The 56566-nt window shown below is 58.6% G+C and carries 53 protein-coding genes, 2 tRNA genes and 7 pseudogenes (1 of these 62 cut by a window edge); 36 read left to right on the top strand and 26 right to left on the bottom strand.

The annotated features are described in order from the left end of the window. Positions 1-25, top strand: partial view of a class I adenylate-forming enzyme family protein gene (locus C8024_RS10450; RefSeq protein ID WP_089133692.1) — the 3' portion only. Its footprint begins 1631 nt before the window's first position; 25 of the gene's 1656 nt are visible here — the last part of the coding sequence; its start codon lies off the left edge, out of view; its stop codon occupies positions 23-25. A gap of 98 nt (positions 26-123) precedes the next feature. Here the strand turns inward: C8024_RS10450 and dmpG are convergent, their stop codons facing one another. The 3 genes and pseudogenes from dmpG to C8024_RS10435 form a co-directional block, all read right to left on the bottom strand. After that, positions 124-1164, bottom strand: a complete 1041-nt coding sequence (gene dmpG, locus C8024_RS10445) for a 4-hydroxy-2-oxovalerate aldolase (RefSeq protein WP_089133693.1) — start codon at positions 1162-1164, stop codon at positions 124-126. Then, positions 1164-2080, bottom strand: a pseudogene (locus tag C8024_RS10440) (acetaldehyde dehydrogenase (acetylating)). Before C8024_RS10440 ends, dmpG begins: the two are co-directional and overlap by 1 nt. 82 nt (positions 2081-2162) lie before the next feature. After that, a complete protein-coding gene (locus tag C8024_RS10435) occupies positions 2163-2954 on the bottom strand; it encodes a fumarylacetoacetate hydrolase family protein (RefSeq protein ID WP_089133695.1) in 792 nt (263 codons plus the stop codon). Positions 2955-3053: 99 nt separating this feature from the next. Here C8024_RS10435 and C8024_RS10430 point away from each other — a divergent pair, with 99 nt between their 5' ends. After that, on the top strand, positions 3054-3959 hold the full coding sequence (locus C8024_RS10430) for an IclR family transcriptional regulator (RefSeq protein ID WP_089133696.1): 906 nt from the start codon (positions 3054-3056) through the stop codon (positions 3957-3959). Between the two features lie 43 nt (positions 3960-4002). On the opposite strand, the gene C8024_RS10425 is transcribed toward C8024_RS10430, so the two are convergent. Continuing rightward, a complete protein-coding gene (locus C8024_RS10425) occupies positions 4003-4794 on the bottom strand; it encodes an SDR family NAD(P)-dependent oxidoreductase (RefSeq protein WP_089133697.1) in 792 nt (263 codons plus the stop codon). 345 nt (positions 4795-5139) lie between these two features. Between C8024_RS10425 and C8024_RS10420 the strand changes: the two genes are divergently transcribed. The 4 genes from C8024_RS10420 to C8024_RS10405 all read left to right on the top strand — a co-directional run bounded on the left by C8024_RS10420 (position 5140) and on the right by C8024_RS10405 (position 9675). Then, positions 5140-5763 (top strand): alpha/beta fold hydrolase, encoded by a 624-nt coding sequence (locus C8024_RS10420; RefSeq protein WP_173204812.1) that lies wholly within the window; start codon positions 5140-5142, stop codon positions 5761-5763. A 68-nt stretch (positions 5764-5831) separates the two neighbouring features. Continuing rightward, on the top strand, positions 5832-6344 hold the full coding sequence (locus C8024_RS10415; protein WP_173204809.1) for an AMP-binding protein: 513 nt from the start codon (positions 5832-5834) through the stop codon (positions 6342-6344). A 29-nt stretch (positions 6345-6373) separates the two neighbouring features. Next, positions 6374-7414 carry a class I adenylate-forming enzyme family protein gene (locus C8024_RS10410; RefSeq protein WP_254305791.1) on the top strand — a complete coding sequence of 347 codons (1041 nt, stop codon included), beginning with the start codon at positions 6374-6376 and terminating at the stop codon, positions 7412-7414. Between the two features lie 65 nt (positions 7415-7479). Beyond that, complete coding sequence (locus C8024_RS10405; protein ID WP_089133700.1) at positions 7480-9675, top strand: TonB-dependent receptor; 2196 nt, start codon at positions 7480-7482, stop codon at positions 9673-9675. Between the two features lie 167 nt (positions 9676-9842). Here C8024_RS10405 and C8024_RS10400 read toward each other — a convergent pair whose 3' ends face one another. After that, entirely contained in the window at positions 9843-10091 is a 249-nt protein-coding gene (locus tag C8024_RS10400; protein ID WP_173204803.1) for a hypothetical protein, read from the bottom strand. A gap of 113 nt (positions 10092-10204) precedes the next feature. Then, complete coding sequence (locus tag C8024_RS10395; RefSeq protein WP_173204800.1) at positions 10205-10504, bottom strand: TetR/AcrR family transcriptional regulator; 300 nt, start codon at positions 10502-10504, stop codon at positions 10205-10207. A 633-nt stretch (positions 10505-11137) separates the two neighbouring features. On the opposite strand from C8024_RS10395, the gene C8024_RS10390 reads away from it, so the two are divergent. The 3 genes from C8024_RS10390 to C8024_RS10380 are packed head-to-tail and all read left to right on the top strand — an operon-like array spanning position 11138 to position 14533. Beyond that, entirely contained in the window at positions 11138-12190 is a 1053-nt protein-coding gene (locus tag C8024_RS10390) for an aromatic ring-hydroxylating dioxygenase subunit alpha (RefSeq protein WP_173204797.1), read from the top strand. After that, positions 12187-12513, top strand: coding sequence for an SRPBCC family protein (locus C8024_RS10385; RefSeq protein WP_367947273.1), 327 nt, complete (start codon positions 12187-12189; stop codon positions 12511-12513). The genes C8024_RS10390 and C8024_RS10385 overlap by 4 nt, the downstream gene beginning before the upstream one ends. Before the next feature lie 58 nt (positions 12514-12571). Then, positions 12572-14533 carry an FAD-dependent oxidoreductase gene (locus C8024_RS10380; protein ID WP_173204794.1) on the top strand — a complete coding sequence of 654 codons (1962 nt, stop codon included), beginning with the start codon at positions 12572-12574 and terminating at the stop codon, positions 14531-14533. Between the two features lie 323 nt (positions 14534-14856). On the opposite strand, the gene C8024_RS10375 is transcribed toward C8024_RS10380, so the two are convergent. Then, complete coding sequence (locus C8024_RS10375) at positions 14857-16152, bottom strand: aromatic ring-hydroxylating dioxygenase subunit alpha (protein WP_089133705.1); 1296 nt, start codon at positions 16150-16152, stop codon at positions 14857-14859. 324 nt (positions 16153-16476) lie between these two features. On the opposite strand from C8024_RS10375, the gene C8024_RS10370 reads away from it, so the two are divergent. The 7 genes from C8024_RS10370 (at position 16477) to C8024_RS10340 (ending at position 23680) form a co-directional block, all read left to right on the top strand. Then, positions 16477-17076 carry a TetR/AcrR family transcriptional regulator gene (locus tag C8024_RS10370; RefSeq protein ID WP_173204791.1) on the top strand — a complete coding sequence of 200 codons (600 nt, stop codon included), beginning with the start codon at positions 16477-16479 and terminating at the stop codon, positions 17074-17076. A gap of 492 nt (positions 17077-17568) precedes the next feature. After that, the gene (locus tag C8024_RS10365; protein ID WP_089134852.1) at positions 17569-19044 is read left to right on the top strand and encodes an FAD-dependent oxidoreductase; all 1476 of its coding nucleotides are present in this window, start codon (positions 17569-17571) and stop codon (positions 19042-19044) included. A gap of 220 nt (positions 19045-19264) precedes the next feature. Beyond that, positions 19265-19957: an FAD-dependent oxidoreductase gene (locus C8024_RS10360; protein ID WP_173204789.1), complete on the top strand. Its 693-nt coding sequence runs from the start codon at positions 19265-19267 to the stop codon at positions 19955-19957. Continuing rightward, the gene (locus C8024_RS10355) at positions 19885-20946 is read left to right on the top strand and encodes an FAD-binding protein (protein WP_217272139.1); all 1062 of its coding nucleotides are present in this window, start codon (positions 19885-19887) and stop codon (positions 20944-20946) included. The genes C8024_RS10360 and C8024_RS10355 overlap by 73 nt, the downstream gene beginning before the upstream one ends. A gap of 339 nt (positions 20947-21285) precedes the next feature. Next, on the top strand, positions 21286-21615 hold the full coding sequence (locus tag C8024_RS10350) for a DUF3489 domain-containing protein (protein ID WP_254305790.1): 330 nt from the start codon (positions 21286-21288) through the stop codon (positions 21613-21615). Then, positions 21615-22046 carry a DUF2924 domain-containing protein gene (locus C8024_RS10345; RefSeq protein WP_089133709.1) on the top strand — a complete coding sequence of 144 codons (432 nt, stop codon included), beginning with the start codon at positions 21615-21617 and terminating at the stop codon, positions 22044-22046. Before C8024_RS10350 ends, C8024_RS10345 begins: the two co-directional genes overlap by 1 nt. Continuing rightward, the gene (locus C8024_RS10340) at positions 22043-23680 is read left to right on the top strand and encodes a recombinase family protein (RefSeq protein WP_089133710.1); all 1638 of its coding nucleotides are present in this window, start codon (positions 22043-22045) and stop codon (positions 23678-23680) included. Before C8024_RS10345 ends, C8024_RS10340 begins: the two co-directional genes overlap by 4 nt. Before the next feature lie 208 nt (positions 23681-23888). Here C8024_RS10340 and C8024_RS10335 read toward each other — a convergent pair. Then, positions 23889-23977 (bottom strand) — tRNA-Leu (locus C8024_RS10335). A 119-nt stretch (positions 23978-24096) separates the two neighbouring features. On the opposite strand from C8024_RS10335, the gene C8024_RS10330 reads away from it, so the two are divergent. Then, positions 24097-24489: a hypothetical protein gene (locus tag C8024_RS10330; protein ID WP_173204782.1), complete on the top strand. Its 393-nt coding sequence runs from the start codon at positions 24097-24099 to the stop codon at positions 24487-24489. Between the two features lie 18 nt (positions 24490-24507). Here C8024_RS10330 and C8024_RS10325 read toward each other — a convergent pair whose 3' ends face one another. Further along, on the bottom strand, positions 24508-25281 hold the full coding sequence (locus C8024_RS10325) for a zinc-ribbon domain-containing protein (RefSeq protein ID WP_173204779.1): 774 nt from the start codon (positions 25279-25281) through the stop codon (positions 24508-24510). 277 nt (positions 25282-25558) lie between these two features. Between C8024_RS10325 and C8024_RS10320 the strand changes: the two are divergent. The 7 genes and pseudogenes from C8024_RS10320 (at position 25559) to C8024_RS10290 (ending at position 30694) form a co-directional block, all read left to right on the top strand. Continuing rightward, positions 25559-26190 (top strand): annotated as a pseudogene (locus C8024_RS10320) (cell division ATP-binding protein FtsE). Positions 26191-26291: 101 nt separating this feature from the next. Continuing rightward, positions 26292-27098, top strand: coding sequence for an ABC transporter permease (locus tag C8024_RS10315; protein ID WP_217272138.1), 807 nt, complete (start codon positions 26292-26294; stop codon positions 27096-27098). A gap of 8 nt (positions 27099-27106) precedes the next feature. Beyond that, positions 27107-27640 (top strand): YdcF family protein, encoded by a 534-nt coding sequence (locus C8024_RS10310; RefSeq protein ID WP_100093148.1) that lies wholly within the window; start codon positions 27107-27109, stop codon positions 27638-27640. A 1-nt stretch (position 27641) separates the two neighbouring features. After that, positions 27642-28331, top strand: coding sequence for a 1-acyl-sn-glycerol-3-phosphate acyltransferase (locus C8024_RS10305; RefSeq protein WP_173204773.1), 690 nt, complete (start codon positions 27642-27644; stop codon positions 28329-28331). Between the two features lie 200 nt (positions 28332-28531). Continuing rightward, a complete protein-coding gene (locus C8024_RS20235) occupies positions 28532-29515 on the top strand; it encodes a hypothetical protein (protein ID WP_217272137.1) in 984 nt (327 codons plus the stop codon). Positions 29516-29651: 136 nt separating this feature from the next. Then, positions 29652-30257 carry a hypothetical protein gene (locus tag C8024_RS10295; protein WP_173204770.1) on the top strand — a complete coding sequence of 202 codons (606 nt, stop codon included), beginning with the start codon at positions 29652-29654 and terminating at the stop codon, positions 30255-30257. A 41-nt stretch (positions 30258-30298) separates the two neighbouring features. Beyond that, the gene (locus tag C8024_RS10290) at positions 30299-30694 is read left to right on the top strand and encodes a cupin domain-containing protein (protein ID WP_100093153.1); all 396 of its coding nucleotides are present in this window, start codon (positions 30299-30301) and stop codon (positions 30692-30694) included. Positions 30695-30769: 75 nt separating this feature from the next. Here C8024_RS10290 and C8024_RS20230 read toward each other — a convergent pair whose 3' ends face one another. The 4 genes and pseudogenes from C8024_RS20230 to hisC form a co-directional block, all read right to left on the bottom strand. Next, on the bottom strand, positions 30770-31231 hold the full coding sequence (locus tag C8024_RS20230; protein WP_217272136.1) for a hypothetical protein: 462 nt from the start codon (positions 31229-31231) through the stop codon (positions 30770-30772). Further along, positions 31210-32265 (bottom strand): MFS transporter, encoded by a 1056-nt coding sequence (locus C8024_RS10285; RefSeq protein WP_217272135.1) that lies wholly within the window; start codon positions 32263-32265, stop codon positions 31210-31212. The genes C8024_RS20230 and C8024_RS10285 overlap by 22 nt, the downstream gene beginning before the upstream one ends. A 625-nt stretch (positions 32266-32890) precedes the next feature. Then, positions 32891-33798 (bottom strand): annotated as a pseudogene (locus C8024_RS10280) (prephenate/arogenate dehydrogenase family protein). Further along, complete coding sequence (gene hisC, locus C8024_RS10275; RefSeq protein WP_173204767.1) at positions 33798-34898, bottom strand: histidinol-phosphate transaminase; 1101 nt, start codon at positions 34896-34898, stop codon at positions 33798-33800. The pseudogene C8024_RS10280 and the gene hisC overlap by 1 nt, the downstream one beginning before the upstream one ends. A 115-nt stretch (positions 34899-35013) precedes the next feature. On the opposite strand from hisC, the gene C8024_RS10270 reads away from it, so the two are divergent. From C8024_RS10270 to C8024_RS10255, 5 genes are all read left to right on the top strand, one after another. Next, entirely contained in the window at positions 35014-36138 is a 1125-nt protein-coding gene (locus C8024_RS10270; RefSeq protein ID WP_173204764.1) for a homoserine O-acetyltransferase, read from the top strand. Beyond that, on the top strand, positions 36135-36266 hold the full coding sequence (locus C8024_RS22565) for a hypothetical protein (protein ID WP_302051617.1): 132 nt from the start codon (positions 36135-36137) through the stop codon (positions 36264-36266). Before C8024_RS10270 ends, C8024_RS22565 begins: the two co-directional genes overlap by 4 nt. Continuing rightward, on the top strand, positions 36263-36853 hold the full coding sequence (metW, locus tag C8024_RS10265; protein WP_100093158.1) for a methionine biosynthesis protein MetW: 591 nt from the start codon (positions 36263-36265) through the stop codon (positions 36851-36853). The genes C8024_RS22565 and metW overlap by 4 nt, the downstream gene beginning before the upstream one ends. A gap of 136 nt (positions 36854-36989) precedes the next feature. Continuing rightward, positions 36990-37193 carry a type II toxin-antitoxin system Phd/YefM family antitoxin gene (locus tag C8024_RS10260; RefSeq protein ID WP_254305789.1) on the top strand — a complete coding sequence of 68 codons (204 nt, stop codon included), beginning with the start codon at positions 36990-36992 and terminating at the stop codon, positions 37191-37193. 46 nt (positions 37194-37239) lie between these two features. Then, the gene (locus C8024_RS10255) at positions 37240-37506 is read left to right on the top strand and encodes a Txe/YoeB family addiction module toxin (protein ID WP_173204761.1); all 267 of its coding nucleotides are present in this window, start codon (positions 37240-37242) and stop codon (positions 37504-37506) included. A 333-nt stretch (positions 37507-37839) separates the two neighbouring features. On the opposite strand, the gene C8024_RS10250 is transcribed toward C8024_RS10255, so the two are convergent. From C8024_RS10250 to C8024_RS10195, 12 genes and pseudogenes are all read right to left on the bottom strand, one after another. Beyond that, a complete protein-coding gene (locus C8024_RS10250) occupies positions 37840-39141 on the bottom strand; it encodes an MFS transporter (protein WP_173204758.1) in 1302 nt (433 codons plus the stop codon). A 17-nt stretch (positions 39142-39158) separates the two neighbouring features. Next, positions 39159-40720, bottom strand: a pseudogene (locus C8024_RS10245) (peptide chain release factor 3). A gap of 98 nt (positions 40721-40818) precedes the next feature. Beyond that, on the bottom strand, positions 40819-43191 hold the full coding sequence (gene pheT / locus C8024_RS10240; RefSeq protein WP_173204755.1) for a phenylalanine--tRNA ligase subunit beta: 2373 nt from the start codon (positions 43189-43191) through the stop codon (positions 40819-40821). After that, positions 43188-44303: a phenylalanine--tRNA ligase subunit alpha gene (pheS, locus tag C8024_RS10235; protein WP_173204752.1), complete on the bottom strand. Its 1116-nt coding sequence runs from the start codon at positions 44301-44303 to the stop codon at positions 43188-43190. Before pheS ends, pheT begins: the two co-directional genes overlap by 4 nt. Positions 44304-44410: 107 nt before the next feature. Further along, positions 44411-44773 carry a 50S ribosomal protein L20 gene (gene rplT / locus C8024_RS10230; protein WP_089133726.1) on the bottom strand — a complete coding sequence of 121 codons (363 nt, stop codon included), beginning with the start codon at positions 44771-44773 and terminating at the stop codon, positions 44411-44413. A 40-nt stretch (positions 44774-44813) separates the two neighbouring features. After that, entirely contained in the window at positions 44814-45017 is a 204-nt protein-coding gene (gene rpmI, locus C8024_RS10225) for a 50S ribosomal protein L35 (protein ID WP_089133727.1), read from the bottom strand. A 129-nt stretch (positions 45018-45146) separates the two neighbouring features. Beyond that, a pseudogene (hisN, locus tag C8024_RS10220) lies at positions 45147-45925 on the bottom strand (histidinol-phosphatase). Continuing rightward, positions 45840-46412 (bottom strand): DUF2269 domain-containing protein, encoded by a 573-nt coding sequence (locus C8024_RS10215; RefSeq protein WP_173204749.1) that lies wholly within the window; start codon positions 46410-46412, stop codon positions 45840-45842. Before C8024_RS10215 ends, hisN begins: the two are co-directional and overlap by 86 nt. Beyond that, positions 46409-47530, bottom strand: a complete 1122-nt coding sequence (locus C8024_RS10210) for an SDR family oxidoreductase (RefSeq protein ID WP_302051618.1) — start codon at positions 47528-47530, stop codon at positions 46409-46411. Before C8024_RS10210 ends, C8024_RS10215 begins: the two co-directional genes overlap by 4 nt. Next, positions 47419-47697, bottom strand: a complete 279-nt coding sequence (locus tag C8024_RS23340) for an NAD-dependent epimerase/dehydratase family protein (RefSeq protein ID WP_367947274.1) — start codon at positions 47695-47697, stop codon at positions 47419-47421. Before C8024_RS23340 ends, C8024_RS10210 begins: the two co-directional genes overlap by 112 nt. A gap of 99 nt (positions 47698-47796) precedes the next feature. Next, a complete protein-coding gene (locus C8024_RS10200; protein ID WP_173204740.1) occupies positions 47797-48204 on the bottom strand; it encodes a hypothetical protein in 408 nt (135 codons plus the stop codon). A 33-nt stretch (positions 48205-48237) separates the two neighbouring features. Beyond that, positions 48238-49173 (bottom strand): ribose-phosphate pyrophosphokinase, encoded by a 936-nt coding sequence (locus C8024_RS10195; RefSeq protein ID WP_100093167.1) that lies wholly within the window; start codon positions 49171-49173, stop codon positions 48238-48240. Between the two features lie 153 nt (positions 49174-49326). Between C8024_RS10195 and C8024_RS10190 the strand changes: the two are divergent. From C8024_RS10190 to C8024_RS10165, 6 genes and pseudogenes are all read left to right on the top strand, one after another. After that, positions 49327-50981, top strand: a pseudogene (locus C8024_RS10190) (NAD+ synthase). Continuing rightward, complete coding sequence (gene gltX / locus C8024_RS10185) at positions 50978-52318, top strand: glutamate--tRNA ligase (protein ID WP_173204737.1); 1341 nt, start codon at positions 50978-50980, stop codon at positions 52316-52318. Before C8024_RS10190 ends, gltX begins: the two are co-directional and overlap by 4 nt. A gap of 146 nt (positions 52319-52464) precedes the next feature. Then, entirely contained in the window at positions 52465-53118 is a 654-nt protein-coding gene (locus tag C8024_RS10180; protein ID WP_173204734.1) for an energy transducer TonB, read from the top strand. A gap of 95 nt (positions 53119-53213) precedes the next feature. Beyond that, a complete protein-coding gene (locus C8024_RS10175) occupies positions 53214-53621 on the top strand; it encodes a hypothetical protein (RefSeq protein ID WP_123906249.1) in 408 nt (135 codons plus the stop codon). A gap of 23 nt (positions 53622-53644) precedes the next feature. Beyond that, a pseudogene (gene ribD / locus C8024_RS10170) lies at positions 53645-54594 on the top strand (bifunctional diaminohydroxyphosphoribosylaminopyrimidine deaminase/5-amino-6-(5-phosphoribosylamino)uracil reductase RibD). Between the two features lie 46 nt (positions 54595-54640). After that, positions 54641-55249 carry a riboflavin synthase gene (locus C8024_RS10165; protein ID WP_173204728.1) on the top strand — a complete coding sequence of 203 codons (609 nt, stop codon included), beginning with the start codon at positions 54641-54643 and terminating at the stop codon, positions 55247-55249. Positions 55250-55288: 39 nt separating this feature from the next. Here the strand turns inward: C8024_RS10165 and C8024_RS10160 are convergent, their stop codons facing one another. Next, positions 55289-56071 (bottom strand): DUF1134 domain-containing protein, encoded by a 783-nt coding sequence (locus C8024_RS10160; protein WP_100093174.1) that lies wholly within the window; start codon positions 56069-56071, stop codon positions 55289-55291. Between the two features lie 221 nt (positions 56072-56292). On the opposite strand from C8024_RS10160, the gene C8024_RS10155 reads away from it, so the two are divergent. Beyond that, a tRNA-Ser gene (locus tag C8024_RS10155) sits at positions 56293-56382 on the top strand. The last annotated feature ends 184 nt before the right edge of the window (positions 56383-56566 follow it).

The following is a 56566-nucleotide window of genomic DNA, read 5'->3' as shown; positions in this document are numbered from 1 at the left end:
ACGCGAAGGCCACACTCCGCGCTGATCGGCTCGCATGCGGGTCCATTCCGTACGAAACATGGCGAAATGGGCCGGGCAGCGGAATTACACCGCCACCCGACCCCTTTTTTCGCCAAACACAGGCTAGACCAGGTCGCGTTCCTTGGCCATTGATAGAGCTGTGTCCTCGATCATGTCTTCCTGTCCGCCGATCATCTTCTTGCGAGCCAATTCAATCAGGATGTCGCGCGCGGATAGGCCGTATTTCTGCTCCGCTTCCTTGGCTTGATACAAGAAGGTCGAATAGACACCCGCAAAGCCGAGCGTGATAGAATCCCGGTCTGCACGGGGCGGTTGCGGCATGATCGGCAGCACCCGGTCTTCCGCCACGTCCATGAGCTTGAACAGGTCGACGCCGGTTTCGATACCCATCCGTTCGCTGACGGCGGCCATTAATTCCAGCGGTGTATTGCCCGCTCCAGCGCCCAGTCCGGCCGCCGAACCATCGATACGATCCGCGCCGGCCGCCACTGCCGCCAGCGAATTTGCTACACCCATGCCAAGATTGTGATGGGCATGAAAACCGATCTCGGTCGCATCCTGCAAGGCTGTGCGCAGCCCGCCAATGCGAATTGTTACGTCATCGGGTAGCATGTAGCCGGCCGAATCCACGCAATAGATTGTTGTCGCCCCATATCCTTCCATCAGCAATGCCTGTTCGATCAAATGTTCAGGCGTAGTCATATGCGCCATCATCAGGAAGCCGACCGTATCGAGGCCAAGTTCGCGCCCCAGACCGATATGTTGTTCGGTAACATCAGCCTCGGTGCAGTGGGAGGCCACATGAACGCAACCGGCTCCGCTATCAGCGGCCATCCGCAATTCGTCCAGCGTCCCGATGCCCGGAACGTGAAGGACCGAAATGGTTGTATTCTTAACGACTTTGGCCACTGCCGAAATATATTCACGATCCGAATGCAGACCGCGCCCGTAATTGAGAGACGATCCCCCCAGCCCGTCACCATGGGTGACCTGAATCAAGGGTACTCCGGCATCATCAAGACCCGAGGCGATGTCGACCATCTGATCCAGAGTAATTTGATGGCGCATCGAATGCATACCATCACGCAGGCACATGTCATGCAGTTTCAGCTTACGTCCTCTGACCTGATCATCCAGCGTCATTATGCGTTCTCCTTCACGGGTTCTAGTTTAAGCTGGCCATCCAGAATGTCCTGAGCGAACATTTCGGCGGTGCGGGCAGCGGCTGCAGTCATAATATCAAGATTTCCGGCATATTTCGGAAGGAAATCGCCAAGTCCCTCAACCTCAAGGAAGATCGACACCTTACGGCCTTCGAAAGTCGGCCCGTTCTTCAACTGATAGCCGGGGACATATTGTTGCACGGCAGCGATCATCTCGTGGACGGCGGCAGTGATAGCTTCCTGGTCGGGTTCATCGGCGGTTTCGCAAAAACCGTATCGCGCATCATAAGCGGGGGCTCCGCCGGATTCACGATCACTATAGCCTTGCCTTTCGTCGCGCCGCCAACCTTGGCTACCGCAGCGGAGGTCGTGCGGGTGAACTCGTCGATATTTTTGCGCGTGCCCATGCCGATCGACTTCGAAGCGACGGTGGCGATGATTTCAGCATAATCCACCTTCTGCACGCTGCTGACCGCAGCGACCATCGGAATCGTGGCCTGCCCGGCGCAGGTGACCATGTTGACGTTCATGGTTTTACGCCCGGCAAGGTCTTTCAGGTTAATCGGCGGAACGCACAGCGGGCCGATGGCAGCCGGCGTCAGATCGATCATCAGGACACCCAGTTCATTAAGCTTGCGACTGTTTTCCGCATGAACATAGGCCGAAGTTGCATCGAACGCTATCTGAACTCCATCTTCAATCACATGGGGAACCAACCCATCGACCCCTTCTGCAGTGGTCTTGAGTCCCAGTTCCTTCGCGCGGGCCAGCCCTTCAGATTCGGGTTCGATGCCCACCATCCAAACCGGTTCGAGAACCTCGGAACGCAGCAGTTTGTATAGAAGATCGGTACCGATATTTCCCGGCCCGATTATTGCGCATTTGATTTTATCCATCTCTTCTTCTTTCAGTTGAATTGAGCTTGTTCGCGAATGTTTAAACGCTTGCGGTCGACCTGTACCTCCGGCTAGCGGCAGCCTAGATGAAGGTCATCCGGCAGGTTCCCAGACCATCGCTAAGACTGAGCCGCAGCGTGTCGCCGGCCGATATTTCGACCATCGGGCCAAGCGCCCCGGAAAGGATGATTTCACCTGCTTTGAACGGCATGCCCAGACGACCCAGCGTATTGGCGAGCCATGCGACCGAGTTGAGCGGCGAACCTTGAACCGCAGCGCCGACGCCATTTGAAACTTCGGTTCCATTGCAGTCGATTTTCATGCTCACGCTGGCTAGATCAATGTCGCGCGGATCGACCTTTTGCGTGCCGATCGCGAAAATTCCGCATGAAGCATTGTCGGCAACAGTATCTTGAATCCGGATGTCCCAGTCGCGAATACGGCTGTCGACAATTTCGAAGCAGGCAGTGACATATTCGGTCGCCTCAAGAACATCTGCCGCCGTCACACCCGGCCCTGTCAGGTCGTGTTTCAAGATAAAGGCGATCTCTCCCTCGGCCTTTGGCTGGATGAGAGACTTGCACTCTACTGTGGCGTCATCGGCAACCAACATGGCATCGGTTAACTGGCCAAAATCGGGTTCAAACACCCCGATCATCTCCTGCACTATCTTGGATGTGACTCCGATTTTCTTGCCGATAATCTTCTCACCGGTCTCCAACCGCCGCGCAACCATGCGTTCCTGGATGCGGTAAGCATCGACGATATCTATATCCGGATTCCGGTCCCGAAGATTGGGGATCGTTTCATTAGCGAGCAGGGCATCGTAAAGCTCATCACCCAATGAAGTGATGGTCGAAGGTTCAATTGTCATTGCCTAAAAATCTCCCAAACAGATACTAAATTGCGCAGCCGTGACTTATCGGCTCACTCCTTCCAGCCCGGATTTAGTGCGTCATCAGCCACAAATTGGATGAGTTCGCGAATCTCCCGTGTTCTGAAAGCGGTCGGATCAATCGTTCTTCAGAACATTGGGCCAACTCTCCGCATTCTACCAGCCTTGACAACCGAGCCTTTTGGTCTAGAGCCTCACCCTGTGAGAAAAATCATCGAGATGAATGAAGAGGCGGGTACATCGGTTGCCGAGCGATTGCTCGACTTGCTTGAGTGCCTTTCATCGTCACCTTTGACGGTAAGGGAAATATCCGAAACTTCCGGAATACCTCTTTCGACCGCTCATCGGTTGCTGCGGCCACTGGTGGCGCGCAAATATGTGTTGCGGCATGGGCGGGGGCGCTACCTGCTCGGGATCGCCAGCTTGGAACTTGGAGCGCGCGTGGATCTCGATTCCATTATCACCAGCGCTACCCGTCCAATCATCGCGGACCTCGCCAAAACCTGCAGGCGCACGGTGCATCTTGGCGTTTTTCGGGACAATCTGGTCCGCTACCTGGTAAAAGTCGATGCTGGATATTCGCGTACTCCCTCTCAGGAGATGACCGAAGTCGAGGCCTATTGCACCGGGGTCGGCAAGATGCTGCTTGCCCAGCTCGCTCACGATCAGCTGGAGGAGTATCTGGCACCAGACGATTTCGTCCCTCTGACGCAGAACACCATTTCGCAGGCCGATGCCTTGCGGAAGGAGATCGGCGACGTGCGCAGGCAAGGCTGGGCGATGGACCGGGGTGAGATATATTCCGAATTGCGCTGTCTGGCGGTGCCGATAGAGGATCGGACCGGGCGGCTGATGGCGGCAGTTTCGGTCACCGAGGTGTGCACCGACGAAAATTTCGAAGAGGCGGAGGAGAGGCTGCTCACGCTCCTGCCGAGCATCGTCGAGGCGGCGGAGGCAATCTCCGTCCTGCTGCGGGCTTCGTAGGGTCGCCGCGCTGGCAAATGGCCCCTGCGCCTGACCAATGCACTTATCCCATTCTCGAACTGAGTCCGCCGTCGCTAACTAGGATCGTTCCATTGAGGTTCTTGCCGTCGCGCCGGGACGCAAGCAGCACGTAGCATCCTGAATGATCCTCTGCCGCGGCAGCTCTTCCTAGCGGCGATGCCTTCGCCACCATTTCAACGGTCCGTTCTTCGGAGTCGAGCCGACGTGAAGAGCTCTCCAACGCGTCGAGACCCGACAGGCCGGTTATCGTCCCGCCCGGAGCGACCCCATTAACGCGCACTTGCGGTGCCCATTCATAAGCCAACTGATAGACCACGCCGCGCAGCGCAAACTTGCTCGCAGTATAGAGCGTCCCGCCCCCGCCAGCTCTGAAACTGGCGTTGGAACAGCTCACTATCAAGGAGCCGCCCGATTCCCGCAGCGCCTCAATAGAGGATCGTGCGATCAATAAGGTTGAAAGTACATTGATACGGAACAGCTCCTCGAACGCGCCCTCCACATCGGCCGTGTCCATCCGGTCTATTCGCTTGTACCAATCGTACACACCTGCATTTGCAACCACGCAGTCCAGCTTACCGAATTTTTGCAGCGCAAGCGCGACGCCGCGTTTGCAGATCTCGGCATCAGTGCAATCGCCCGCTATGACCGCACATCGATCGCCCAGACGATCCGCCAAGTCAGCAAGCGCATCCGCATTACGATCCAACGCGACCACATTCGCTCCCTCTTCTACGAAGCGCAGGGCCACCGCTTCTCCGATGCCCGAAGCAGCCCCTGTGATCACCGCAGTCTGTCCCGATAGAATCTCCACCATTTCTCACCCTCTGATTTTTGTTCATGCCCATTTTGGAAAACCATACTCTTACGTATTGACATTTCTGCGAAGGTCTCGCAACAGATATTTCACAAGAATGTGACAAATTGCGTGGTGTGGAGAGAGATATGTCCAGTAATCTGAGGCTCCCCGATATCGGGCTTCGATAGACGTCGACGGTATCCAGACGAATTATCATGAACACGGTGAAGGCGATCCAGTGATCCTCCTTCACGGTTCGGGTCCGGGCGTCACGGCATGGCAGAATTGGCAAGGAATCCTGCCTCGCCTTGGCGAAACGCACAGGGTTCTGGCCCCTGATATCGTGGGATTTGGCTTCAGCCTTTGCCCGAAGGCGAAAAACCGGGGATCAAGCTGTGGACCCGGCATCTGGCGGGCTTCATCGACGCCATGGGCCTCGATCGAGTGATACTAGTTGGCAACAGTTTCGGCGGCGCGCTGGCGCTTGGGATGATGGCTAATCACTCCGACAAGGTGCGCTCGCTCGTTCTCATGGGGACGCCAGCGGGCGAGTTCGAGCAGACCCAAGGTCTGGCGAACAGCCGGACCTTCGAACCCAGCATGGATGCCATGCGCGCAATGATGCAGGCCTTTCCCTACGATCCGTCGATCGTCACCGACGAGGCCGTCGCCGCGCGGTTGCGCGTCGCCGAGATCGCCAGCGGTAAAGAAACCATCCGCAAACTGCAGCCCGGCGAGGAACAGAATGCCAAGGGGTCGCGCATCGTGAAGGGCATCCCGCTGCAGCAGCTTGATGCGATCACCGTGCCGGTGCTGATCCTTCACGGGCGGGAAGACAAGATGATCCCGCTGCAGGTGGCGGTACGTATGCACGAGCACCTCAAGCGTTCGGAAATGCACGTATTTGGTCAGTGCGGCCATTGGGTGCAACTGGAACGCGAGGAACAGTTCCTTGAACAGGTCCGGGGTTTTCTCCGCAACAACTGAACGCCTAGCAAACTCGCAAGCGCGTTTCAATCCGCCCTCAACTCAACTTCCTCCTACGATGGTACTTTATGCAGAAATCGAAAACCAGATCCGAAATACTTCGTCGCCTCAGTGAAGGCGATCCGGTTTTTACGCGGAAAGAATATTCCGATGTCGTAACCATGTTCTGGGACACCGTAGAGGCGTGCCCGGACCAGCTTGCCTTGGTCGAAGGCGGCAGAAGCCTTTCTTACGCGCAGTTTGGCGCCGCGGTGGCTGGCCTCGCGGCGCGGATCAGTCAGATAGTCCCGCCTTCAGGGCGCGTCGCGATCTGCATTCCGAATTCGATCGAGGCCAATGTCGCGATCTACGCCGCGCTAAGCGCCGGCGCGGAAATTTCGACGGCCAACGCCGAATATACCCCGCGCGAACTGGGTGCACTGTTCGAAATAGCGCCGCCCGGTCTGGTCCTAGCTGGTGAGCGTAACTCCAACGTTGCCGGGGAAGCCGCCGACAATGCCCATGCACAGCTGATTACCGTGGGCGAAGGTGGCATTGCAATCGAGCAATTGCTCGACACCCAGCCACCCGGCCCGAGGTGAAAATCACGGGCGACAGTCCCTGCATCATCATGTTCACCGGCGGATCGACCGGCACGCCGAAGGGCGTGCAGCGCAGCCACCGATCGGAAATGAGCATCATCAAGGCGATGCATACGGCATGGCCGACGCGCGATCAGGAAGAGGTGTGGCTCAATGTCGCCCCGGTCAGCCATGTGTGGGGGACACACATGGGCTGCTTCAACCCGGTCTATGGCCGCTCGCCCCTCATCATTGTACCCCGCTTTCAGCCGGATCTGGTCGCGCGTTTGATGGAGGAACATCGGGTCAGCGTGTTCAGCGGCGGTCCGGCAGCGATCTATCAGGGCTTGCTTGCGGCCCCGGATACGGACCTTTCTGCCCTGTGGCTGTGTCCGGGCGGCGGCTCGGTCTTTTCCCGGCAAACCCTGTCGCGGTGGGAGGCCAAGACCGGCCTACCGATCCTTGAGGCGTTCGGCATGACGGAAGGCGGCCCACTCACCGCGCAGCCACTCGATGGCAAGCATGAATTCGGCACCACCGGACTTCCCCTGCCAGGCATAGAAGTAGCCATAACAGCACTCGACGGCAGCGGCAAGCGGCTGCCCGCGAACGAGAAAGGCGAGATACTGATCCGGGGCGAGCGGGTGATCGATCGCTACATGGGTTTACCTGCCGTGGCTGAAGACGGCTGGCTCCCCACCGGAGATATAGGTTTTAAGACACCGGACGGATTTCTGGCCGTCGTTGACCGCAAGAAAGACATGCTGATCGTCGCCGGGTTCAATGTCTATCCTAGCGAAATCGAGGAAGTGCTTTCCTTGCTTCCCGAGGTTTCGGACGCTGCGGTGGTCTCCGCGGCGGATGATCGCAAGGGTGAGGTGCCATTCGCCTTCGTGGCCGCCGATCCGGACTCCGGCGTGACGGAAAAAGTCTTGCTGAGCCACTGCGCCGAACACCTCATAAGTTACAAGATTCCTCAAGCCATCGTCGTGCTTGACGAACTTCCGAAAACTCCTGCTCGCAAGCCGGACAAGAGACGACTGGGAGAGATGGCCAAGCTGTTCACACAGAAACGAAAGGGTTCGAAATAAGTTAGTTCCAAATAAAATAACGTAGAAACACACAGTCGAAATATTATTATACCTGGGAGGTAAAAATGAAGAAATCATTGTTAACAACAGCAGCCATACTGCCTTTCCTGCTCTGTCCGGCTGCGGCCAATGCCCAGAGTGACACCTCGGATGAGGCCGACCAGGCGGGCGAGGCCCAGCCAAAGGCGGATGCGCAAGCTGATGGCGCGGGCGGAATGATCATCGTCACCGCCACGCGCCGGGAAGAAAGCCTGCAGAAAGTCCCCGTGGCAGTGACCGCCGTGTCGACTGAGGTGCTGACGACCTCGGGCGTCGAACAAGTCCGATCTCTCAACCAGGTCGTGCCAGGGTTCAACGGCGGCCGCAACCAGAACGTAATGCAGCCCAGCATTCGCGGTGTCGGTTCGAGCGGTACTTCGGTCGGCGATGAGTCAAACGTCGCCGTCTATGTGGACGGAGTTTACCAGGGCGATCCCTATTCGACACAGATCGACCTTGTCGAAATCTCCCGCGTTGAGGTTCTTCGCGGGCCGCAGGGCACGGTGTTCGGCCGCAACGCCACTGGTGGTCTGGTCAACGTCGTGACCCCGGATCCTCAGTTCACACCGCGCGCCCGTATCAAGGGAAGCTGGGGTCGCCTGCGCGAGGATGCGAACAATTTCGACATCCGTGCCTACGTTACCGGCGGCTTGACCGACACAATCGCTGCCGATCTCGCCGTACTCTATCGCAATCAGGACGGATACGCGACGAACCTACTCAATGGCGGCGCTGTCGGCGATACCGAAATTGCGTCGATCCGGTCCAAGCTGCTGTTCCAGCCGAGCGACCAGGCCGAGTTCATTCTGACGGTCGCATATGTCGATACGCACGAAGAAATTGCGGCCACTGCCCAGCCGTTCGAGGGGAACTCGCTGGGCGCGCAGTTCGCCGGCGCGATCATTCCCGACGAACCTTGGGAAATCTCCAATTTCGCCTTCGGAACGGCTGGCCTGTCTGACTTCACCCGACTGGACATCGCGCTGAAGGGACAGCTCGATCTGGGCGGGGTCATTCTGGAATCGACCAGCTCTTACATGCGTACGCGCGTGCACCAGATCGCCGATTCCGATAGCACCAATATTCTTCTCGGCGAAACTAACATGCGGGTCAAACCCGATACGTTCACACAGGAACTGCGGCTTATTTCGGACAATGGTAGTCCCCTCAGCTGGACTGCTGGCGTCTATTATTACCAGCTGAAGGGTGAGCAGCCGCTTATCCTGATCAATCGCCGGGACGTCGCTACCCCGGTCACGCCGATCACGATCGAGCCGGAAGTGGAGAATTCGTCAATCGCTGCCTTTGTCGAAGGCACCTATGATCTGACGCCGAGCCTCTCGGTAACGCTGGGCGGACGTTACACCACGGAGACGCGAAAGTTCTCGCAGCGTATCAACGGCAACCAACTGTTCACGGATGCGGAGGAGGATTTCGACAAATTCACTTACCGCGTGGCCGTCCAGTACGAAGCTTCGCCTGATCTGAACCTCTACGCCACCTATGGCACCGGGTTCAAAAGCGGCACCTTCAACACTTTCGGCACTTCGAACGTAGCGGTCGAGCCGGAAACGATCGAGGCGATCGAGTTTGGCATAAAATCCGATCCACTGCCGTGGCTGCGGGCGAACCTTGCAACCTTCTATTACACCTATGATAACTTGCAAGTGACCGCGCGGGCAGCCAATAATGCGTTCGTCCTGCAGAACGCGGCCAGCGCAGAGATCTACGGTGGAGAGCTCGAGCTTGCGGCAGAACCTATTGTCGGTTTGAATCTGCGTGCGGCCATCGCCTACACTCATGCCGAGTATGATGAATTTTTCAACGCGCAGGTATTCATTCCCCAAGCGGGCGGCGGAAACATGGTTTCATCCGCCGATGCCTCTGGCAATCAGCTGGTCCGCACCCCGGAGTTCACTCTGACACTGGGCGGACGTTACACATTCGATGCGTTCGATGGAGAAGCCTTCATCGGTGGCAACCTCTTCCATTCGAGTGCGGTATATTACGATTACCTCAACATCTTTAGCCAGGATTCTTATGAACTTCTGTCGGCAGAGATCGGTTGGACCAGCCCTGATGACGATCTTACTTTCCGCATCTTCTCGAAGAATCTCACCAACGCAGCGGTGGCCCAGCAAATCTCGCCTGGACCGCTCGCCGCCTACATCATCTACGAACGCCCACGTGAAGTAGGCGCAAGCTTAGAATTCAGGTTCTGATCTAACGTTCGACGCAGGGCACGCGGATTAACAGGCCCTGTGTTGCCATGCCTTAGGGGCCTCGTACTCTTGCGGGTAGCGAGGTCCCCAAATTTTTGGCGCTGCCGCATCGCAGCAATCGACACGCGGTGCCCCCGAATAAGACTCTGGCCGGGTTCGGCGAAGATTCAACCCGTAGTCGAAGCAGTCACTTCGGTTGTACCGGTGGTATTGTTGGAATCCTTTTTGGGCAGTTCCTGCCCTACTGTTGCCGGAAGAAATACTGCAAGGAATGCCTTGGTATCTTGGGCATGGTTCCGCTTCGACTGAGAGCGTGACAGGATGTTCAGGCCGATGATTTGAGCCAGCGCCATTGTCGCCGTCTGGAGCGCCTGATGCTCGCTCTTTCCCAGTTCGATATAGGCATCGGCAATCAAGCTGATCCGGTCCTGATCGACGCGCCGGGTGGTTTCGGCAGCAATCTCGGAAACCCGCGCCCATTCTTGCAGCGCCCGTTCGACTGAGCCGCCCGGAACATCGTGCCGTCGGTTCAGGGCAAGGGTGAAAAATATCGCAGACGATCTAACGGATCGTCGAAGTCACGTTTGCCCGCAAGGCCAATGGCCTTGGTCGCCGAAATATACCAATATGACAGCGTCTCGTAGAGAAGCGTCTCTCTGTCTTGGAAATGCCAATAGAAGCTTCCTTTAGTTACATTCAGCTCCTTGGCTAATGTTTCTATCTGAATGCCGGCGACACCAACTTCACCTATCTTGCTGAGCGTATGCTTTAACCAGATGTCCTTTGACAGCCTGTTCCGTTTTTTCGATCCGTTACTAGCTTCGGACATGGCATTCCCTAATTTTACAATCCAGTTCGAAGGTTTCGTTTTTCGGACCGCTTACCGCTTTAATGGCGAGACGCTTGACATTGCAGATGTTGATGGCCGTATCTGCAGCATCAAGGCTGCTTTGACAATCCAGGTAATTATACCGCGGCAGTGAGGATTGGGTCAAGGTGCCTCCTGATAATCCGGCATTGATTATGCTGGCCGAACTTGTGGAATTCAGACTCTAAACGGATACTCGGATCGCGTCGCTCGGTATCAGCGAACCTCGACATATCACCGTTACAGCCTCCCGAGCTGAGGCACTCGATCTTGGTCGGCAGCTCAAGGATACCCTGCTTGCACTGAATGAGTTTACTCGGCCGAACATGCATGGTGGAGCCGATAACCCAAACCCAGACGAACTTCGTGCCCAAAGCAAAAAGCTCATTCGGATCGTCGGCAGTTACTAGCGGCTTCGTCTAAATCTGAATCTTGGGGAATGTTGAGCAGGTCATCGCGCATGTAGACGCTCAGCTTGCATGCCAGAATTGTGAACGAATACCCAGCTACTTTCCTGGGTGAGGAATGGCTTTATGCATTGTCAGCCCCTTATCGCTGGTCCTGAGGAAATGCTGGAGGACGGCGCCGATATGGATGACGATGGCGGTTACGACCCTTCTGATGATCCTTGGGGGGCGTGAGAGGGTCAGGCGTTTTATTTATATCAATGTTATATTTAATATTGACTCGGCTTTGCGGCACTCTATTAAATTGAAAGCGATAGGACGGAGTGGAGAAATAACGCTGATGAAACCCGCAACGATGCAACAGCTCTATGCCGATACTCAAGAGATGCTGAGCCTCCAAGAAACCGGCATCGTGCGGCAAGCGCGCCAAGTGGCAATGCTTGACGCCAGTCAATATACGGACGAGGCGCAGTTCGCCGCCGAACAAAAAGGGATCTTCCAACGCTTGCCCCTGATGCTGTCGGCGAGTTGCGAGTTGTCTGAGCCCGGAAGCTACAAGACGATGGATATTGCAGGCGTCCCGGTCCTGCTCGTGCGTAGCAAGGACGGGGTGGCGCGCGCGTTCCTCAACAGTTGCACGCATCGCGCCAGTCCCGTCGCAAAAGGTTGTGGCAAGGCCGCACGCTTCACTTGCCCTTATCATGGCTGGACATTCGGGCGGGAAGGCAATCTTATCGGGATTGCCTCTCGCGAAAATTACGGCGACATAGATCCAGAGGACCACGGCCTGATCTGTTTTCCGGTGCATGAGCAGTCAGGGTTGATCTGGGCTATTCTGGATCCCGATGCCCCCGCAGATTTTTCAGCATTTCTGGGTAAATTTACGGAAATGCTTGGTGGTTTCGGATTTGAAAATTGGCATTTTGGTCAACGGACGACCCTTGAAGGTGCCAACTGGAAATTGGCCTTTGATGCCCATCTGGAATTCTACCATCTCCCGGTGCTTCATCGCGAGACATTCGGGACAGAGATAGGAAATGCTGCGCAATATCAATATCATGGACCCCATTTTCGTTTACGCCATGTCGGAAAACGGAGCGAGTCGTCGGTTCCCGATAGTCTTTCTGTCCTTGAGGGCCTGTCTCGCGAAGACTGGCCGATGGAGCCTCTTTTTCGGGAGAATGGATTCTCTTTCCCAACGTCTCGATCAACAGTTTTTTCCAGGGCGGCCGGGGCGTGATTATTTCACAGATTTTTCCAGGAAATACAGTCGGCGAATCTGTCACGATCCAGACCTATCTCCACGAAAATCCCCAGAATGATAAGGATCGGACCGCTGGGGCCGAGCTGACGGCATTCATCGCGCATGTTGTTAGAGACGAAGACTTGCCGATGTCGAGGGATCAGCAACATGTCCTGTCGTCCGGCCTTCAAAAATCAGTGCAATTCGGGTGCAATGAAGGCGGCCTGCAGCATTTTCATCGCTGGGTGAAACATTGTTTAAGCATGGACGAGAAGCAACCCCTTGCAGACCTCATGGCTGCGGCTCCTGATATTCCATAAATCCGCTCTACCGATAATTGGCGGCCTGTTTGCAGCAGGTCATTCAGGAGAAATTGCCATGGCACTTTATGATAATCTGTTCGAGCCGCTCGCTGTCGGTCCAGTAACGATACCCAATCGCATCGTCAGATCTGCCCATTCGACATTACTTTCGGGAGAACCTCTGATAGCCTATCATGAAGCGCGGGCGCGCGGCGGCGTCGGAATGTCCACGCTCGAAGCGACCAACGTGATTGCACCCGAAGGAACCCGTGTTCCGCTGGGATCGGACGCCGTCCTGCAATTCTACGAAGAGATATCTGCAAGGATGCGCCCGCACGGGATGAAGCTTTTCCAGCAGATCTATAATCCCGGCGCTAGCGTATCACCCAACTTGCTTCCGTCTCTGGAAAGTCCGCCAAGTGTGGGAGAAATTCCCAACCCGCTCTACAACATCTCTCCGATGGCGATGACTCGCGGCGAAATTCAGGGAATGACTCAAGCATTCGCCGCTGCGGCTCGCCGTGTTCGGGATGGCGGGCTGGATGGCGTGGATATCCATGCCTCCTCCGGATATCTGATTCACGAGTTCCTTTCTCCTGCCCTTAATCACCGGGAGGATGAATATGGAGGCTCATTCGAAAACAGAATGCGTTTTCTCGAGGAAATCATCACCGCCATTCGTGCCGAGATTGGTCATGATATCGCGGTAGGGGTGCGGTTGCCGAACGAGGATTACACGCCCGGCGGCCTCACGCCCGAACTCAACGCAGCGATCGCCCAGGCGGTGGAAGATGAGGTCGACTATATATCGCTCCACATGAGCAGCTATTGGCGGTTCCATAAACTGATTGCTCCGGCTGATGATCCGTTGGGCACGGAGATGCCGTCCAATCGAACGATCACTTCGGTCATCAGGAAACCACGGATGGTCGTCGGAAGGATCATGACGCTCGACCACGCCAGCGCAATCGTCCGCGAGGGCGAGGGCGATCTTGTATCGATGGTCCGGGCCTTGATCGCCGATCCCGAACTGGTCAACAAAGCGCGGCGTCTCGAGGAGTCGCGCATCCGGCCGTGTATCGGTACCAACATGGGTTGCGTCGGCCAGATCATGAGCCGCGGGGTTCTCAGTTGCGTGGTTAACCGGTCGGCGGCGCAGGAGGATACACAGCCATTTGAGCCCGACGATCAAGCGATTCTTCCAAAGAAAATTCTCGTTGTTGGCGGTGGTCCGGCTGGATTGGAAGCAGCCCGGACAGCGGCCTTGCGTGGTCATAGGGTCAGCCTGCATGAAGCCACCAAGTCGCTTGGCGGGCAACTGGTCTACGCGCGGCAAGCGCCGCACCGGGCCGATCTGGGGCTGATAATTGACTATTTGGTCAGCGAACTGAATAGTCTCGAGGTCGATATTTCCATCAACTCGCTAGTTGATGAGGACGTCATCGCAGACATCGCTCCCGATGAAATCATTCTGGCAACGGGCAGCACGCCTCGCACGGACGGGTTTCAGGTGGCATTTCCGGTCGAGCCAGTTCCAGGACATCACTTGCCTCACGTTCATACGAGCTGGGACGTCTTTTCAAAGCATATCGTCTCCGGCTTCTCCGGCCAAGCCTTGGTTTTCGATGATATAGGGACTTTCGAGGCAATTTCGGTCGCCGACGTCTTGCTTGCCGCAGGTCTCAAAGTAACGATGGTTTCGCGCTTCGAGAAGATAGGCGAGGAAGTGCCGTTCCCACCCGTAACTGTTGGGGCGGCGCGCGAAAGGCTGATGGCGGGGAACTTTGATTTTATTGGCGGGCATTGCCTGCGCCGCATCGAACAGGGCGCCGTCCATATCGGGGTGCCGTTTACCGCACGCGAAAGGACGCTGGCGGCAGATAACGTTGTGATGGTGGGCTTCAAGCAGCCCAATCGCGATCTTGTTGAGGCCATCCGGTCGATGGATCGGACGGTCCATCTGATTGGCGACGCATTGGGGCGCAACGACCTGATGAGCGCTATACATGGCGGTGCTGATATCGGCAGATCAATCTGAGCGTTCATACGTTGCCGGACCCTTGAACCCAGATACCAACGCGAACCTGCGTTGGTGCGATACCGGCATTGTTGCACAATCGTTCCGTACGGCCGCCGCTTGCGGCAGGGAATATATCCATTGCCAGACCCAAATGGGTCAATCGTCACCTCCAGTTTGTGGGTAACAAAGCGACCGGCTTCGAAATCCGCATTCGCTCTTTCAGGCGGGCTTCATTCAGATCAAATAGTCTGACCAGCCAACCCCCCGGGGCTGCAAAATATCGGTCCGTTTCAAGCCTCATTCTACCGCCCTTCCGGTAAGAAAGATCGCCTTCCTGTCCCTCATCCTGCGGCTTCCAACTGTTCCATCTCGGCGACGCGCGGGTCGTTCGGATAGACCCACTCCTCGCCGATCACTTGCTCGACGGCCAGACATTCCGGTACCCGGTTCAGGCCGATCATCTTGTCGCAATTCTGGTGGAAGCTGTAGATGCGCGCTTCCTGATAGCTCAGCGGGACGCTCTTGAAGCCGTCGCTTTCCATGGATTTCTGGATCATTTCGCCAAATTGCGTATCCTCGAGAATGATCGGTGACATGTCGCGGCCATTGGGCTTGCTCTCGTTTGGCACGGTCCACAGATCGGGCGCCGGTCCGTCGCCCCAGTCCATCGCCATCGTCACCAGTTCCAGCCGGGTGGTGTTGAGCGAGGTTGGCCAGAAGATCAGCGGCGGGACGAAATAATTGCTCAGCGGTGACACCCAATTGGGGAACATCGTGTAGCTTTGCGTGCAGGTCCGGCCGAATTCGCCAACGCCTTCGATTTCCTGCCAGTTGGGCGGGCTGTCGATCGCACGGACATGCTCACGATTGGTTTGTTGGGGAGCGGGGGCCAGCATCCGGGCATGGCCGTTGGGATAGAGGGTGTTCACATTGCGCTTGCTGTCGACCAGCGGCGAAACGGTATCGGGATGGATGAAGGGGACATGATAGACCTCCATATTGGCCTCCATCGCCACCTTCCAGTTGCAATTCAGGTCAAACGAATAGCGCGCCGCCAGTCTGATCTTGTCGAAGCGGAATTCCTTCCACTCATCCCAGACCGGGCCCAGCCATTGCTTGAGCGGCATCGCATCTGCATCGAAATTCACGAAGATCAGATTGCCCAGCATCTCGCATTTTACCGGAATCAGGCTGCGGCAGGACATGTCGAACTCGGGTCCGAAATCCTGCTTTTCCGGAACACCGACCAAAGTGCCATCGGTCTTGTAAGTCCAGTTATGATAGCCGCACATAAGCCGCGGCGACTTGCCTTTTTCCTCGGTCACGACCGGCGCGCCGCGATGACGGCAGGTATTGTAAAAGGCGCGGACTTCACCATCCATGCCGTGCACGATGATGATCGGGTCGCCGACCTGCTCCCATTTCATGAAGCAGCCCGGTTCCGGCACTTCGTCGATATGAGCAGCGAACAGCCAGGTCTTCTTCCACAGATATTGCTGTTCGAGGTCGTAATATTCCTGGCTGGTATAGCGGCCGGCCGGCAGGTCAGGGAGATGGGGAAAGCCTTGGGGCGGGGCCGCGCGAGACGCTTCCCACTCCATCAGCCGCTTCATTTGATCGATATAGGCAGGATCCATCACCACGCCCCCGATCCTTCGGTCAGCATTGCTGCGACTGACATCAACGTTTCTCCTCGCCCTCATTCTATTCCGTTCAAATTGATACAGTGCGTGAAGATTGAGTCAATATTAAATATAACATTGTTATTTATAAACTGCGGCCTCAGCATCGGCTGGTTGTTTTGCGTGAAGATGGCAGTTTGCTGCTTGTCGGCCGATCTCGCAATCCTGCCTTGTAATACCAGCCCGGACACCAATCAGAGGCAATCGCGTCCGACAAAATTTGCGCGATTGTCATGACCTTGCTGATCGAATAGACCCCAACTTGTCCAAAACTGAGAGATGGTATCAATATTGCCGCGCATAGTAGATCATGATGAGCGCCGCCGACAAGTCGTCGGGATCGCCAGAAATATATTGTTAGAATATGGGCTGGAAAAACTTACTGTCCGGCGAATTGCAGAGTCCGCGAATCTGAGTACAGCCATAATCTCGCATTATTTTCGGGATAAGCGAGAACTCATGCTGTTCATATTTCTGGATACTCTGGAAATCGCCGAAAGCAGGTTCGCCCAGGCCGTTGAAGCTGATCTATCGACGACGGCCTGCTTGCAGACATTGCTACCCACCGATCAAGAAAGCCGAAATAACTGGAAAGTCTGGATTGCATTTTGGAATATGACGCTGACCGATCGGGAGTTTCGACAACAGCAGGTGGCTAGGACCGAGAACACTCTCCGAATGATACGCGGCTTACTCGATCGCAATGCACACCCCCGGTCGACTGATGAAAATGAAAAGGACGTAGAGGAACGAAGGATATTCGCCGTGCTTGTTGGAATAGCAATCCAGGCCATTCACGATCCTGAAAGCTGGCCTGTCGAGCAACAGAGCCGCGTGCTGGAAAGTGAATTTGGCCGATTTGCGGACATGACGCGCTAGCTGATTATTAGCGGGAGCGGCCGGAGATTGCCTTACAGCTGCAAACTTTCCGCTCGCTGCCAGAGGCGGCTCGTTTACCCATCATCGATGGTCATATGCTGGAGCGAATGCCAGATATGAACAATATCGTCCCAGTCAAGCATCCGCTCTTGCCGACACTGCGGCAAACTCTCGCAATCCCAATGATACTCGTTCCAATATCGTGCTCGTGCGCAGTGGTTGCACGCCCATCTCGCAGTTAAAGCAGCAGCGGCCCGTCTTCGTCTAGTCGGCGACGGATTGTGCCATCCGTTATCGATGATTTATTTATATCATTGTTATATTAAATATTGACACGGCATCTGCGGCCGATACTAAATCAAACGCAACAAGACGGAGAGGACGAGAAGCGCGGATGGAATCCCAAATAATGAAGCAACTGTGTTCCAACACCGCAAAAATTCTGACCGCTCGCGGACGACAACGGTTACAAGCTGAAACGGAGTAATGGCCATGACGAATCCAGATGAATCCGCCGAGATTCTTTCTTCTTCAACAATCGAACACTGGGACGATACTGCTGACGTTCTGGTGATCGGGTATGGCATTGCCGGCGCCTGCGCGGCTCTGGAAGCTCGCCGGGCCGGATCAGATGTGCTGGTGATCGAGCGTGCATCGGGCGGCGGCGGAGCCAGCGCGCTTTCGGCAGGCATTTTCTATTTTGGCGGTGGCACAGACGTCCAGCGCGCCGCAGGTTACGAGGATACGCCTGACAATATGTTCGATTTCCTGATGGCCAGTACAGGAGCACCCGACGCGCATTTGGTGCGACGCTATTGCAACAATTCTACCGCACAGTTCGACTGGCTCGAGGCACAGGGCGTGCCTTTCAATCGCGGGCATTACAAGGGCAAGTCGGTAATCGCACCTACCGATGACTGTCTGGCTTCCACCGGTAACGAGAAACTTTGGCCCTTTAAACAGGTCGCAACGCCCGTGCCGCGCGGGCACAAGGTCGCCAAAGAGGGTGACGGTGGCGGCGCATTGGCGATGAACGCACTGACCACTGTATGCGAACGCGAAGGCGTGCGTGTGGAAGTGGACAGTCGCGTCAATGCTCTTGTTCGCGATGACTCCGGACGCATCGTCGGCGTCCGCGCGAAGCAGAGTGACGGGCAAAAATTCTTCCGCGCGACACGCGGGGTGGTGCTGGCCGCCGGGGCCTTCGGTTTGAACCGCGAAATGGTCAGCCATTATTCCCCGCAGTTTCCTGACAGTTGCGAGCCGCTGGGCATTCCGAACAACGACGGCGATGCCATTCGTCTCGGCCAAGCGGTTGGCGGCGAACTGCGTGCGATGGACGGGATTATTGCCACCGCCAGTTTTTATCCGCCAGAGCAATTGATCAAGGCGATTCTTGTAAACAAACATGGCGAGCGGTTTATTGCCGAGGACAGCTATCACGGACGCTCCGCCCAGGCGATTATGGAGCAACCGGGCACTGTGGCCTATCTCGTGATGGATTCAACGATCTTCGCATATCCCGAGGTTGACCACGCCAATCATCGTCTCATCGACGGTTGGGAAACGGTTGCAGAAATGGAAGCGGGGCTAAATATGCCCCAAGGTGCTCTCCAGTGCACCATGACAGAATATAACGAAGGTGCCGAACGCGGGGAAGATGCGCTTTTTCACAAAGACAAGGAATGGTTGCAACCGCTCAACCAGGGACCTTATGCCGCTTTCGAAGTATCCTATAGCAATTCCTGCTATTACTACATCACCTTGGGCGGTTTGAAGGTTTCTGCGGATTCCGAAGTGCTCGATATCAACGGCAACGCGATAGCCGGGTTGTTCGCGGCGGGCGCATGCGCTTCCACGATCGCTCAGGATGGTCCTGGCTACGCCAGCGGCCTGATGCTGGGACCGGCTTCATATTTCGGCCGGATCGCAGGAGAAAATGCGGCACATGCCACGATTGCGACCTGACATGTGCTGGCACACATTGTGCTGGTTGGCTGGCCTTTCCCGCACGATCTGAAAACTCGTAGACGGAGGAGCCCATGGCTAGATGTGATAGTTCGAAGTGACAAGAAAAGCTGCAAGACCAACTGTTACGATAACGTAATTATCTAAACCGGTCGCTGCGACATAAGATATTTGGGCTGTCCATATCATCGGAATACTGGTTAATTAGGGAGCGAGCATGGTGACGGATTTGACCAACCTGACGTGGGACCATGAAGTCGATCTTCTGGTGGTGGGCACCGGCGCGGCGGGCCTGACCACTGCAGTCGTGGGCGCGGTCGAGGGCCTGAAGGTCCTGGTGATCGAAAAGACCGAATTTTATGGCGGCACCACGGCCCTCTCTGGCGGGGTCGCCTGGATTCCCAACAATCCGTTGATGAAAGCGGCCGGCATCCCGGACACGCCAGATGATGCTCTTACCTATCTGAAGCACAATGTCGGCAACCGCGTTGCACCCGCCAAGCTCGAAGCGCTGGTCGAGCACGCACCGCAGATGGCCGAGTATATGCAGGCGAACAGCGCGGTGCAATTCCAGATGATGGAAGACTTCCCCGATTACCGGCCCGAAACGCCCGGCGGCAGCAACGGCGGCCGCTCCATCGACCCGAAGGTCTTTTCCGGCCGCAAGCTCGATGACTATGCGCAGCTGCGCAAGCAAAATACCGAAATCCCCGGCGGCATTGTCGGTTCGGTCAAGGAACTGCGACGCCTGGCTTTTTCCGGTCCAATCCGAAGGGGCTGCTGGCGGTCTGGAAGATGTTTCCGCGGAATCTGTGGAACAAGATCGCGTCCCGTCAGCATATGTCGAGTGGCCGCGCCCTGGCGGCCCGGTTGCGCTATTCGTTGCAGCAAAGGGACGTGCCCCTGTGGCTGAACACCGGCCTTGATGAATTGCTGGTCGAGGATGGCGCGGTGATCGGCGCGCGTGTCACGCGGGAGGGCAAGCCGCTCAATATCCGCGCCCGCCGGGGCGTCATGATCGCCGCTGGCGGTTTCGAGCATAATGGAGCGATGCGCAAGGAATATTTCGGCGCAGACGTGGGCGAACAATGGGGATCGGGCGCATTTACATCGGGCGCGCCCGGCAATGTCGGCGACGGCATCAAAGCGGGTCTGGCAGCAGGCGCGGCGCTCGACCTGATGGATGACATGTGGTGGATGCCGTCTTCGGTGGAACCGGGGGCCAAAACGCCGACCATCCATGTGTTCGAGCGCGGCCTGCCGCACTTCCTGATCGTCAATGCCGGCGGCAAGCGCTTCGCCAACGAGGCCCGGCCCTATAATGAACTGGGCCGCGTCATCTATGAAGAAACCAGTCCGCCCGCCTTCATGATATTCGACCAGCAATATCGCAACCGATACGCCATGGGCACAATGCTGCCCGGCATCACGCCGGAGCGCTTCATCGAAGCGGGCTATATCAAGCGCGCGGAGACGCTCGAAGCGCTGGCCGCTCAGGCGGGGATTGATCCGGCCGGCCTGAAGCAGACCGTCGAGCGGTTTAACATCATGGCCGCAGATGGGCGGGACGAGGATTTCCACAAGGGCGAGAGCGCCTTCGACCGCTATGCCGGCGATCCTGCGAACAAACCGAACCCCTGCCTTGGCCCTGTCATAAAGGCGCCCTTTTACGCCATGGAAATCCAGGCGGGCGACCTGGGCACCAAGGGCGGTCTTTTGACCAACGAGCATGGGCAGGTGCTGCGTGAAGACAGCTCGGTGATACCAGGACTATATGCAGCGGGGAACAGCTCGGCCTGTGTGGTCGGCAATTTCTATCCGGGCGCTGGCGGCACCATCGGCGCGGCGATGACCTATGGCTATATCGCCGCCAGGGATGCAGCGGGACAAGCGGATCGTTGATGCTAGCTGCAGGCGGATCAGAACAATGCTGCGTGGCTGCGCTCTGCCATATCTTAATGTTCAAATGAACTTCTTTGGATTTATTCTCGCCATGACTATCCGCCTGAGCCGAAGATCACCGACTGGGGCTGGTGTTAGGCGCAAAGCTGCCGAAGCCTTCAACCCGGCACTAATAGTTTGCCATCACCTACATACCATTGGACTTTCCCAGCGCCGCAAGCATTGGTGTCGTCACTGAATCGCGGCCCAAATGTGCGGCCGCTGCCCTGACCGATGCCACCGGGAGGGCTATGGGTGGTGGGAGCAGCAAGGTGCTGCTCTGCCAAGGAGTACCACACCATGACCGATACAATTGAGAACAAGTCCGCCCCAAAACTGTGGCGCGATATGGCGCGCAGGCTGACACCCGCAGCAGAAGTGAAAGCTTCGACCTCCGCCCCCGATCCCAAAGTCGAGCCTAAGCCAGTGAAGCTCTCCAGTAAGGCCAGTCTGGTTCTCGGCATGCTTGAGCGAGCAGACGGAGCCACAATCTCCCAACTCGTCGCTGCGACTGACTGGCTGCCGCACACCACTCGGGCCGCGCTGACCGGCCTGAAAAAGAAGGGTCATCATGTTACCAGTACGAAAACAGGCGGTGAGGAGCGCGTTTACCGCGTGGTGGCGGGCTGATGGGACGACGCGCGTATGTCACGCTTGAGCGGCTTGCAGACATGCCGGCCGAAGAACTGAGAGCCGAGTGGGCGCGGCGTTATGCCGCTCCTGCTCCAAATCTTCCGCCAGATCAATTGCGGCTCGGGATCGGCTACCGCCTGCAGGAGCAGAAGCTTGGGGGGCTTAGACGTTCCACCCGGACGCTCCTGCGCCGCATGGCGGCACGCTCGCAGGACGGCACCCCTGAGGGCCCGCCGCCCCGCAAGCTGACACCGGGTACAAGGCTCGTTCGTGACTGGCACGGTGTTGGTCATAGTGTCACCGTGCTCGAGGATGGTTTCGAATATGATGGAAGGAACTGGAGGTCGCTTACAGCAATCGCCAAGGCCATCACCGGTTCGCACTGGAACGGACCGCGGTTCTTTGGCCTGTCCGGGCCCAAGACATGAAACCGCTACGCTGCGCGGTCTATACTCGCAAGTCAACCGAGGACGGGCTCGAGCAGGAGTTCAACAGCCTCGATGCCCAGCGTGAGGCCTGCGAGGCCTATATACTAAGCCAGCGGCACGAGGGCTGGACGCTAGTGCCGAACCGGTATGACGATGGCGGGTTCTCGGGAGGGAGCATGCGCCGTCCGGGACTCAAGTCGCTGCTGGCCGATATTGAAGCTGGCCTGGTCGACGTGATCGTTGTCTACAAGGTCGATCGTCTTACCCGTAGCCTTGCCGACTTTGCAAAGATCGTCGAACGGCTCGATGCCAAACAGGCAAGCTTCGTCTCGGTGACGCAGGCGTTTAACACCACCACCAGCATGGGAAGGCTGACGCTGAATGTCTTGCTGTCGTTCGCTCAGTTCGAGCGTGAGGTCACCGGCGAGCGAATACGCGACAAGATCGCTGCCTCTAAAAAGAAGGGTATGTGGATGGGCGGACCAGTGCCGCTCGGATATCAGGTGATCGAGCGCAAGCTGGCGCCGGTACCGGAAGAAGCAGAGCGTGTGCATAGGATAATGCGGCTCTATCTCCAGGTAGGAACAGTGCCCGCCCTGATCAAATGTCTGCGCCGCGAAGGCATTGTGACCAAGGTTCAGAACAGAACCAGCGGGCCGCATCGCGGCGGGATCCCCTTCGCACGCGGCAGTCTGTTCCATCTTCTGAAGAATCCGGTTTATCGCGGGAAGATCGTCCACAAGGGACAGGTGTATGACGGTGAACACGAAGCGATCGTTGATGAGGAGCTGTGGGATACGGTGCAGGCACAGCTCAGCCGAAAATCCCCGCCGCGCAAGCGCCCGACCAACGATCCACAACAAGCATTGCTCCGCGGCCTGTTGATAGATCCCCACGGCCGGCCGATGGTGCCAACTTATGCGACCAAGGGCACTCGCCGATACGCCTATTACGAAACACGCAAAGACCTTGCCCGCCCCGTTGATCCATCAGCAACCCGGTTCTCGCAGGGTCGGCTCGAGAGGCATCTTATTGAGCACCTCGTCAAGCTGTTAAAAGACGGGCATACGCTGCGCCGATTGTCGGGGATCGAAGAAGCCGGGAAATTGCGGACGATGTTCGCGGCTGCCCAATTGCTCGCCAGTCGCCTCGCCCGCAACAGTGAACGCGAAACGATCATAAATGACCTGATTGCGAGCTTGCAGGTAAGAGCTGGACATATCGATGTCGCGCTGAAGGCCGAAGCCATCAATGTGCCGATATGCGATCACCTCACCTGGCGCATTCCACTCCCGGAGCGAATGACGTTTCGCGAAGCGAAGCTCAGGATGGATGCAGAAGGCAATGGCTGCACACCCGATACAAAATTGATTCAGTTAGTAGCTGACGCAATTGATGCTCAGCAATTGATCATGAGCAATCCAGAGCTCAGCATCAACCAGATCGCAAAGCAGGAAGGGCGCTGCCGCAAACAACTGACAAAGTTGCTGAACCTGAGCTGGCTCAGTCCCAGGATCATCGAATCGATGATGTCGGGAAACCAGCCGAAGACCATCAATCGCACCATTCTACTCGAGACGACATTGCCCGTAGCATGGGTTGATCAGGAAGACCTGCTCGGCTTCGATTCCTGAGCGCAGACATCCGCTGCATCATCGAAACGCCTTGTGGGCGAGGAACTTCCAAACAGAGAATCTGCTACTTTTCAGCCACGCTCACAGCGAGGAAGCGGTGTCTCTCACCCACGCTAGAGAGTTGTTTGGCCAGAAAGGCCGCAGAACTGCGCGAGTTCTGCGACGCCGACTGCCCGAAGGCAAAGTTATAGGTGATTGCAAGACTGTCTGGTGCGGTCGAGAAGACTCGAACTTCCACGGGGTATTAACCCCACAGCGACCTCAACGCTGCGCGTCTACCAATTCCGCCACGACCGCACTGTCTCTAGCTTGGGACAGCAAAGTCCCGGGTAGGCGCGTGCCCTTAGCAAAGGGGTTTCCCAGCCGCAACAGATATTCGTCGCGATCTCGTTTCTCCGTTAACCGGTGGCCCGATTATGTCCCGCAAAAGCACAGCCGGCGGCGCAGCAGCCGCGATCCGCAGAAAAATGCCGGTCGAGGCAGCTGTTAACCTTCTATTGACCTTGTTCGTGCCCGCTCAGGTCCGCTTTATCATGGCCATGGACGGTCTGTTTCTTTTCATGCTCCTGCTCGGCGCAACGCCCGACCGGCCCGCGGTCGAGGCCGCTGCCGGACCGTCGCATGTGCAGGCCGTGGCGAGCGCCAGAATCCTGCGCGCGGAAGTGATCGATTTTGGTGGTCCGCTCGACCGGCGGGACTTGCGGGGCTTTCGTCGGGGAGAGGATAAATTCGGGACGGCCACAATCCGCTCGACCGGTGTGGCCGAAAGCGCCGATGGCCAGCTGATCCGATTGCAGGAATTTCACTGAACCGGCCGGGAGAAGCGTCTATTCGCGGCTTTGATCCGCCCAGCCGACCTCCAGCTGGCTTGCGGCGCGCGGCACATCCAGCTTGGCTTCGTTGAAATTGATCTTGGCACCCGGTGCGAGCGATGCTGCCGGTGCCTTCATTTTCCAGCTGTAAACGATCCGGCCACCGGCATCGCGCAGGATCACCAGCATCGGCGGGATCGCCTCGTCATTGGTTGTGGGATTGATGATCGTCCCGCTGGCGGCAAAATATTCGGTGCCGTCGGCCAGAGTCCGGCGATCCTGCTTCTCGCTCAGTTCGATCAGCAGCGGGGTTTCCTCGGTCGAGGCAAATTCATAGTCGGAGACCCATTGCGGTGGTCCAAAATAATATAAGGCGGCGCCCGCGGCCAGCACCAGGGCGGCAAAGACAATGGCGGCCATGGTCCACAGCTTCGCCGGATTGCGCCGCGCCTTGAATGGCGGTTCGTGGGCAAAGCTGCTTTCGCCTGCGGCATAGCCCGGGGTGACGGAAATCGGTGGCGGCGGGGCCGAACGCGTGACCGGAGAGGCGGGCGGGTTGGGTTCCCAGTCCTGCTCGACCACCGGTTCTGCCTTGGCAGCGGGTGGAGTCTGCGCCGGCGGGGCGCTCTCGACCTTTTGCTTTTCCCGGACCGGCGCCTCTTCCAGAACCGGAGGCTCCTGAAACCAGCTATGGCGACAGGATGCGCAGCGAACCGAACGACCATTGGGTCCGATGGCACTGTCGGGCACGAGATAACGGGTTTTGCAAGCCGGGCAATTCAAAATCATGACACCCCTCTAAACACGCCATGAGGATAAACTGCAAGTGGCTGCTTGACCGATTTGAGACCGAATCGGGTTTTCCGCGTTTTCCTGACGAATCGCCTGTCGTTGCCTGACAGCGGAGTTGATTTGGGGGGTGTTAACGGCCTATTGGTCAGGCGACCGGGCAATATTTCGCCGCGATATTGGAATGTAGAGCATAATGGACGAAATTGTTCGATTTGAAAATGTCGGTCTGCGCTATGGTGCGGGCGCGGAAACTCTGGCCGATCTCAATTTCACCCTGTTTCCGGGCAGCTTCTATTTTCTCACCGGGGCCTCGGGTGCCGGCAAGACATCGCTGCTGAAACTCCTCTATCTGTCGCAGCGCCCCAGCCGCGGTGTGATCCGGCTGTTCGGCGAGGATGCGGTCACCATGCCACGCGAGCGTCTGCCCGGCTTCCGCCGCCGGATCGGCGTGGTCTTTCAGGACTTCCGGCTGGTCCCGCATCTGTCTGCCTTCGACAATATCGCGCTTCCCTGCGGGTGGCCGGGGTGCGCGAAAAGGATCTGGAAGTCCCGGTGGCGGAAATGCTCGAATGGGTCGGCCTGGGAGACCGGGCTTCGGCCCGGCCGGCGACGCTTTCGGGCGGAGAACAGCAGCGCGTGGCGATTGCCCGGGCGGTGATCGGCAGGCCGGAAATACTGGTGGCCGACGAGCCCACCGGCAATGTCGACCCGGAAATGGCGATCCGCCTGCTGCAATTGTTCGAGGCGCTGAACACGCTCGGGACGACGATCGTGGTGGCAACCCATGACATTCATCTGCTCAGCAAGATTCCCGGCGCGCAGATGATGCGGCTGGAAAAAGGCATGCTTGCCGATCCGACCGGATCGCTGCGCCACCCGCCGCGTCCCGAAGACCAGAGGCAGTAGGGCGCAGGGCCGATGTTCAAATTTTTCGCCATTCCCGCCCATGACCGGCGCCTGATACCCGAGGCCGGCTGTCCGGTCCGATGCCCTGGGTGATCGCGATCATGATCTTTCTTACGGTCCTTGCCGCCGCCGCCGGGCTGGCGATGAACCGGGCGATCAGCGATGTCTCCGACGAACTGTCCAGCCGGGCGACGGTGCAGATTATCGAAGCCAATCCCGAAATCCGCAGCCGTCAGGCCGCCGCCGCCGCAGAAAGGCTGCGCGCGCTGCCGCTGATCGAAGAGGTCCGGGTGCTGCCGCCCGCGGAAATAGAAGCGCTGATCGAGCCATGGCTGGGTACGCAGGATCTGGCCGACGATATCCCGCTCCCCGCGCTGATCGATCTGAAACTCGTCCGGATCGCGTCCGAGGCGGAATATCAGTCGCTGCGCGGCGCGCTGCAGGCGATTGCACCGGGCGCCCGGGTCGAACCGAGCAGCGGCTATATCGCGCCGGTCATTGCGCTGGTGCGTTCGCTGCAGTGGATCGCCTTCGGTCTGGTCGGCCTGCTCGCTCTGGCGACCGGGGCCGCGGTGATCATTTCGGCGCGGTCGGCGCTCAACACCCATGGTGAAACGATCGCGGTCGTGCATCTGCTCGGCGGCACCGACCAGCAGATCAGCCGCCTGTTCCAGCGGCGCATCGCCCTGGACGCCCTGCTCGGCGGCCTGATCGGGCTGGTTGGCGGCACCGCGATCATCTGGCTGATCAGCATCCAGCTGAACGCGCTGGGGTCCGGACTGGTCGAATCCGTCGGTCTCGACTGGTGGAGCTGGTTGATAATTGCCGCCATTCCGATATTGGGGATGTTCCTTGCTATGGTGACCGCCCGATTAACGGTCATCGGCGCCCTGAAAAAGATATTATAGCCTGCCGGATGATTTTGCGTTTCTTCTCTTTCCTGATCCTGCTGTGGATCATTGGCTTTGCCTGGTTTGCCATCGATCTGCCGCGTCCGGCGGACGATGACGCCCATACCGGGTCGGTCGTTGTCCTGACGGGTGGCGCCGGTCGCATCGACCGGGCGCTCGACATGCTCGAGGCCAAATCAGGCGGCAGGTTGTTGATCTCCGGCGTCGACCGCGATGTGAAGCCGGCGGAACTCGCCGCCGAATATGACCGGCCGGATGACCTGTTCGATTGCTGTATCGATCTCGGTTTCCAGGCCGTGGACACGCGGTCCAATGCTCTGGAAATCGCCCGCTGGGCGGCGCGGCGGGGCGACAAGTCGGTGCGCCTGGTGACCTCCGACTGGCATATGCGCCGGGCCCGGCTGGAACTGGAACGGGCGATGCCGGCCGATGTCCGGATTCTCTCCGATGCCGTCCAGACGCGCCCCTCGCTCGGCACCTTGTTCACCGAATATAATAAATATCTGATGCGCCGTCTGGCCGCACTGGCGGGGGTCTGAAATGCTGTCCGTCATCCGTTCGCTGATCTTCATGGCTATTTTCTACATCGGCTCGGTTCCGATCATCATCGCCACCTTTCTCGGCGCCTTTTTCTGGCCGCCGACCATCTATTATATGGCGCAATATTGGAGCCGCTATCACTATGTCTGCGCCCGGCTGATTCTCGGCATCCGGGTCGAGGTCCGCGGCGAGATTCGCGACGAGCCGCTGCTCTATGTGTTCAAGCATGAAAGCATGTTCGAAACCATCGATCTGCTGCGCCTGTTCGAAAAGCCGGTGGTGATCGCCAAGAAGGAGTTGCTGGTCATTCCCCTGTGGGGCTGGATCGCCACCAGGCACGGTCTGCTCGGTATCGACCGCGACGGCGGCGGCGCAGCGATGCGGCAGATCATCAAGCAGGCGAAGAAAGCGGTGGCGGAAGGCCGCCCGATCGTAATCTTCGCCGAAGGCAGCCGCGCCCATCATGGCGAACGGCCGGAACTGCAGACCGGTTTTGCCGGCATCTACAAGCTGCTCGGCATCCCGCTGGTGCCGGTGGCGCTGAACAGCGGCATCGTCTCGCCGCGCGACACGTTCGTCCAGAAAAGCGGGGTGATCACCTACGAAGTGCAGCCGGAGATCGAACCGGGGCTCGACCGCGAGGATATCCGCGACCGGGTACACGCCGCCATCAATATGCTGAACGACTAGGAACAGCCGGCTTTGCCAGCTTGCCCCACCCCGTTGCCGGATGGCAGCCGGGCCGGCCGGTCTTGTCTGCCAGATCCAGCTAAGGGAGATTACGTGGTTATCTGTCGGTGAGGACGGGTTAGGGCAAGGCTTCATGGTCGGGAAGGGGCGGATGACGGATAATATCGCACTTTTCCCTTATAGAGTCCGGAGAAGAGAATATGCCTGAACAACCAATATCCACCGTCCGCGAAGCGGTTGGCGTCTTTCCATCGGAAACCGCGCTTCAGGCAGCGGTCGATGATCTGATGTCCCATGGTTTCCATCGGTCGGAACTCAGCCTGCTCGCACCCCTATCCGCGGTTGAAAAGGAACTGGGGCACAGCTTCACTTCGGTAACAGAACTGGAAGACGAGGCGGCGGTTCCCACCACGGCCTATATTTCGACGGACGCGATCGGCGATGCAGAGGGCGGCGTGTTCGGTGGCTTGATCTATGTCGGCGCGCTGGCGACGCTCACCGCAGTCGTGGCATCGGGCGGTGCTATTGGCGCGGCCATCATAGCCGCCGCTGCCGGCGGGATCGGCGGCGGAGCGATTGGCGCGGTCCTCGCAAAGCTGATCGGAGAGCATCACGCCGATATCATCGAGGACCAGCTGGAACGCGGCGGACTGCTTTTATGGGTGCGGACATGGAATGCCGCAGATGAAGAGCGCGCCGTAAAGATTCTGGCCGAACATAGCGGCTCGGATGTGCATGTTCATGAACTTCCCGCGACCCATGGCGTCCTGGAAGACCGCTATAATGGCGAAACATTCCCCGGCGATCTGCAAGCCTATCGCGGCGTGCCCTATTCCTATCTTCCCAATGGCGAATATTATATCGCCGGTGAAGTCCTGCCGACCGAACGATGCGTCAAGGCGAGAATTGACCGGGATCTCTATCTCGAAACATTGCGGTCCGAAGCGAAAGAGCAAGGCTGGGATATCGAGGCGCTGCTGGGCAATCCCGCCTCTGTATTTCAAACGCCGGCCAGACTGCTGGTCACCGACCTGCCGGATCCAATCAAGGCCGATATTCTCAAGCGCTGGGCCTATGGCGAGAAGCAGCTCGAAATCGCGTCGGATGACGGCATGAAGCCAACTGTCAACGGCGATCGTCTGCGGGAAATCAATCTGGCGCTGGAGCGGCTGCAGGCCGGCTGACGGCGGCATCAGCGGCGTTGCCTGCGGGAATTACGTAGTTACAAGACACCGCATATATTGTTTTTGAGACTTATCCCGAAGCGATGGACGGCGTCCTGTTTCATCGGTTCACCATTGCTAATTTGGAGTCCGAGGCATGAAAAAGACATTTTCGACAATCAGCACCGCGCTGGCCCTTTCCCTTGCGGTCCAGGGCTGCACCCAGAAAGCGGAGAGCGACGATAAAGCAGATTGCGCGACATCCGAATATGACGCGATGGGCGAGGCCCAGGACAGTATGGATGCGGCAAGGCATGATGCGAGCAGGGCGGCAATGGAGGCGAATAATGCCGCGCGAATGGCGGTGGTGGCGGCCAAGCTTGCGGTCTGTTCCGAAGCGCAGAAGGACAGGGAAGCGGCTGCACAAATGGCGATCAGCGCGGAGGCGGCAGCCAAGCAGGCGCAGGCCAAGATTGTATCGGCCAATAGCAAATTGGATCTGGCGGTGAATGAAAATGCCCGCAAGGCGCAGGATCTGGTGGAAGAGGCCGTGGCTGCCACCAGTGCAGCGGTTCTCGAAACCAACGCATCGCTGATGGCGGGACTGGAATCCGACACCGCCGCCGCGAAACAGGCCGCCGATTCCGCGCAAAAGGCTGTGATCAAAGCGGCGGCGGCGACGGCGGATGCTAGCAAAGCGGCCCAGGTTGCGGCAAAGGAAACCTGGGAAAAGGAAATGCAGGACGGCGGCGAAAGCGAATAAGGGCCGGAACAGCCGACCAGCGCCAATTGAAGGAAATTTGAATGCAAGGATTTGTCGACAATATCGAAGCTTTGACGGAAGAAAATAATGATTTTCGCCGGGTGCTCTACACCGGGCATAATCTGCAGCTTGTGCTGATGACTCTCCAGCCCGGTGACGAGATTGGAATGGAAGTGCATGATGATCGCGACCAGTTCTTCCGGATCGAAGAGGGTAGCGGGGAAATCTGGATCGATGGCAAGGCGAACAAGGTCAAGGCCGATGACGGTATCATCGTGCCGCAGGGCGCCAGCCATAATGTCGTGAACAGCGGCAAGGAGCCGCTACGGCTGTACACCATCTACGGTCCGCCCGAGCATATCGACGGAACCGTGCATGCCACCGCGGCCGATGCCGCAAACGAGCATGAGCATTTCGACGGCAAGACGACCGAATAGCCGCCGGTTCCATTATCGGTATCAGGATCGGATGACGGGGCTTTGCCGCTTTAGCGACATGCCCCCGTCAGCCGGTCAGCGTCCCATATCGCGCTGGATCGTGCGGCTGGCCATGTAGAAATGGAACACCGCCCATAGATAGAGGCATTTGAACAGGATCATCGACCATTGCAGTCCGTCGGCATTGGCCGAATCGCAGGCGGTCTGGGCGGCCACAGCGAGATTGCTCGCCTTGCACGCTTCCAGCGTCAGCGCCGGATCCAGCCCCGACAGGAAGGTCGCATTCAATATCGTCGACAGGCCGCCGATCAGCGGTGGCCCGAGCCCGTAACCGAGCAGATTGACGATGAACAGGGTGACGGCGACTGCCGTTGCCCGCATCCGGCTGTCGACCACCCCGCTCGGCACGGCATAGAGCGGGCAAAGATAGGTGTAGAGCAGCATCTGGCCGACCATCATCAGCGGCACCGCCAGCCACAGGCTTTCCGCCAGATAGCCGACAACGTGCATCGGGATCACGCCGAGCAGCGCGAACATCGGTATGAATGCCAGTGCCTTGGGAAAACGCTCCGCATATTTGTCCGCCAGGAGCCCGACATATAGGTGCCGATCGACGCCATGACGGCCAGGGCCAGCGCGACCTTGACCGACGCATCGAAGATCGAGAGTTCATGGGTGCGGATCAGGAAGGAGACGAAAAACTGGCCGACGCCATAATTGACGAACGAGGCGATGGTGACGCCCATGGTGACGTGCCAGTAAGCAGGCTTTTGCGACAATATTTTCAAGACCTCGCGAAACCCGACCTGCGCCTTGTTCTGCATTTCCACCGGGTCGGTATAGCCGCGGGGCGGCTCCTTGATCGTCATCTTGACGATCATCGCGACGATCAGACCGGGCACGCCGACCACGACGAAAGCGACGCGCCATCCCTCGATATTCTGCCAGTCGAGCGCGTTCGCCGCCCAGGTCCAGTTCCAGCTGTTGAACATCGCAGCGACCGTGGGGCCATCGAGATTGCCGACAATGAAGCCGCCGAACACATAGGCGACCATGCCGCCCAGCGGGATGCCCAGCGCGTAGACCGAAACGGCGGTCGAGCGTTCCCTGGGAATGAAATAGTCGGCGATGATCGAATTGGCGGGCGGCGAGCAGCCCGCTTCGCCGATGCTGACGCCGATACGGAATATGAACAATGCGATGAAGCTGGTGGCAAAGCCGCATAAGACGGTCATCAGGCTCCACAAGGCCACCGATCCGGCGATGATCCAGACCCGGTGGTTCTTCTCGGAGAAACGGGCGATCGGGATGCCGACAAATGTATAGAGAATCGCAAAAGCCGGGCCGCCGAGCAGCCCCATTTGCCAATCCTCAACCCCGAAGCTTTCCTTGATCGGCTCGGTCAATATATTGATGATCGTACGATCGATGAAATTGAAAATATAGACGGTGAGCAGGATGCCGAGAATATAGTTGCGGTAATTCCTGGTTCCATAACCCGTGTCCGGGCTCCCGCCATTGCTGGCACCATGGTTGGAATGCGCGACCTCGGTCGCTGTAGTTTCGGCCAAATCCAGACTCCCCTAGCGGTTCCCAACTGATTGTTGCCGTTGGGTATCCCGGCATCGTACCGAAATTTTTGGCATTGTATATCCCGTTGTAAAAAACGCTTTCGACCAGCACAGCACGAACGGTTTTTCTGAAGCGCGTTCGCCGCCGAAGGGCGGCGCCCAGAATAGTCCCGTCCGATCGACTGGACACCGCCCTCCGGCGAAAAACAGAGAGGGAAGGCGTAAATGGTGTAACGATCGCTGAAGCCGTTACTGAGATAGTGCTGTCCTACATCTGGCTCGACCGTCTATTATCGCCAATGATCCTGCGCCATGGGCAGGACGGGCTCTTTGACAATTTGGATGGAATGATCACGCTTGCTGCTGCCGCCTGTTTTTAGCGGACCGGGTCGAGGGCAATTCGGAAGGTCACACTAGACGAGCGATCGCGGACCAACAAAGGCAAGAAATCTGCGGCTTCGGGGCAAAGGTCGCAGAAAACAAAAGCGGCCAACGCTGTAAAGTTCCTGCCGGCTATCAATAACTACGCTCGCGCGGCGGCAGGCAACATCTCGGTGATGGCTTCGCGTCTTCGCGTCTTCGTGGCTTTGTGCGAGTCTAATCGCTTCGCTGCGACCAAAGGCCTTTAATCGTGTGTCCGGCCGAAATCGGGCGCGGCATCGTCCTGGCCTTCTTCGATAATCCGGCGGCGAATCGCGCGGGTCTTGGTGAACAGGTCGAACAGTTCGTCGCCCTTGTCCCAGCGGATCGCGCGCTGCAGGGCGGAAAGATCCTCGGAGAAGCGCTGGAGCATCTCCAGCACCGCGTCCTTGTTGGACAGGAACACATCGCGCCACATGGTGGGATCGGAGGCGGCAATGCGGGTAAAATCGCGGAAACCGCCGGCAGAATATTTGATCACTTCGCCGCGGGTCACATCTTCCAGATCGGATGCTGTGCCGACGATTGTATAGGCGATCAGATGCGGCAAATGGCTGGTCACCGCGAGCACGAGATCATGATGTTTGGCATCCATGATCTCGACATTGGCGCCGAGTTTTCCCAGAAGGCTTTCACGCGCTCGATATCGCCTTCTGCGGCGGCCTCCGGCGGCGTGAGGATGCACCAGCGGTCCTGGAACAAGGTCGCAAAACCGGCGTCCGGGCCGCTATTCTCGGTGCCGGCGACCGGGTGGGCCGGGATGATCCGGGCGCCGGGAAGCGCCTTGGCCAGAGCGGCCAGCACGCTTTCCTTGGACGACCCGACATCGCTGACGATGGCATCGTCAGGCAGGTCGGCGGCGATTTCGGCAGCCACCTCTGCTATCACGCCGACCGGCACGCAGAGGATGACCAGATCGGCGTCGGTGACCGCTGCTCCGGCGGAGTCGCTGACATCGTTGCAGAAGCCCAGTTCGATGACCCGCGCCCGCACCGCCGGATCGGCGTCATAGCCGGTGATCCGCGCAGCCGGCATGGCTTCGCGCACGGCATGGGCAATGGACGAGCCGATCAGCCCGATACCGATGATCGCAATATTGGCAAAAGGCAGCATCAGTCGGCGGCTTCCAGTATCTCGCGCAGGGCCTGGGCGACGCCGCGGGTTTCTTCTTCGGTGCCGATGGTGATGCGCAGGCCGTTGACCAGCCCCTGTCCGGGCAGCCAGCGGACCGCATAGCCCTTGTCCATCAGCGCCGCATTGGCCTGTTCCGCAGTCACCTTGCCCTCGAACAGGACCAGCAGGAAATTGGTGTGGCTCGGCACGACCTTGAGGCCGTGATTGCCGAGCGCGCCCATTTCGTCGCTCAGCCATTGCCGCCATTTGGCATTATGCTCGCGGCTCATGGTGACAAAATCGTCGGCGGCCAGCGCGGCGACGGCGGCGTCCTGGCCGGCGGTGGTGACATTGAACGGCAGCCGGATCCGGTTCATCGCGCCGATGATATCGGCATGCGCATAGCCCCAGCCGATCCGTTCGGCGGCGAGACCATGGATCTTGGAAAAGGTACGGGTGACCAGCACATTGGCCTCGCTGCTGGCCAGGTCCATCGCGCCGTCATCCTGCCCCTCGTCCATATATTCGGCATAAGCGGCGTCGAGCACCAGCAGGATATGGCCAGGCAGCGCGGAATGCAGGCGGGCGATCTCGGCGCGCGGCGTGAATGTGCCGGTCGGATTATTGGGATTGGCTATGAATATGACCTTGGTCCGGTCGGTGACCTTGGCGAGAATCGCGTCGACATCGGTGCCATAATCCTTGTCGTCGGCAACCACCGGCGTCCCACCATAGCGCCGCGCCGCGATATCATAGACGGCAAAGCCATATTTGACGTAGATGATCTCGTCACCGGGGCCGCTGAAGGCATTGGCGGCGAGGTGCAGCACGTCGTCCGAACCAGTGCCGCAGATGATCCGCGCCGGATCGAGACCATGTTTCGCGGCGATCGCCTCGCGCAATTGGGTCGAGCCGGGATCGGGATAGCGATCGACCGAGCCGGAAGCGGCGTTCAGCGATTCTGCCGCGCCGGGACTGCAGCCCAGCGGGTTCTCGTTGGCCGACAGCTTGACGATCTTCCGGCCATCCGCGCCGGTCGATTTGCCGGGCACATAAGGGGCAATGCCCATGATCCAGTCTTTTGCTTTTGGTCCGCTCATTGCCTTGGTCCGCTTGTCTGAAGATGTTCCGTGCCGCCGGACTAACCTTTGCGGCCTGTCAGTCAACAGCATTATCGTTTGACGCTCGGGATTTCGCCGCTTAGCTCCCGTGTTGATGACTGAAGATGCCCGCTTTGGATTGGATCGGAAGGTTCGCCTGCTCGGACCGCTGCCGCTGGACAGCGGGGCACAGCTCGCGCCCGTCGATCTCGCCTATGAAACCTATGGCACGCTCAACGCGGACGCCAGCAACGCGATCCTGATCTGTCATGCGCTGACCGGCGATCAATATGTCGCCTCGAAACATCCGCTGACCGGCAAGGACGGCTGGTGGGTGCGGATGGTGGGTCCGGGCAAGCCGATCGACACCGACCGGCATTTTGTCATCTGCGCCAATGTGATCGGCAGCTGTCTCGGCAGTTCCGGCCCTGCGACGGTCAATCCCGCGACCGAAAAACCCTGGGGCATGGATTTTCCGGTTCTGACCATCTCCGACATGGTGCGCGCGCAGGCCTTGCTGATCGATCATCTGGGAATAGAACGGCTGCACGCTGTCGTCGGCGGCTCGATGGGCGGGATGCAGGCGGTCAGCTGGGCGGCGCTCTATCCGGATCGGGTGGGCTCGGCGGTGATCATCGCATCGGCGGCCCGCCACAGCGCGCAGAATATCGCCTTTCACGAGGTCGGACGGCAAGCAATCATGGCCGATCCGCGCTGGCGTGGCGGGGCTTATTATGCGGATGATGATCCGCCGAGCAGCGGCCTCGCCGTCGCCCGGATGGCGGCGCATATCACCTATCTCTCGGAAGCCGGCCTGACCGAGAAATTCGGTCGCCGGCTGCAGGATCGTGACGCCAAGACGTTTGGCTTTGATGCGGATTTCCAGGTGGAAAGCTATCTCCGCCATCAGGGGATCAGCTTTGTCGACCGCTTCGATGCCAACAGCTATCTCTACATCACCCGGGCGATGGACTATTTCGATCTCGCCGAGGCGCATGGCGGTGTGCTGGCCAATGCCTTCCGGGGATCGAAAACCCGCTTCTGTCTGATCAGCTTCGACACCGACTGGCTCTATCCGACCAGCGAGAGCCGGGCGATCGTCCACGCGCTCAACGCAGCGGGGGCAGAAGTCAGCTTCATGGAATTGTCGAGCCCCTTCGGGCATGACAGCTTCCTGCTGGACAATCCCGAGATGAACCGGATCGTCGACGGGTTTCTGAAGGCGGGAGAGGGCCGATGAGCAATTTTATATCCATCGTCACCCTGAACTTGTTTCAGGGCCCATCGCGCCTGATGATACAGGCAGCGAGCGCGAACAAAGGGGTGCTGAAACAAGTTCAGCATGACGAAACAAGGGTGGCCGCATGACCCGACTCCGTCCCGATCTGCAGATCATCGCCGATAATATCGCGCCGGGCAGCCGGGTGCTCGATATCGGCTGCGGTGACGGCGCGCTGATGGCGGCGCTGCGCGACGAGAAAGGCTGCGATGCCCGCGGGCTGGAGATCAACCCGGTCAATGTCGCCAGCGCGGTCGCCAAGGGCCTGTCGGTGGTGCAGGGCGATGCCGATACCGATCTCGCCGCCTATCCCGACGGCAGTTTCGACTATGCGATCCTCAGCCAGACGCTGCAGACCACCCACCGCCCGGACATCATGGTCGACCAGCTGCTGCGCATCGGCAACCAGGCCTTCGTTAGCTTCCCCAATTTCGCCCATTGGCGGGTGCGCAGTTCCTTGCTGTTCGGCGGCCGGATGCCGGTCACCCGTCTGATTCCGCAAAGCTGGTATGACACGCCCAATATCCACCATGTCACGATCGACGATTTTCGCGCGCTGGTGCAGGACGGCAAATATACGCAGGAAGGGCAGTGGTTCCTCAGCGGCGACAAGCAGACTGGGCGCGGCCTGGCGAACCTGCTGGCGGAACATGCGGTGTTCTTGTTGCGGGGTTAGCTTTGTCATCCCGGCGAAGGCTGGGATCCAACCCGATGGCAGCGAGGTTCGCGAACCTGGTTTAGGCCCCAGCCTTCGCTGGGGTGACAAGAGTCATCTTGACATTGTACAACATTAGGTACAAGTTGAGTCCAGCATGTTGATGGAAAATTTCTCGAAGGCCCGCGCCAATCTCAAGGCGCTGATGGATCGCGTCGTGGCGGACAAGATTCCCCTGAAAATTACCCGTCAAAATGGCGAGGCGGTGGTCATGATCTCCGAGAGTGAGTGGGCCGGTATGGAAGAAACTATACATTTGTTGTCTTCACCAAAAATGCCGAGCGCCTGCTGGAGTCGATAAGGCAACTAGATGCCGGAGAGGGATTCGAGCCTGAGCTTTTCAAGCAGTGAATGTATTATTCTCCGCGAAAAGTTGGCCGGAATATCGATATTTCCAGGAACATGATCCAAAGCTTTCCGAACGAATATATTCGCTGATAGAGGAATGTCGCCGGACGCCTTTCCGCGGTACCGGCAAGCCAGAGCCATTGCGCGGCCAACTGAAAGGCTGGTGGTCGCGGCGTATAAACCGCGAGCACCGCCTGGTCTATCGCGTCCGTGGCGAAGGGGTAGAGCAAGTGCTGGAAATAGCGCAATGCCATTATCATTATTGATTAGGGCGGGTTCATAGTAATCACCGTCATCCCGGCGAAGGCTGGGATCCAACCCAATGGCAGCGAAATTCGCGGATCAGATGACGGTGAAACCGAACCATCCTCTCCCATAGGGAGAGGCAAGTAAGACTTGGCCGACAGGCCTAGTCGCACTCGGTGAGGGAGTGGATCTTTCCGAGTTTCAAAACCCCTCACCGACTTTCGCTAATCAGCAAAGCTGACAAGCTACAGTTGCCTCTCCCTATGGGAGAGGATGAAGGTTGATAAGACCCGATTTGGAGCGGTCTACCCTCGAAAATTTCCTAGAGGTTCATCGCCGACCGCTGGCGACCTTCACCCCCGCTGCACCTCTTCCAACCCAAACGCCGCCCATATAGCCAACCCACTCATCACCGCCATCACCGCCAGCACCATTTCCCCGCCAAACCAGTTGGCCACCAGACTGAAAACCCCACCGGCCAGCAGCAACAATCCGATGATCGTATTCGAAAGCGCGGTATAGGCGGCGCGGCTGTCCTTGTCGGCCATGTCGACGAGATGCGTTGACCGGCCGAGGCGCACGCCCTGATAGGCGATCATCAGGCCGAACAATAGGACTGGCAATATATAGCCGCCGCTCAGCGTTCCGGCGAAGGCGAGCCAGCTTGTCACCGCCAATATGATCGCGGCGACCATTGCCGAGAAGACCAGCACCTTGCGGCTGGACCGGTCGGACAGGCGGCCCCAGACGAAGCTGCTGCACAGGCTGGCCAGCGCCGAGGCGAGGACCAGAAAGCCGAGCTTGTCATAGCCTTCCCCCGCCTGGCTGCCGAGGGCAATCATGAACGGCGGTGCCAGCGCGGTGGCGGTCAGAAGACCTCGGGTGAGGATGAATCGGACGAGCTGCGGATCATCGCGCAGATAGGTGAAATTTTTATAGGCTTCCATCAGCGCGGATTTGCCGCCTTCGGTCGCTCCGGGCTCTTCTTTCAAGCTGGCGAACAACAGGGCGCTCAATAGCCATGCCATGCCGGCCAGAAACAGGCCGCCGGTGACCAGCAGCATCCGGTCGACGAGATTGGACGATAGAGCGAGCGCATAGATAATCACGCTGACCGACGCGATAGAGCCCGCCAGACCGGTCGCGGTGCCGCGCCGGGACTTGTCGATGGTCTTGCCAAGCACGTCCTTGTAGCAGACCGAGCAGATACTGCGCGCCAGTGCCAATATCGCCAGCGCGATCACAATCGCCCAGCCGGCGGCCGCGCCGGTCATGGTGATCGCGACCACCCCGATCGCGGCGGCTCCCAGGCCTTGCACCAGTGATCCGACCGCCCATGCCCACTTCCGCCGTTGTAATTTCCGCAAATATCCGGCGGTCAGAAGCTGCGGCAGCAAGGCGCCTGCTTCCCTGACCGGGACGAGCAGCCCGATCAGCGCCACCGGAGCGCCCAGCGATGTCATCAACCAGCTGAGCACCAGCTTCGGGTCGATCAGCCCGTCGGCGCTTTTGGTCAGCGCCAGCGAGCCGACATGTTTGAAGAAATTGCCCGGTTCCTGATTGCAGGCGCTTTCCGGGATATCGGCGCAAACACGGCCTTCGTCGTCGATGGTGATCGCCTGAAAGGCTTTTTGGGTCGTGGTTCTGCTGGCCATGACCGGGATTTACCGGATTAGCGTTCGCGTGTCGCGCTGAACTTTAGATCAGGGTTCCGCTCTTCCTGATATCCGACATCCCAGGCCGATTTGGCCAGAAACACGAGATTGTCATCGCGGTCCCGGGCGAGGCTGGACTGGTTGATATTGGCAAAGGCGTTCAGGGTCGCGTCGTCGCCGCTGATCCAGCGGGCGGTTTCGAACGGGGCCTGTTCCAGAAAGGCGTCGACCTTATATTCGGCCTGCAGGCGGGATACCAGAACCTCGAGCTGCAATTGCCCGACCACGCCGATGATCCAGTTGGCACCCAGTTCGGGATAGAAAACCTGCACGACGCCTTCTTCGCTGAGATCGTCCAAAGCCTTGCGGAGCTGTTTGGTTTTCGTCGGATCGCGCAGGATCACGCGGCGGAGGATTTCAGGCGCAAAATTCGGCAGGCCGGTGATCCGCACCTGGTTCTTTTCCGACAAGGTGTCGCCAACCCGCAAGGTGCCGTGATTGGGGATACCGATGATATCGCCCGGTTCCGCGGTGTCGGCAATTTCGCGATCCTGCGCGAAAAACAGGATTGGCGAGTGAATCGCAATCGCCTTGCCCAGCCCGGACGGCGTTAGCTTCATACCGCGTTTGAACTCGCCGGAGCACAGCCGCATGAAGGCAATGCGATCGCGGTGCTGCGGGTCCATATTGGCCTGAATCTTGAAAATGAAGCCGGTGACATCGTCGCTCTCCGGATCGATCGGAGCCGGTTCGGCCGGTTGCGGGCGCGGCGAGGGCGCGTAATCGGCAATCGCCTCGATCAGCTCCTCGACGCCGAACTGCTTGAGCGCCGAACCAAAGAAAACCGGCGTCAGATCGCCGTTCTGATAAGCCTCTAGGTCAAAGCTGCTATAACCACCCTGCGCCAGTTCGCCTTCGCTGGTCAGTCGCTCGAGCGCGCCTTCGCTCAGCACTTCGGCCAGTTTTGGATCGTCGAGGCCGGTGAATTGCTGGGTCACACCGTCATATATTTTGCTGTCGCCGGTTGGCTGGTGCAGCTGGTTTTTGACCAGATCATAGACGCCTTCAAACTGCCCGCCCATGCCGGTCGGCCAGCTCATCGGGCAGACGTCCAGCGCCAGCTTGTCGGCGACCTCGTCGAGCAGTTCGAACGGGTCGCGGCCTTCGCGGTCGACCTTGTTGACGAAGGTGATGATCGGCACGTTGCGCAGCCGGCAGACCTCGAACAGTTTCAATGTCTGTGCCTCGATACCCGATGCAGCATCGATCACCATGATCGCGCTGTCGACGGCGGTCAGGGTGCGATAGGTGTCCTCGGAAAATCCTCATGGCCCGGCGTGTCGAGCAGGTTGAAGACAATGCCGTTGCGCTCGAAGGTCATGACGCTGGAGGTCACCGAAATCCCGCGCTGCTGTTCGATCTTCATCCAGTCGGACCGCGCCCGCCGGTTGTCGCCCCGCGCCTTGACCTCGCCCGCCAGATGGATAGCGCCGCCCTTCAGCAGCAGCTTCTCGGTCAGCGTCGTCTTACCCGCATCGGGGTGAGAGATGATCGCGAATGTCCGGCGTGGTTTGGTCATATTAATATCTAACTCTCGTCATGCTGAACTTGTTTCAGCATCTCCATGTACTCGCTTGTCTCGAAAGATCCTGAAACAAGTTCAGGATGACGAATATTCTATCCTCTCAATTCAGCGCCCAATTTTGCCGCGTTTGTCACAACCTTGTCCGAGAGCACCTTCAAATCCTCTTCGGTCAATGTTGCATCCATCGGTTGCAGCGTAATCTCTACCGCCAGCGATTTCTTGCCTTCGCCGACGCTCGGTCCCTCGAACAGATCGAAAATCCGCGCGTCGCTGATCAGCTTCTTGTCCGCGCCCTTGACTGCGCGCACCAGATCGCCCGCCGACAGCTCCGCATCGACGATGAAGGCGAAATCGCGAGTCACCGCCTGCAAGGCAGGTGGCGCAAAGGCATCGCGCATATGGCCCGACTTCTTCTTCAGCGGGATTACATCGAGGAATATCTCGGCGGCAACGGCAGAGCCCTTGAAGCCCATCGCCTTGGTCGTTGACGGGTGAAGCACACCGTAAGCCGCCAAAATCTTCTTCGGTCCCAGCCGTAAGGTACCGGACTGGCCGGGATGATAATGATCGCCCGCTTCGCCGAAATCCATCAGCTTGTCGGTCGGTGCGCCGGCGGCGGCCAATATGGCGAGCACCTCGGCTTTGGCATCATAAGCGTCGAATTTCGTCGCGGCGCCAGCCTGCCAGCTGCGGGGGCGGTTTTCACCGGCCAGAACCAGGCCGATGGTCGGATGCTCGCTGCTTTCCAGATAGCGGCGACCCACTTCGAACAGGCGGATCGACGTTGCGCCGCGCGCTGCATTGCGCTGGGCGGCCGCGACCAGGCCGGGCAGCAGCGAGGGCCGCATCACCTTGAGGTCTTCGCTGATCGGATTGGCCAGTGACCAGCTTCCGCCACCGAAAGGCGCCGCTTCCTTATCGGAAATGAAGCTCCAGTTGACGACTTCGTTGAGACCGCGCGCTGCCGCTGCTCGCCGTGCTTTGCGCTCGGAAAGCTGTTCCGGCGAGGCGGTCGGTTTGGCGACACCCGGTTTGCGGGGCAGCGGTGCCGACGGAACCTTGTCCAGTCCCTCTATCCGGATCACTTCCTCGACCAGATCCTGCCAGCCGGTGACGTCACGACGCCATGTCGGCACAGTGATCTGCCAATCGTCACCGATAACAAAGCCCAGCGCTTCCAAAATGCCGTGCTGTCGATCCGGATCGACATCCAGCCCGCCCAGGGCGGCGCATTGGCGCGGGTGATAATCGATCACGCGCTGCTCTGTCGGTGCTTCGCCGACGCGGGTGACCGCGCTGGCACTGCCGCCGCAAAGCGCCTGAACGAGCGCCGTCGCGATTTCTATGCCTTCTTCCAGGAAAGCCGGATCAACGCCGCGCTCGAACCGCTGCCGCGCATCGCTGGTCAGCATCAGCTTCTGGCCGGTGCGGGCGATATGGGCCGGATCGAAATAGGCGCATTCGATCAGCACATCGGTGGTGTTCTCGTCGGTGCCATTGGCGGCCCCACCCATGATGCCGCCGATACCATGCGCGCCCGCCTGGTCGGCGATCACGGTCATGGTCTCGTCGAGTAGATATTCCTTGTCGTTCAGCGCGACCAGCTTTTCACCGTCCTGCGCCTTGCGCGCAACCAGTCCGCCCTTCAGCTTGGCGACGTCATAAACGTGCAGCGGACGGCCCTGATCGAGCGTGACATAATTGGTGATATCAACCAGCGCCGAGATAGGCTTCTGGCCGGCCGATTTCAGCCGCGCCTGCATCCAGTCCGGAGACGCGCCATTGGTCACGCCGCTGACGGTGCAGCCATAAAAGGCGGGACAGCCTTCCGGATCCTCAATCGCGATATCCGGACCGGCGCCATTGCGGGCGATGTTGGCGATGTCCATTGGCTTCAGCGTGCCGAGGCCGGCGGCGGCGAGATCGCGCGCTATGCCGCGGACACCCATGCAATCCTGACGGTTGGGCGTGATCGCGACGTCGATGACCGGATCATCGAGCTTGGCATAGTCGGCGTAGCTGGTGCCAACTTCACTGGCCGCGCTTTCGGGCAATTCGATGATGCCGTCATGATCTTCGCCCAGTTCCAGCTCGCGCGCTGAACACATCATGCCGAAGCTCTCGACATCCCGTATTTTCGCGGGTTTCAGCGTGAAGTCGCTACCCGGAATATAGGTTCCCGGAGGCCCGAAGACACCGACCATATCCTTGCGCGCATTGGGCGCGCCGCAGACGACTTGCCAAGGCTCGTCGCTACCGTCGTCCACCTTCAGCAATTGCAGCTTGTCGGCATTGGGATGCGGTCCGGCTTCGATAACCTTGGCGACACGGAACGGGCGCAGGGCATCGGCAGGGTTTTCAACGCCTTCCAGTTCCAGGCCGATCGCGGTCAGCTTGTCGGTGATCACGGTGAGGCTTGCATCCGTTTCGAGATGGGCCTTGAGCCAGCTTAGGGAAAATTTCATGCGCCGACTCCTCCGCTCAGAGTGGGGACGTCGAGCGCGTCAAAGCCATAATGGTCGGCCCAGCGCAGATCGCCGTCGAAGAAAGCGCGCAGGTCGTCCATGCCATATTTCAGCATCGCCAGACGGTCGATGCCGCAACCAAAGGCGAAGCCCTGCCAGACATCGGGATCCAGTCCGCAATTGCGGATGACATTGGGGTGGACCATGCCGCTGCCCAATATTTCCATCCAGCCACCATTGTCGCCGCGCGGGTCTCCGCCGATGATCCGGCGACCTTTCTCGACCGAAAAGCCGACATCGACTTCGGCGCTGGGTTCGGTGAACGGGAAGTAGCTCGGGCGCAGGCGTAATTCGATATCATCGCGCTCGAAAAAGGCGCGGACGAAGGTTTCCAGCGTCCATTTCAGATGGCCCATGTGGATGCCCTTGTCTATCACCAGCCCTTCGACCTGATGAAACATCGGCGTATGCGTGGCATCGCTGTCGCTGCGATAGGTGCGGCCCGGAGCGATGAGGTAAATCGGTTCACCCGCTCCGTCGGTCTTCTTCGCAACATCCATCATCGTGCGGATCTGCACCGGAGACGTATGGGTGCGCAGCAGCTTTGGCATCCCGTCTTCGTCGGTTTGCGGGAAATAGAATGTATCGTGCATCGCGCGTGCCGGATGGGTGTCCGGGATGTTGAGCGCGGTGAAATTGTGCCAGTCGTCCTCGATCTCCGGGCCGGTGGCGACCGAGAATCCGAGGTCGGCGAATATCTCTGCGAGCTCGTCCATTACCTGGCTGACAGGATGGATGCTGCCTTTGGGAGCGGATGGTGGCGGCAATGTCAAATCGAGCTTTTCAGTCGCAAGCTTCGCGTTCAGCGCCGCGGCTTCCATCTCCTCCTTGCGCGCAGCCAGCGCATCGGCAACAGCCTGCCGCGCGCCGTTGATCTTCGGGCCCTGTTCCTGGCGCTCTTCCGGCGTCATCTTGCCGAGGGTTTTCAACAGCAGCGAAATTTCGCCCTTCTTGCCGAGCGCAGCCACGCGGATCGCTTCCAGCGCGTCGCCGTCAGCTGCTGCGCCAATCTGCTCCAGATATCTGTCCCTGACCGCTTCGATGTCGCTCATCATATTGTCCCGTTTTTGCTCGTTGCCCGTCTAGCAAGCCTCACGAAAACCCAATAAAAAGCGCCGCGAGATTGCTCCCCGGCGCTTCTTTGAAATTATGAAAATGCTTAGGCTTTGGCCAGAGCATCCTGCGCCTGTTTGATGATGCCGCCAAACACTGCCGGTTCATTCATCGCCAGATCGGCCATCACTTTACGGTCGAGTTCAATGCCGGCCAGCTTGGTGCCGTGGATGAACGTGCCGTAGGTCATGCCTTCGGCGCGAACCGCAGCGTTGATACGCTGAATCCAGAGCGCGCGGAAAGCCCGCTTCTTAACTTTACGATCGCGATAGGCATATTGACCGGCTTTTTCGACGGCCTGCCGCGCGACGCGGATGGTATTTTTGCGACGGCCATAATAGCCCTTCGCCTGTACCAATAATCTTTTATGTTTTGTACGAGTGGTCGTACCCCGTTTTACACGTGCCATATTCTATATCCTGTAAGTTTGAATGTCGCTGCGGCGGGAATTAACCCAGACCGTATGGCGCCCATTTCTTGACTGTCCGAGCATCCGCATCACACAATTTCTTGGTGCCGCGGTTCTGACGGATATATTTGCTGTTATGGCTCATCAAACGGTGGCGTTTTCCGGCTACGCCGTGCTTTACCTTGCCGTTCGCGGTGATCTTGAAGCGTTTCTTCACACCACTTTTGGTCTTCAACTTGGGCATTTTGGTCTCCTCTAGATGGTACCGTTACGGACACTTGTGGCAGCCCAACACTGGCCAGAGCGTCACTTCGGAAGGGCGTCTTTAGCGGGATTCGGCAGGAATGCAAGGGATATCAAGAGAGAAAATCCCTCAATGATGGCAAGCAATAGCCTCCAGCACATCATCGACTCGCGCATGATCGCCAATCGCCAGCACATGGCCGTCGGATTCCGCGTGCAACGGTTCGCCGTTCCAGTCGCACATCATCCCGCCGGCGCCATCGACAATCGGGGCGAGGGCGGCGAAATCATGGAGCATCAGCCTGCTTCGCAGACGACATCGACATGGCCGCTGGCGACCAGGCCGTAATTATAGCAATCGCCGCCATAGATAATCTTGCGCGGCGCAACTTTGCCGGCAAGTCCCATGAAATGCTCGGCATCATGCTCGTCAAACAGATGCGGCGAAGTGGTTGCAAGAACGGCATCCTTGAGTTCCCGGCAGCGCGCAGATTTGGCCGGCTGGCCGTTGAACAGGGTCGGGCGTCCGACCACGCCGACCCATCGCTCTCGCGCAATCGGCTGATCGATGATGCCGATCAGCGGGAAACCCTCCTGCATCAGCGCGATCAGGGTGCCGAATATCGGACGCCCGGCGATGAAGCTGGTGGTTCCGTCAATCGGATCGAGTACCCATTGTCGAGAAGCACCTTCATTTCGTGTGCCATATTCCTCGCCGATAATGCCGTCATCCGGCCTTTCGGTTTCGATGATCGTCCGCATAGCCGCTTCAGCGGCGCGATCTGCCTCGGTAACAAAGGTCGAATCGCTCTTTGCTTCCTGATCAAATTTGGCGCGGAAAAACGGACGGATCGCTTCGCCCGCAGCTTCTGCAAGCTTTTGCGCAAGTTCGATATCTTTGGGTGTCATAACTTGTCCTATCGTCAAAAACTGATTTGGCGAGCATCAGCCAGACAATCAGCAAAATTGCTGCAAAGGCGGGAATGCCAAGCGCGAACCAGACCCTGTAGAGCCGGTAATATTCCGGTGGCAAGGCAGAGTGCGTCTCGCAGGACTGCCGCGCCAGGTTTCGCAGGCGCAATTGTATCCAGACGACGGGAAGCCAACAGAGTCCGATAAAAATATAGAGCGCCAACGACCAGATTATCCAGGGTGTCATAATCGGCCATCCGGTCAGAGCGGCCAGCCAGAATCCGGTGATCGGTTGAACGATCACGGCCAGAGCGGTGAACAGGAAATCTGCAACAACCACGGTTTGGGCGACATGGGCGATAAGTTTGGGATCATCGGTGCGATGGGCCATCAGCATGAAAAACGCAATTCCCGCGCCGGTACCAATCAATATCGTTGCACCGATTATATGCAGCCACTGGGCGAAGAACAGCAAGTTGCTCATCTTTTATCCAGCGCGATCAGGCAAGTCATGGATAACCCAACGCACGCGAGGGCCTTGATCAGCGGCGCCAACGGGTCAAGCCAAAGCAGTGGTGTCAAAATCGTGCCACCGGCCAGATAGGCGAGCGAGATTGCAATGGTGCCGACCAATGCTGCCCGCACCGTTTTGCGAAAAATCAGCCCGGCAGCCAGGATCAGATCTGCGACTGCTCCGCCGTAGACCATGATCAACGCGATATTGGACGAAAGATATGAGCCATCCAGCAGCGCAGCGGCTTCGTCAGCCTTCCAGATTCCCAGCAGGCCCGAACCCAGCCAGAGGAGAGCGAGCATTGCCAGAAATAACGGAAGTCCGAGCATCAATTGCGCATGGATGCGGTCCTGCTTTCCTGCCGGGAAGCCCTCCAGAACCTGTCCCAGCGCAATGGCCGGCCGTCCGAGGATGATCGCCGTCTGCTCAGACTGGCCCTGCACTCCGTCGATGAGGGATCGGATTGCGTTGCTACGCATCGGAGACCGCCAGCCAAGCCAGCCAAGCGCGTCGGACATCATGGCGACGATTTTCGTTAGGCGCCGCCCGACGGGAAGCTTTCGGCCGACGGCGCTAAATCCGAGCCATTTCCGGTGCAGTGCAATGATCTCATCGACGGGCCGGGATCCGGTCTCCACAAGATCGTAGGAACCGGCCAGCGCAACAGGCCGGGCGATAGCATTCACGGTCGCTTCCACTACGTCGGCAAGTGCGATGGACTGGATTTTACCGAAACCGACCAATCGCGGTGCGAAAAGGGGAAGGGCGGCAGTCATGCGGATCAGTTCGGTGCCGCCATAACTGTTTCTACCGATCACCAAGCCCGGCCGCAGAATTGTTGCCGTGAGCGCCGAATTGTGGAGCTGTTGATCGGCACGGGCCTTGCTCTTCATGAAATCATGTGCGGCATCGTTTGATGCGCCGCAGGCCGATATCTGGATAAATTGAGAGATACCCGAAATCTCGCATGCTTTGATCAATGCGATGATGGCGTCGGCCTGAGTGATATTGACATCGTTCCCGGGGCTGGACTGCAATATTCCACTCGCATTGATGACGACATCGACGTTTTGCAGCAGGGCAACCAGCTTTTTGGGTCACAATATTGGCGAAGATCGCCTTCACACCATTGGATATCCGGGAGAATGGCCCGGCCATAGGAAAGATTGCGACCGAAGCCAGTGACTTGATATCCGGCAAATGAAAGCTCCTTGGCAATGGCGCTGCCAATGAAACCATATGCCCCCAGAACCAATATCGACTTTGGATTCCGATCCAACGGACGGTCAATCCAGAAGAATGGTCGCGGAGCTTGCTACGACGGGATGATCTGGAAGTTGAAGAGAGCGAGAGGTCATGGCTGGTCCGCCTCGAGAAGGGGTGGCCGCCAGGCCCACAGGCAGAGGATCAGCCCGGTGATGATGAACATCGCACAGCCGGAGAGAACCCAGGCATTGGCATACCAATAGTCACCCCAGGTAAATTGGCCAGCCATGATCTTTTTCCAGCCGTTGAAATGCTGCATTCCGGCGACAACCAGGCCAAGTATGGCAAGCGTCGAGGCTATCCACCGGTTGAGCCAGTGCATGGGGTTGGCCAGTAGAAGCAGGCCAAGCAGTCCGATGACCGTCCTCTGTGCGCGGCAATAGGGGCAGACATAAACCCAGCCCGCCCATTCCGTGAACCAGGCGAACAGCGAGATGAAAATCGCCAGCAGCGCGATATATATGCGGTATTTCAGAAGAGTATCAAAACCGGGCATTTCTGTTTCCTGACAAGGAAAATCTGGTAGCGGCTAGTCCCAAAGGCTGCTCACCGAGCTTTCGTCCGCGATCCGCTTGATCGCTTCTCCGAGCAGCGGCGCGATCGGGAGTATGCGGATCTTGCTGGAATCGAGTGCGGACTGCGGCGCGCGGATGGTGTCGGTGATGATCAGCTTGCGGAGCGAGGAGGCGTTGACCCGGTCCACGGCTTTTCCGGACAATACACCGTGGGTGATATAGGCGGCCACATCGGTGGCACCGGCCGCGATAAGGGCATCGGCGGCGTTGCAGAGCGTGCCGGCGCTGTCGGCGATATCGTCGATCATCACACAAAAGCGGCCCTTGACGTCACCGATGATGTTCATGACTTCGGAGACTCCGGCTTGCTCGCGGCGTTTGTCGACGATCGCGAGCGGTGCGTTGTCGAGCCGCTTTGCCAGTGCCCGGGCGCGAACCACGCCGCCGACATCGGGTGAGACAACCATGATATCCTTGTCGCTATGGCGCTTGATAATATCCTGGCTGATCACCGGGGCGCCATAGAGATTGTCCGTCGGGATATCGAAAAAGCCCTGAATCTGGCCGGCGTGAAGATCAACGGTCAGTACGCGGTCGGCACCCGCTTCGGTGATCAGGTTTGCAACCAGCTTGGCCGAGATCGGTGTTCTCGGGCCTGGCTTCCGGTCCTGCCGGGCATAGCCAAAATAGGGGATGACTGCGGTGATGCGCTTTGCGGAAGCGCGGCGCAGGGCATCGATACTGATCAGCAATTCCATCAGATTGTCATTGGCCGGATGGCTGGTCGACTGGACAACGAAGACATCCTCGCCGCGGACATTTTCGTGGATTTCTATGAAAATCTCGTCGTCGGCGAAGCGCTTGACGCTCGCATCGGTCAGCGGGATATCCAGATATTGTGCGATTTCTGTAGCAAGCGGCAGATTGCTGTTGCCCGACATGAGTTTCATATTTGCGTTTCCCCGATTCAATGGCCCGCAAGAATCGCCAGCGGCACCCCATGACAGTTTCGTGACCCTGTTAGACAGAAGGCGGTCGAATCAAAAGTCCGTATTTGCGTTAATTTAGATTGCTCCGCAGTGTGGCCCTTTCTATCAGGCGCGATGACGGACAAGCTTATCATCACCATGGCGCAACTGACCCAGAGTGTCGGCGATTTGCGCGGCAATGCCGATGCGATGATTGCGGCGCACGGCAGCAAGCCGGATAGCGATCTGATTGTCTTTCCCGAATTGCAGCTGATCGGCTATCCGCCGGAAGATCTGGTATTGAAGCCAGCGGTCTGGGAACGGGCGGAGGCAGAGCTCAACCGGCTGGCCGCGGCGACTGCGGGGCCGGGACCGGCGATGCTGGTCGGATCGGTGTTCCGCGAGGATGACAGGCTCTACAATGGCATCGCCCTGCTCGAAGGCGGGCATGTCAGGGACATCCGCTACAAGGTCGAATTGCCGAATTACGGCACATTTGATGAAAAGCGGCTCTTCGCCTCCGGCCCGTTGCCCGAGCCGATCATCTTCAAGGGCTGCAGGATCGGTTTGCCGATCTGCGAAGATGTCTGGTTTCCAACCGTGTGCGAGCATCTCAAGGCGCAGGGTGCCGAGCTGTTCATTTCGGTGCACGGCAGCCCGTACGAGATTGAGAAGGACGACAAGCGTCTGGGCCAGGTGGCGACGAAGCGCGTGCGGGAAACGGCTATTCCGCTGTTGTTTCTGAACCGGGTCGGCGGACAGGACGAAATTGTATTCGATGGCGCCAGTTTCGTGCTCAATGGCGATGCCAGCGTGATGCACCAGCTGCCGGACTGGGACGAAGCGATTGTCGATACCCACTGGGCGCGGCAAGACGGCGAATGGACCTGTGCGCCGGGCGATATCCATCAGCTGGATGACCATCCGGCCGATATCTACAACGCGATGATCGTCGGCTTGCGCGACTATGTGAACCGCAACCGGTTTCCGGGCGTGTTGCTCGGACTGTCGGGCGGGATCGATAGCGCCCTGTCGGCTGCGGTGGCGGTCGATGCCCTGGGCGCGGACCGGGTCTGGAATGTCATGATGCCCTCGCGCTTCACCTCGCAGGAAAGCCTCGACGATGCAGCGGCTGCGCCGAAATGCTAGGTACTAGGCTGGACACCATTCCGATCAACCCGGCGGTCGAAGGCTTTGACGCGATGCTGGAGGACAGTTTTTCCGACAGCAATGTCGATATCACCGAAGAAAATATCCAGTCGCGGATTCGCGGCGTCACGCTGATGGCGCTGTCGAACAAGTTCGGCCATATGCTGCTGACCACCGGCAACAAGAGCGAGATGAGCGTCGGCTATGCGACCATCTACGGCGATATGGCGGGTGGCTATTCGGTGCTCAAGGACGCTTACAAGCTGACCGTCTTCAAACTGTCCTCCTGGCGCAACCGCAACAAGCCGAGCCTCGGTCTCGGTCCCGACGGGCCGGTGATGCCGGAAACGGTCATCACCAAACCGCCAAGCGCGGAATTGCGGGAAGACCAGAAAGACAGCGACAGTCTGCCGGATTACGAGATTCTCGATCCGCTGCTGCACGGGCTGATCGAGGAAGAATTGTCGGTCAACGACATGGTCGGGCGCGGGTTTGACCGGGAAACCGTGGTGCGGATCGAGCGGCTGCTCTATATTGCCGAATATAAGCGCCGCCAGGCTCCTCCCGGCGTCAAGCTGGGCACCAGAAATTTCGGCCGTGACCGGCGCTATCCGATCACCAACGCATTCAGGACCGTATGACCATAAAAACCCGCTTTGCCCCGTCACCCACGGGCCACCTCCATGTCGGCAATATCCGGACGGCGCTGCACAACTGGATGTTCGCGCGGAAAGCGGGCGGTACATTTCTGCTGCGTCTCGACGATACCGATGGCGAACGATCGAAAGAGGAATATGTTGAGGCGATCCGTGCTGATCTGGCTTGGCTGGGCCTGACAGCCGACGAAGAGCAGCGGCAGTCTGCCCGCTTTGACCGCTATGAAGAGCATTTGGCGAAGCTGAAGACCGAGGGCCGGGCCTATCCGGCCTATGAGACGGCGCAGGAACTGGACCTGAAGCGCAAGATCCAGCTCGGCCGGGGCAAGCCGCCGATCTATGATCGCGCGGCGCTCGACCTGACCGAAGAGCAGATTGCGGCCTTTGAAGCAGAAGGGCGCAAGCCGCATTGGCGCTTCAAGCTGTATCACGACAAGCCGATCGCCTGGACCGATCTGATCCGGGGTGACCAGAATTTCGATCCGGCCCTGTTGTCCGATCCCGTTATCCTGCGCGAAGACGGCAGCTGGCTCTATATGCTGCCTTCGGCAATCGACGATATCGAGATGGGGATCACCCATGTCGTGCGCGGCGAGGACCATGTTGCCAACACCGCGGTGCAGATCCAGATGTTCGAAGCCCTGGGCGCAAAGCCGCCGGAATTTGCCCATGAAGCGCTGCTCGTCGGGACCGAAGGCAAGCTTTCCAAGCGGCTTGGATCGCTGGGCGTAAGCAGCTTTCGCGAGAAGAAAATCGAGCCCCAATCCATTGTCGCCCTGCTCGCCCGTATCGGGACCAGCGATCCGGTAGAACCGATTGCCGATGTCGAGCAGCTGATCGCGACCTTCGACTTTGCCCGCTTTGGCCGGGCACCGGCGCGGTTTGACGATGAAGAGCTGGCCCAGCTTAACCAGAAGATCGTCCATCTGCTTGACTATGACGATGTGAAGCACCGGCTGCCGGAAACCATGGATGCCGAAGCCTGGGCGGTGATCCGGCCCAATCTGCACGATATGGGCGATGTCGACCAGTGGTGGCAGGTGGTGACCGGGCCGATAGTCCAGCCGGAATTCTCGCCGGAAGACCGGGAATTTCTGTCCACTGCGCACGACAGATTGGAAGAGTTGGAAGCATCTTCTGATCTCTGGAAGGTGTTGACCGGCGCGCTCAAGGAGGTGACGGCGCGCAAGGGCAAGGCCTTGTTCATGCCGCTGCGCCAGGCCTTGACCGGGCTCGACCACGGGCCGGACATGAACGCCTTGCTGCCCCTCATCGGGCGCGAAGAGGCCTTAAAAAGGTTATTAAAACAAATAGTTAGATAGTATTTCGGCACTTGCCACGCGCTCGCGGTCCCGCTGTTTGCATTATGTAATGTAATAGTATAACATCACAATTGGCGCTGGGGCGAGATAGTCAAACAGGCACGAAGCCGCTCCGCCGTTCTGAGGATGGTTGAGAGGATTTGAACATGAGCTATGTATCTGTCTACGAAAACAAAACCCCGCGGTCGAAAGGCCTGATTATGACTGTCGCCGTGCATGCGGCGATTATCGGTGCCGCGATAGCGATGCCCGCGATCATCGTGACCGAGCGACCAGAAGGGACGCTTGTTGCCCTTCCGAAACTGGCCGAGATACCTCCCGAACCGGTTATCGAAGAGCAGCAACCGGAAGTCAAAGCTGCTCCGCAAACGCAGCAAATTGCACCGGACCGGACGATCATCAAATTGCCCCCTGTTCCGAAAATCCAATATGCCGAGGCGACGCTTGGTGGTAATTCCGGTGGAACAGGCGTTGATATTCCCCTGCAAACGATCGAAATTGCGCCAGACCCGGTGATCGTCGGCGCGCGGCTGAACACGCGCTACGCGGGGCAGTTCCAGCCCGCATATCCGACCGGTCTGCTGCGGCTCGAGCGCGAGGGCGAGGTCAGTGTCCGGGTGCTGGTCGGAACAAATGGTCGCGTGAAGCAGATCGAACTGATCGATTCGCCGCATGTCGATTTCTGGACGGCGACGCGCAAACAGGCGCTTGGCAAATGGCGTTTCACACCTGCGACCAGGGATGGAACGCCGATTGAAAGCTGGATGACCCTGAAAGTTCGGTTTGAAATCAACAGCTGATCACCGGTCCGGACGGCCGACCCGCTTTTTCCCGCGCAAATTTGCGGGAAGGGCTGGTCATCCGGCGGTGTCCGCACTATTTGAACGGCATGGGAATGTTGAAAGATGTGTCAGTAACCGGCGGCTTTGGCGACCTGATTGCCGTTTTTCGCCAGAGTGAACCCGGCGAGCGCCTGCTCCCGGCAGCCATGGCCATTGCCTGCACATCGTTCATTTTGTTCCTTTTCTGGCTCGATCCGAAGGTCAACACCTACACTTATGTACCGCAGGAGGTCATTTATGTAGAAAACTGGACGACCGATCGGACCGACGAGGAAATCCTGCAGGACCGCTGGCAGATCCAGTGCCTGAAGGACGAGTTGGAGACCAAGCGACGCGAAGCGGTCAAATCGCTCGGCCGGATGTCGGGCATGGATGTAGACCAGATCGAGCGCGATGCGATCGCGGAACGCCGAGCACGCGGTGAGGTAGAGGTGGAACGCCCCGCCGGCCTGCAATGCTGACTCCTCCCGGCGATGCCCATTATATGGCCGCTGCCCTGGCTCTGTCCGAGCGGGGCCGTGGCCAGACCGGCGCCAATCCCAATGTCGGCTGCATCATCGTCAAGAACGGTGTCATCATCGGTCGCGGCTGGACCCAGCCCGGTGGCGCCCGCATGCCGAGGAAATGGCGCTGGCCCAGGCCGGGACCGCCGCCAGGGGCGCGGATATCTATGTCACGATGGAGCCCTGCGCCCATGAAAGCACGCGCGGCCCGACCTGCAGCAATGCGATCATCGACGCAAAGCCGAAAAGAGTGATTGTCGCGACTCTTGACGCTGACGAACGGACCAGACGCCGCGGCATTGACCGGCTGGGCGATGCCGGCATACCGGTATCGGTCGGCATAAGGGAACCAGAAGCGCGTCGCGCAATGGCCGGATTCCTCTGCCGTGTCGAAAATGGCCGGCCTTTTGTCACGCTCAAGCTCGCAATGTCGCTCGACGGCTGTATCGCCATGGCCGACGGCTCCAGCCAGTGGATCACCGGCGACCGGGCGCGGGCGCATGCCCATCTCGAACGGGCACGCAGCGATGCTATTTTGGTGGGCGCGGGCACGGCCAGGGTCGACCGCCCGGGGCTGGACGTAAGGCTCGACGGACTGGCCGACCGCTCGCCGCAACCGGTGGTGCTCGGCACCGACAAGGATATGCCGGAACATTGGCAACAGCTTGACGAGCCCGCCGCCATCGCCGGTCTTGCCGATATAAACTGGCTGCTTGTCGAGGGGGGCGCGAAAACCGCGACCTCGTTTCTGGCGGCCGGTCTGGTCGACCGGCTGCTGCTCTATCGCGCGCCGATCCTCATTGGCGGCGGCCTGCCGTCGATCGGCGATATCGGGCTGGATAAGCTGGCCGAGGCGCATGGTGAATGGCGGCGCACCGACCGGCGCGATCTGGGGCAGGATATGCTTGAGATATATGACCGTGCCGCCTAGGTTCCGCTCGGTTTACCGCAAATAGGCACAGCAAATAGGATCGCGCATGTTCACAGGCATTGTTTCAGATATCGGTAGTATCGAATCGGTCGACCAGCGCGGCGATCTGCGCGTGGTGATCCGGTGTGGCTATGACATGGACGGCGTTGAGATGGGGGCATCCATCGCCTGTTCCGGCGTTTGCCTGACCGTAGTCGACAAGGGGCCGGACTGGTTCGCCGTCGATGTGTCGGGCGAAACCGTCTCCTGCACCGCGCAAGGGCAATTTGCCGCGGGCCGCAAGCTCAATCTGGAGCGGGCGCTGAAAGTCGGCGACGAACTGGGCGGGCATATCGTGACCGGCCATGTTGACGGTGTCGGCACCGTGGTCTCCAGCAAGGCCGCCGGCGATTCGCAGGAAGTCGAGATCCGCGTATCGAAAGATCTGGCGCCGTTCATTGCCGCCAAGGGATCGATTACGGTCGATGGCGTCTCGCTGACCGTCAACGCCATTACCGACGAGGAAAAGGGCGCAGTCTTCACCCTGAACATCATTCCCCATACCGCGCAGGTGACCACGCTCGGCGAGCTCGAGCCCGGCCGTCCGGTCAATCTGGAGATCGACATATTGGCGCGCTATCTGGCGCGGATGGAAAAGGTCCGGTCGCTGGCGTAGAACCGGGAGTGACGGCCGGCTGCCCGGCCGATCAGCTGATCAGAACGGCAGCCATTTCTGCTTCTTGCTGAACTTCATATAGCCGACATTGGCACCCAGGCGCAGACCCGCGCCGAGGCGTACCGGGATCAGCACCTTGTCGCCGCTGCGCAGATAGCTGACGTGGAAACCGCCGATGAAATAGGCCGCGCCCTCGCCGGCGGGGAAGCGCTGGAACAATTCCTCGCTGTCGTAGAGATTATAGACCAGAACGAAGGTGTTGGCCGCGTTGCCGCCAAAGTCGAAGCCGATGGAAGGCCCCGTCCAGTAGACCGGGCGTTCGCCCTCGACCTTGTGATAGAGCTTGCCCGAACCATAGCGCAGTCCGACGACAAAAGCGCCGCTGGCTTCGCGTCCGGCGATATAGGCGTTGGGCCGGCCCTGTTTCTTCAAGATATCCTCGATCACTTCGGCCAGGCCTTTTGCGCCCTTGCCGAAGACGCCTTCGGCCGCGCCGATCAGGTCGTCGTCCTGATAGGTGTTGCCGTCATCGGTCGCCGGAGCGACAGCACTGCCGGTCTGGGCAGCGGTCGTTGCGGGTCCGGAAGGCGCAACAATATCCGCGTTTATATCGCTGTCCATCGGCGCGTCCTCGACCGTGGCCGGGCGAGAGGCGTCAGGTTCAAAATTCCCGTCATAGTCGGGCGCGGCCAGATCGGCATCGATGACGTCATTCGGATCGACGGTTTCCACCTGGGCATATGCGGGCGACAGAGCCGGTGCACCGGCAAGGGCCAATACAGCAAATAAACCCAATGATTTCTTCAAGCATAACCGTAACATGGGTAAACTCCTTCCCGTTACCAGCCAGATATAGGCTCTCGGCCGTCGGATATGACCACGCAATGAACGGACGACGAACGGACTCGATTCTGCGGCGGTCCGAGTCCCGTGGCCGGCAACAGGCATAATCTCGATTTTCAGGCAGGATTTAATTCGGTCCATTTTTCCCGTTGCAGCCAGCGCTTTCCGCCGTTATAGCGCGACTTCAAGCCAAACTGCGTGGACACGTGGGTGAGCGGCTGAAACCACCTCCTTGCTAAGGAGACAAGCCTTTACGGGCTTCGAGGGTTCGAATCCCTCCGTGTCCTCCACTCCCCTGTTCCCATACATCCCGAGCTAACCCATGAGACCCGCAGTTTACTGCGGGTTAGCGGATGATTCGGGTCCTCATTTGTCCTCAGGTTTCCACCGGTGTGTGATTTGGAATGTGGGAACAAATGTGGGAATATCAGGGCTATGGGAAGACTATCCGCGACCGCTGTGAAGGCAGCAACC

The organism is Sphingopyxis sp. BSNA05 (genome assembly GCF_013265645.1).
GTDB lineage: Bacteria > Pseudomonadota > Alphaproteobacteria > Sphingomonadales > Sphingomonadaceae > Parasphingorhabdus.
This window is presented reverse-complemented; position numbering and strand designations above follow the sequence as displayed.

What these genes read in the sequence shown, in the direction of transcription:
- dmpG (WP_089133693.1), bottom strand. Translation starts at nt 1,164, where the DNA reads ATGACGCTGGATGATCAGGTCAGAGGACGTAAGCTGAAACTGCATGAC.
- C8024_RS10435 (WP_089133695.1), bottom strand. Translation starts at nt 2,954, where the DNA reads ATGACAATTGAACCTTCGACCATCACTTCATTGGGTGATGAGCTTTAC.
- C8024_RS10430 (WP_089133696.1), top strand. Translation starts at nt 3,054, where the DNA reads ATGAGTTCGCGAATCTCCCGTGTTCTGAAAGCGGTCGGATCAATCGTT.
- C8024_RS10425 (WP_089133697.1), bottom strand. Translation starts at nt 4,794, where the DNA reads ATGGTGGAGATTCTATCGGGACAGACTGCGGTGATCACAGGGGCTGCT.
- C8024_RS10415 (WP_173204809.1), top strand. Translation starts at nt 5,832, where the DNA reads ATGCAGAAATCGAAAACCAGATCCGAAATACTTCGTCGCCTCAGTGAA.
- C8024_RS10410 (WP_254305791.1), top strand. Translation starts at nt 6,374, where the DNA reads ATGTTCACCGGCGGATCGACCGGCACGCCGAAGGGCGTGCAGCGCAGC.
- C8024_RS10405 (WP_089133700.1), top strand. Translation starts at nt 7,480, where the DNA reads ATGAAGAAATCATTGTTAACAACAGCAGCCATACTGCCTTTCCTGCTC.
- C8024_RS10395 (WP_173204800.1), bottom strand. Translation starts at nt 10,504, where the DNA reads ATGTCCGAAGCTAGTAACGGATCGAAAAAACGGAACAGGCTGTCAAAG.
- C8024_RS10390 (WP_173204797.1), top strand. Translation starts at nt 11,138, where the DNA reads ATGACGATGGCGGTTACGACCCTTCTGATGATCCTTGGGGGGCGTGAG.
- C8024_RS10380 (WP_173204794.1), top strand. Translation starts at nt 12,572, where the DNA reads ATGGCACTTTATGATAATCTGTTCGAGCCGCTCGCTGTCGGTCCAGTA.
- C8024_RS10375 (WP_089133705.1), bottom strand. Translation starts at nt 16,152, where the DNA reads ATGGATCCTGCCTATATCGATCAAATGAAGCGGCTGATGGAGTGGGAA.
- C8024_RS10370 (WP_173204791.1), top strand. Translation starts at nt 16,477, where the DNA reads ATGGTATCAATATTGCCGCGCATAGTAGATCATGATGAGCGCCGCCGA.
- C8024_RS10365 (WP_089134852.1), top strand. Translation starts at nt 17,569, where the DNA reads ATGACGAATCCAGATGAATCCGCCGAGATTCTTTCTTCTTCAACAATC.
- C8024_RS10355 (WP_217272139.1), top strand. Translation starts at nt 19,885, where the DNA reads ATGTCGAGTGGCCGCGCCCTGGCGGCCCGGTTGCGCTATTCGTTGCAG.
- C8024_RS10350 (WP_254305790.1), top strand. Translation starts at nt 21,286, where the DNA reads ATGACCGATACAATTGAGAACAAGTCCGCCCCAAAACTGTGGCGCGAT.
- C8024_RS10345 (WP_089133709.1), top strand. Translation starts at nt 21,615, where the DNA reads ATGGGACGACGCGCGTATGTCACGCTTGAGCGGCTTGCAGACATGCCG.
- C8024_RS10340 (WP_089133710.1), top strand. Translation starts at nt 22,043, where the DNA reads ATGAAACCGCTACGCTGCGCGGTCTATACTCGCAAGTCAACCGAGGAC.
- C8024_RS10330 (WP_173204782.1), top strand. Translation starts at nt 24,097, where the DNA reads ATGTCCCGCAAAAGCACAGCCGGCGGCGCAGCAGCCGCGATCCGCAGA.
- C8024_RS10325 (WP_173204779.1), bottom strand. Translation starts at nt 25,281, where the DNA reads ATGATTTTGAATTGCCCGGCTTGCAAAACCCGTTATCTCGTGCCCGAC.
- C8024_RS10315 (WP_217272138.1), top strand. Translation starts at nt 26,292, where the DNA reads ATGATCTTTCTTACGGTCCTTGCCGCCGCCGCCGGGCTGGCGATGAAC.
- C8024_RS10310 (WP_100093148.1), top strand. Translation starts at nt 27,107, where the DNA reads ATGATTTTGCGTTTCTTCTCTTTCCTGATCCTGCTGTGGATCATTGGC.
- C8024_RS10305 (WP_173204773.1), top strand. Translation starts at nt 27,642, where the DNA reads ATGCTGTCCGTCATCCGTTCGCTGATCTTCATGGCTATTTTCTACATC.
- C8024_RS20235 (WP_217272137.1), top strand. Translation starts at nt 28,532, where the DNA reads ATGCCTGAACAACCAATATCCACCGTCCGCGAAGCGGTTGGCGTCTTT.
- C8024_RS10295 (WP_173204770.1), top strand. Translation starts at nt 29,652, where the DNA reads ATGAAAAAGACATTTTCGACAATCAGCACCGCGCTGGCCCTTTCCCTT.
- C8024_RS10290 (WP_100093153.1), top strand. Translation starts at nt 30,299, where the DNA reads ATGCAAGGATTTGTCGACAATATCGAAGCTTTGACGGAAGAAAATAAT.
- C8024_RS20230 (WP_217272136.1), bottom strand. Translation starts at nt 31,231, where the DNA reads ATGTTCGCGCTGCTCGGCGTGATCCCGATGCACGTTGTCGGCTATCTG.
- hisC (WP_173204767.1), bottom strand. Translation starts at nt 34,898, where the DNA reads ATGAGCGGACCAAAAGCAAAAGACTGGATCATGGGCATTGCCCCTTAT.
- C8024_RS10270 (WP_173204764.1), top strand. Translation starts at nt 35,014, where the DNA reads ATGACTGAAGATGCCCGCTTTGGATTGGATCGGAAGGTTCGCCTGCTC.
- C8024_RS22565 (WP_302051617.1), top strand. Translation starts at nt 36,135, where the DNA reads ATGAGCAATTTTATATCCATCGTCACCCTGAACTTGTTTCAGGGCCCA.
- metW (WP_100093158.1), top strand. Translation starts at nt 36,263, where the DNA reads ATGACCCGACTCCGTCCCGATCTGCAGATCATCGCCGATAATATCGCG.
- C8024_RS10260 (WP_254305789.1), top strand. Translation starts at nt 36,990, where the DNA reads ATGTTGATGGAAAATTTCTCGAAGGCCCGCGCCAATCTCAAGGCGCTG.
- C8024_RS10250 (WP_173204758.1), bottom strand. Translation starts at nt 39,141, where the DNA reads ATGGCCAGCAGAACCACGACCCAAAAAGCCTTTCAGGCGATCACCATC.
- pheT (WP_173204755.1), bottom strand. Translation starts at nt 43,191, where the DNA reads ATGAAATTTTCCCTAAGCTGGCTCAAGGCCCATCTCGAAACGGATGCA.
- pheS (WP_173204752.1), bottom strand. Translation starts at nt 44,303, where the DNA reads ATGAGCGACATCGAAGCGGTCAGGGACAGATATCTGGAGCAGATTGGC.
- rplT (WP_089133726.1), bottom strand. Translation starts at nt 44,773, where the DNA reads ATGGCACGTGTAAAACGGGGTACGACCACTCGTACAAAACATAAAAGA.
- rpmI (WP_089133727.1), bottom strand. Translation starts at nt 45,017, where the DNA reads ATGCCCAAGTTGAAGACCAAAAGTGGTGTGAAGAAACGCTTCAAGATC.
- C8024_RS10215 (WP_173204749.1), bottom strand. Translation starts at nt 46,412, where the DNA reads ATGAGCAACTTGCTGTTCTTCGCCCAGTGGCTGCATATAATCGGTGCA.
- C8024_RS10200 (WP_173204740.1), bottom strand. Translation starts at nt 48,204, where the DNA reads ATGCCCGGTTTTGATACTCTTCTGAAATACCGCATATATATCGCGCTG.
- C8024_RS10195 (WP_100093167.1), bottom strand. Translation starts at nt 49,173, where the DNA reads ATGAAACTCATGTCGGGCAACAGCAATCTGCCGCTTGCTACAGAAATC.
- gltX (WP_173204737.1), top strand. Translation starts at nt 50,978, where the DNA reads ATGACCATAAAAACCCGCTTTGCCCCGTCACCCACGGGCCACCTCCAT.
- C8024_RS10180 (WP_173204734.1), top strand. Translation starts at nt 52,465, where the DNA reads ATGAGCTATGTATCTGTCTACGAAAACAAAACCCCGCGGTCGAAAGGC.
- C8024_RS10175 (WP_123906249.1), top strand. Translation starts at nt 53,214, where the DNA reads ATGTTGAAAGATGTGTCAGTAACCGGCGGCTTTGGCGACCTGATTGCC.
- C8024_RS10165 (WP_173204728.1), top strand. Translation starts at nt 54,641, where the DNA reads ATGTTCACAGGCATTGTTTCAGATATCGGTAGTATCGAATCGGTCGAC.
- C8024_RS10160 (WP_100093174.1), bottom strand. Translation starts at nt 56,071, where the DNA reads ATGTTACGGTTATGCTTGAAGAAATCATTGGGTTTATTTGCTGTATTG.